General features: G+C 74.5%; 41 protein-coding genes (1 of these 41 running past the window's edge). 18 read left to right on the forward strand and 23 right to left on the reverse strand.

The window, feature by feature from the left end:
* Positions 1 to 56 precede the first annotated feature (56 nt).
* Both ABZ956_RS26725 and ABZ956_RS26730 read right to left on the reverse strand, forming a co-directional pair.
* Positions 57 to 476 carry a CBS domain-containing protein gene (locus ABZ956_RS26725; RefSeq protein ID WP_361898891.1) on the reverse strand — a complete coding sequence of 140 codons (420 nt, stop codon included), beginning with the start codon at positions 474 to 476 and terminating at the stop codon, positions 57 to 59.
* 49 nt (positions 477 to 525) lie between these two features.
* Entirely contained in the window at positions 526 to 1,107 is a 582-nt protein-coding gene (locus ABZ956_RS26730; RefSeq protein WP_361898709.1) for a hemerythrin domain-containing protein, read from the reverse strand.
* A gap of 238 nt (positions 1,108 to 1,345) precedes the next feature.
* Here ABZ956_RS26730 and ABZ956_RS26735 point away from each other — a divergent pair, with 238 nt between their 5' ends.
* Both ABZ956_RS26735 and ABZ956_RS26740 read left to right on the forward strand, forming a co-directional pair.
* Positions 1,346 to 2,305, forward strand: a complete 960-nt coding sequence (locus tag ABZ956_RS26735; RefSeq protein WP_361898712.1) for an SDR family NAD(P)-dependent oxidoreductase — start codon at positions 1,346 to 1,348, stop codon at positions 2,303 to 2,305.
* Positions 2,306 to 2,620: 315 nt separating this feature from the next.
* Entirely contained in the window at positions 2,621 to 3,982 is a 1,362-nt protein-coding gene (locus ABZ956_RS26740; RefSeq protein WP_361898715.1) for an MFS transporter, read from the forward strand.
* Positions 3,983 to 4,015: 33 nt separating this feature from the next.
* Here ABZ956_RS26740 and ABZ956_RS26745 read toward each other — a convergent pair whose 3' ends face one another.
* The 11 genes from ABZ956_RS26745 to ABZ956_RS26795 form a co-directional block, all read right to left on the reverse strand.
* Positions 4,016 to 4,243 carry a DUF6480 family protein gene (locus tag ABZ956_RS26745; protein ID WP_361898718.1) on the reverse strand — a complete coding sequence of 76 codons (228 nt, stop codon included), beginning with the start codon at positions 4,241 to 4,243 and terminating at the stop codon, positions 4,016 to 4,018.
* 105 nt (positions 4,244 to 4,348) lie between these two features.
* A complete protein-coding gene (locus ABZ956_RS26750; protein ID WP_361898721.1) occupies positions 4,349 to 5,305 on the reverse strand; it encodes a glycosyltransferase family 9 protein in 957 nt (318 codons plus the stop codon).
* Complete coding sequence (gene rfaE2 / locus ABZ956_RS26755) at positions 5,302 to 6,720, reverse strand: D-glycero-beta-D-manno-heptose 1-phosphate adenylyltransferase (protein ID WP_361898724.1); 1,419 nt, start codon at positions 6,718 to 6,720, stop codon at positions 5,302 to 5,304. Before rfaE2 ends, ABZ956_RS26750 begins: the two co-directional genes overlap by 4 nt.
* Complete coding sequence (locus ABZ956_RS26760) at positions 6,717 to 7,352, reverse strand: SIS domain-containing protein (RefSeq protein ID WP_361898727.1); 636 nt, start codon at positions 7,350 to 7,352, stop codon at positions 6,717 to 6,719. Before ABZ956_RS26760 ends, rfaE2 begins: the two co-directional genes overlap by 4 nt.
* Positions 7,349 to 8,569 (reverse strand): glycosyltransferase, encoded by a 1,221-nt coding sequence (locus ABZ956_RS26765; protein ID WP_361898730.1) that lies wholly within the window; start codon positions 8,567 to 8,569, stop codon positions 7,349 to 7,351. Before ABZ956_RS26765 ends, ABZ956_RS26760 begins: the two co-directional genes overlap by 4 nt.
* Positions 8,566 to 9,528, reverse strand: a complete 963-nt coding sequence (locus ABZ956_RS26770) for a glycosyltransferase (RefSeq protein ID WP_361898732.1) — start codon at positions 9,526 to 9,528, stop codon at positions 8,566 to 8,568. Before ABZ956_RS26770 ends, ABZ956_RS26765 begins: the two co-directional genes overlap by 4 nt.
* Complete coding sequence (locus tag ABZ956_RS26775) at positions 9,525 to 10,586, reverse strand: glycosyltransferase family 9 protein (RefSeq protein ID WP_361898735.1); 1,062 nt, start codon at positions 10,584 to 10,586, stop codon at positions 9,525 to 9,527. Before ABZ956_RS26775 ends, ABZ956_RS26770 begins: the two co-directional genes overlap by 4 nt.
* Positions 10,583 to 11,158, reverse strand: coding sequence for an HAD family hydrolase (locus ABZ956_RS26780; RefSeq protein WP_361898738.1), 576 nt, complete (start codon positions 11,156 to 11,158; stop codon positions 10,583 to 10,585). Before ABZ956_RS26780 ends, ABZ956_RS26775 begins: the two co-directional genes overlap by 4 nt.
* The gene (locus ABZ956_RS26785; protein WP_361898741.1) at positions 11,155 to 12,225 is read right to left on the reverse strand and encodes a glycosyltransferase; all 1,071 of its coding nucleotides are present in this window, start codon (positions 12,223 to 12,225) and stop codon (positions 11,155 to 11,157) included. Before ABZ956_RS26785 ends, ABZ956_RS26780 begins: the two co-directional genes overlap by 4 nt.
* Positions 12,222 to 13,877 carry a carbamoyltransferase C-terminal domain-containing protein gene (locus tag ABZ956_RS26790; protein ID WP_361898744.1) on the reverse strand — a complete coding sequence of 552 codons (1,656 nt, stop codon included), beginning with the start codon at positions 13,875 to 13,877 and terminating at the stop codon, positions 12,222 to 12,224. The genes ABZ956_RS26785 and ABZ956_RS26790 overlap by 4 nt, the downstream gene beginning before the upstream one ends.
* Positions 13,878 to 13,917: 40 nt before the next feature.
* On the reverse strand, positions 13,918 to 14,880 hold the full coding sequence (locus ABZ956_RS26795) for a UDP-glucuronic acid decarboxylase family protein (protein ID WP_361898747.1): 963 nt from the start codon (positions 14,878 to 14,880) through the stop codon (positions 13,918 to 13,920).
* 516 nt (positions 14,881 to 15,396) lie between these two features.
* On the opposite strand from ABZ956_RS26795, the gene ABZ956_RS26800 reads away from it, so the two are divergent.
* From ABZ956_RS26800 to ABZ956_RS26810, 3 genes are all read left to right on the forward strand, one after another.
* Complete coding sequence (locus tag ABZ956_RS26800) at positions 15,397 to 17,520, forward strand: catalase (protein ID WP_361898750.1); 2,124 nt, start codon at positions 15,397 to 15,399, stop codon at positions 17,518 to 17,520.
* Positions 17,521 to 17,625: 105 nt separating this feature from the next.
* Entirely contained in the window at positions 17,626 to 17,814 is a 189-nt protein-coding gene (locus ABZ956_RS26805; protein ID WP_361898753.1) for a CsbD family protein, read from the forward strand.
* A gap of 247 nt (positions 17,815 to 18,061) precedes the next feature.
* Entirely contained in the window at positions 18,062 to 20,530 is a 2,469-nt protein-coding gene (locus tag ABZ956_RS26810; protein WP_361898755.1) for a SpoIIE family protein phosphatase, read from the forward strand.
* Positions 20,531 to 20,665: 135 nt separating this feature from the next.
* Here ABZ956_RS26810 and ABZ956_RS26815 read toward each other — a convergent pair whose 3' ends face one another.
* Genes ABZ956_RS26815 through ABZ956_RS26825 form a run of 3 tightly spaced genes read right to left on the reverse strand, consistent with a single transcriptional unit; the run spans position 20,666 to position 23,311 of the window.
* Complete coding sequence (locus ABZ956_RS26815) at positions 20,666 to 21,688, reverse strand: NAD(P)/FAD-dependent oxidoreductase (protein ID WP_361898758.1); 1,023 nt, start codon at positions 21,686 to 21,688, stop codon at positions 20,666 to 20,668.
* Positions 21,685 to 22,209 (reverse strand): isoprenylcysteine carboxyl methyltransferase family protein, encoded by a 525-nt coding sequence (locus tag ABZ956_RS26820; RefSeq protein ID WP_361898894.1) that lies wholly within the window; start codon positions 22,207 to 22,209, stop codon positions 21,685 to 21,687. Before ABZ956_RS26820 ends, ABZ956_RS26815 begins: the two co-directional genes overlap by 4 nt.
* Before the next feature lie 40 nt (positions 22,210 to 22,249).
* On the reverse strand, positions 22,250 to 23,311 hold the full coding sequence (locus ABZ956_RS26825; protein WP_361898761.1) for a 3-oxoacyl-[acyl-carrier-protein] synthase III C-terminal domain-containing protein: 1,062 nt from the start codon (positions 23,309 to 23,311) through the stop codon (positions 22,250 to 22,252).
* A gap of 119 nt (positions 23,312 to 23,430) precedes the next feature.
* Here ABZ956_RS26825 and ABZ956_RS26830 point away from each other — a divergent pair, with 119 nt between their 5' ends.
* Positions 23,431 to 24,300: a UbiA family prenyltransferase gene (locus ABZ956_RS26830; protein ID WP_361898764.1), complete on the forward strand. Its 870-nt coding sequence runs from the start codon at positions 23,431 to 23,433 to the stop codon at positions 24,298 to 24,300.
* On the opposite strand, the gene ABZ956_RS26835 is transcribed toward ABZ956_RS26830, so the two are convergent.
* The 3 genes from ABZ956_RS26835 to ABZ956_RS26845 all read right to left on the reverse strand — a co-directional run bounded on the left by ABZ956_RS26835 (position 24,293) and on the right by ABZ956_RS26845 (position 28,539).
* Entirely contained in the window at positions 24,293 to 25,678 is a 1,386-nt protein-coding gene (locus ABZ956_RS26835; protein WP_361898766.1) for a cytochrome P450, read from the reverse strand. The two genes, ABZ956_RS26830 and ABZ956_RS26835, sit on opposite strands and share 8 nt — an antisense overlap.
* A 149-nt stretch (positions 25,679 to 25,827) precedes the next feature.
* The gene (locus tag ABZ956_RS26840) at positions 25,828 to 27,324 is read right to left on the reverse strand and encodes a glycoside hydrolase family 47 protein (protein WP_361898769.1); all 1,497 of its coding nucleotides are present in this window, start codon (positions 27,322 to 27,324) and stop codon (positions 25,828 to 25,830) included.
* A 219-nt stretch (positions 27,325 to 27,543) separates the two neighbouring features.
* Positions 27,544 to 28,539, reverse strand: coding sequence for a helix-turn-helix domain-containing protein (locus ABZ956_RS26845; protein WP_361898771.1), 996 nt, complete (start codon positions 28,537 to 28,539; stop codon positions 27,544 to 27,546).
* 313 nt (positions 28,540 to 28,852) lie between these two features.
* Here ABZ956_RS26845 and ABZ956_RS26850 point away from each other — a divergent pair, with 313 nt between their 5' ends.
* From ABZ956_RS26850 to ABZ956_RS26870, 5 genes are all read left to right on the forward strand, one after another.
* Complete coding sequence (locus tag ABZ956_RS26850) at positions 28,853 to 29,362, forward strand: peptidase inhibitor family I36 protein (protein WP_361898774.1); 510 nt, start codon at positions 28,853 to 28,855, stop codon at positions 29,360 to 29,362.
* 38 nt (positions 29,363 to 29,400) lie between these two features.
* On the forward strand, positions 29,401 to 30,327 hold the full coding sequence (locus ABZ956_RS26855) for a hypothetical protein (protein WP_361898777.1): 927 nt from the start codon (positions 29,401 to 29,403) through the stop codon (positions 30,325 to 30,327).
* A gap of 34 nt (positions 30,328 to 30,361) precedes the next feature.
* Positions 30,362 to 34,324, forward strand: a complete 3,963-nt coding sequence (locus ABZ956_RS26860) for an SGNH/GDSL hydrolase family protein (RefSeq protein ID WP_361898780.1) — start codon at positions 30,362 to 30,364, stop codon at positions 34,322 to 34,324.
* A 250-nt stretch (positions 34,325 to 34,574) separates the two neighbouring features.
* Entirely contained in the window at positions 34,575 to 36,464 is a 1,890-nt protein-coding gene (locus tag ABZ956_RS26865; RefSeq protein ID WP_361898783.1) for an ABC transporter ATP-binding protein, read from the forward strand.
* 223 nt (positions 36,465 to 36,687) lie between these two features.
* Positions 36,688 to 38,289 (forward strand): trypsin-like peptidase domain-containing protein, encoded by a 1,602-nt coding sequence (locus tag ABZ956_RS26870; RefSeq protein WP_361898786.1) that lies wholly within the window; start codon positions 36,688 to 36,690, stop codon positions 38,287 to 38,289.
* Between the two features lie 28 nt (positions 38,290 to 38,317).
* Here ABZ956_RS26870 and ABZ956_RS26875 read toward each other — a convergent pair whose 3' ends face one another.
* Positions 38,318 to 38,686, reverse strand: coding sequence for an arsenate reductase family protein (locus tag ABZ956_RS26875; protein WP_361898789.1), 369 nt, complete (start codon positions 38,684 to 38,686; stop codon positions 38,318 to 38,320).
* A 116-nt stretch (positions 38,687 to 38,802) separates the two neighbouring features.
* Between ABZ956_RS26875 and ABZ956_RS26880 the strand changes: the two genes are divergently transcribed.
* The 6 genes from ABZ956_RS26880 (at position 38,803) to ABZ956_RS26905 (ending at position 54,161) form a co-directional block, all read left to right on the forward strand.
* Positions 38,803 to 39,090 (forward strand): hypothetical protein, encoded by a 288-nt coding sequence (locus tag ABZ956_RS26880; protein ID WP_361898792.1) that lies wholly within the window; start codon positions 38,803 to 38,805, stop codon positions 39,088 to 39,090.
* A 365-nt stretch (positions 39,091 to 39,455) separates the two neighbouring features.
* Positions 39,456 to 40,253 (forward strand): VOC family protein, encoded by a 798-nt coding sequence (locus ABZ956_RS26885; RefSeq protein WP_361898795.1) that lies wholly within the window; start codon positions 39,456 to 39,458, stop codon positions 40,251 to 40,253.
* 100 nt (positions 40,254 to 40,353) lie between these two features.
* Positions 40,354 to 41,544 (forward strand): pyridoxal phosphate-dependent aminotransferase family protein, encoded by a 1,191-nt coding sequence (locus ABZ956_RS26890; RefSeq protein WP_361898798.1) that lies wholly within the window; start codon positions 40,354 to 40,356, stop codon positions 41,542 to 41,544.
* An 81-nt stretch (positions 41,545 to 41,625) separates the two neighbouring features.
* Entirely contained in the window at positions 41,626 to 49,734 is an 8,109-nt protein-coding gene (locus ABZ956_RS26895) for an SDR family NAD(P)-dependent oxidoreductase (protein ID WP_361898801.1), read from the forward strand.
* The gene (locus ABZ956_RS26900) at positions 49,731 to 51,299 is read left to right on the forward strand and encodes a PfaD family polyunsaturated fatty acid/polyketide biosynthesis protein (RefSeq protein ID WP_361898804.1); all 1,569 of its coding nucleotides are present in this window, start codon (positions 49,731 to 49,733) and stop codon (positions 51,297 to 51,299) included. Before ABZ956_RS26895 ends, ABZ956_RS26900 begins: the two co-directional genes overlap by 4 nt.
* A 129-nt stretch (positions 51,300 to 51,428) precedes the next feature.
* On the forward strand, positions 51,429 to 54,161 hold the full coding sequence (locus tag ABZ956_RS26905) for a LuxR C-terminal-related transcriptional regulator (protein ID WP_361898807.1): 2,733 nt from the start codon (positions 51,429 to 51,431) through the stop codon (positions 54,159 to 54,161).
* Between the two features lie 15 nt (positions 54,162 to 54,176).
* Here the strand turns inward: ABZ956_RS26905 and ABZ956_RS26910 are convergent, their stop codons facing one another.
* The 3 genes from ABZ956_RS26910 to ABZ956_RS26920 all read right to left on the reverse strand — a co-directional run bounded on the left by ABZ956_RS26910 (position 54,177) and on the right by ABZ956_RS26920 (position 55,895).
* Positions 54,177 to 54,923 (reverse strand): SDR family NAD(P)-dependent oxidoreductase, encoded by a 747-nt coding sequence (locus tag ABZ956_RS26910; RefSeq protein WP_361898809.1) that lies wholly within the window; start codon positions 54,921 to 54,923, stop codon positions 54,177 to 54,179.
* Between the two features lie 11 nt (positions 54,924 to 54,934).
* A complete protein-coding gene (locus ABZ956_RS26915; RefSeq protein ID WP_361898812.1) occupies positions 54,935 to 55,339 on the reverse strand; it encodes a hypothetical protein in 405 nt (134 codons plus the stop codon).
* A 97-nt stretch (positions 55,340 to 55,436) separates the two neighbouring features.
* Positions 55,437 to 55,895: a rodlin gene (locus tag ABZ956_RS26920; protein ID WP_361898815.1), complete on the reverse strand. Its 459-nt coding sequence runs from the start codon at positions 55,893 to 55,895 to the stop codon at positions 55,437 to 55,439.
* 235 nt (positions 55,896 to 56,130) lie between these two features.
* Between ABZ956_RS26920 and ABZ956_RS26925 the strand changes: the two genes are divergently transcribed.
* Positions 56,131 to 57,671: the 5' portion of an MMPL family transporter gene (locus ABZ956_RS26925; RefSeq protein ID WP_361898818.1), read on the forward strand. It continues 700 nt past the right edge of the window; only the first 1,541 of its 2,241 coding nucleotides appear in the window; the start codon lies at positions 56,131 to 56,133; the stop codon falls past the right edge of the window.

The following is a 57,671-nucleotide window of genomic DNA, read 5'->3' on the forward strand; positions in this document are numbered from 1 at the left end:
GCCCGCCCTTCGGGCGGGCGCACGACGCGGGGAGCCGCAGGAGGGGTGCTGTCAGGTCAGCGGTCGGGCTCCGCCCGGCCGATGTCGGCGAGAGCCGAGTGCGGGTCCCGCTCCCGGGCGAGGTCGCCCAGGCTCACCAGGCCCACCGCACGGTCGTCCTCCACCACCGGCAGCCGCCGCACGGCGTACTGCCGCATCAGGGCGACGGCCTGCCCGGCGCTCTGGTACGGGCCGATCACGACCGGGTTCGGGGTGCACACCGAACCGGCGCTCAGGGCGAGCGGGTCCGCGCCGTCGGCGACCGCGCGGACGGTGATGTCCCGGTCGGTGATCACGCCCACCACGTAGTCGTCGCGCGCGACCACCACGTCCCCGATGTCCTGGTCGCGCATCAGCTGGGCGACCTCGGCCAGCGACGCCTCGGGAAGCACCGTCACCACCCCGTCGCTCATCACGTCCTTGACCAGTTGTGCCATCGTCTCCTCCACAGGAACCTCCTCGTGCGGGTACGGCCCGGTCACCGGTTCAGCCCGCGCGGAACACGCGGCGCACGGCGTCGCGCGTGCGGTCCGCCACGGCGGTCGCGGGGCCGAGCAGGGCGTTCTTCGTCGCGGACTGCGCGCCGGGGTGCGGGTGGGTCGGGGCGACGGCCTCCGCGGCCCGGACCGCCTTGGCCAGCAGCTGCAGCCTGGCCGGGTCCCCCTCCCGGCTCAGCCGGGCGAACTCGTGCTTCTCCTCCGCGCCGGCGTGGGCGAGCACGGACTCCCGCAGCGCCGTGAACTCCTCCACGAACTCCGGGGCGTCGGGGTCCAGTTCCTCGAGGCGCTTGAGCGACCGCTTGGCCGCCTCCTCCTCCTTGAGCCGGTCGGCCACCACCGGTTCGCCGCCGTCGACGGCCTGCCGGGCGTAGGGGTGGACGATCTCCTCCTCGGCCGTCTCGTGGACCGCCAGCAGATGGACCAGGAGCCGGAAGGAGTGGGCGCGTTCCCGGCCGGTGCGCGCGAGAACCTCGTCCAGCAGGCCACGGATCTCTTCGTGCTGCTTCTTCAGCAGCGCCACCACGTCATTGCTCTCCGGCAGCTGACCGGTGGTGTCGGGGGGTGCCATGTCGTACCTCCTCGAAACGTTGGTCTGTCGGGTCGTGCCGGGTACCCGGGGCCGCCCCGGCGACACCCGCGTCCACCGGGTCCCCGCCCCCGGCTGCCGTGCGCCCGTTCACACAGGGCGACGGTCCGCGACGGTGCGTGCCGGCTCCCGGCCCCGGCAGGTCGCCGCGGGCCCCCGGCGTGACACTGGAGGAGAGCGGTACCGGTACGTCCCACCCGTCCGCAGGAGGTGGCTTCCCATGGCTCGCTCGTCCCTCGACCGCCTGGACGGCGGCGTCGCGCTCGTGACCGGGTCCTCGCGCGGCCTCGGCCTGCTGATCGCCCGGGAGCTCGGCCGGCAGGGCTGCCCGGTGATGCTCTGCGCCCGTGACGGGGACGAACTCGAACGGGCCGAGAGCATGCTGCGCGAGGAGGGGGCCGACGTCCGCTCGCTGGTGTGCGACGTCAACGACGCACGGGCGGCACAGCGGCTCGTCAAGGCCACCGAGGCCGCGTTCGGGCGGCTGGACATCGTGGTCAACAACGCGGGCGTCATCCAGGTGGGCCCCCTCGACGCCATGACGGAGGCCGACTTCCGCGACGCCATGGAGACGATGTACTTCGCCCCGCTGCGGCTCGTCCTGGCCGCCGTACCCGGCATGCGCGAGCGCGGCGGCGGCCGGATCGTCACCATCAGCTCCCTCGGCGGCCGCATCCCCGCCCCGCACCTGCTGCCTTACGTCGGGGCGAAGTTCGCCACGGCGGGGCTCTCCCAAGGGCTGCGCGCCGAGCTGGCGGCCGACAAGATCAGCGTCACCACCGTCATCCCCGGCCTCATGCGCACCGGCTCGCACGTGGCGGCGGAGTTCAGCGGCCAGGCGGAGCGGGAGTACGCCTGGTTCGCCTCCGCGGCGGGCTTCCCGGTGCTGTCCATGGACGGTGAGCGCGCCGCGCGCGCCATCGTGCGGGCCGCCGCCCGGCGCCGGCCCGAACTGGTCCTCACCCCGGTCGGCAAGGTGGCCGTACGGCTGCACGGGCTCGCCCCCGCCACCACCACCCGCGCCCTGACCGTGGCCGCCCGCTGGCTCCCGGTCAGTGGTGAGGAGCCGGAGCACAACATGCCCGGCCGGCAGGCCGCCCGCAGCCTGGGCTCCGCCGCCGTGAACCGGATCACCGCGCTCAACGACCGCGCCGCCCGCCGCTTCAACCAGCCGGTCTGATTCCGCCCGGTATGACCCAGGTCACCGCTGTCGTCGCCGGGCCTTACGGCAGGGTGAGGCACCCCACAGCCGCCACGCTTCCCCCCACGGGGAAGCGCTTGTGACGATGGCGGGGACGTCGGCGTGACGCACCTGTGAGGGAGCGGCGCGCAGCGGCGTCCACACCGGCCCCGTCCGAGGGTTTCCGCACCCTCGGACGTCGCATGTCCGCACCCGTTGTGCCGCCCGCGCAGGGCGGCCTTTCCGTGCGCGGGCCGGCCCGCCGATCCCCGACCCCCGGACGGACCCTTGCGCTCCTCGTCTGCGACTCCCGCCGTGCCCGCCGGCTCCCCGGCGCCCGACTCCCCGCGCCCGCCGCGGACGGTCCGCGGCCTCCTCGGCCGCCGCCCGGCGGCCGAGCGGGGCGGCGACCGGTCCCCGTGGCGCTGCCTGCGCAGCCGCAGCATGCGCTGGTGGTCCGCCGCCAACCTGGTGTCCAACCTCGGCACGTGGATGCAGCTCACCGTGCAGAACCTGCTCGTGCTGCAGCTCACCGGCTCCGCCGCGACCACCGGCCTGTCACTGTCCGTGCAGGCCGCGCCCGGCCTGCTCTTCGGGCTGCTCGGCGGGGCCGTGGTGGACCGCTGGCCGCGCAAGGTCACCGCCGCCGTGAGCCAGGCCCTGCTGGCGCTCGTGGCCTTCGCCACCGCCGCGCTGGTGGCCTTCGACATGCTCAGCGTGCCCGTGCTGATGGCGCTCGCCGCCGTCACCGGTCTGATCGCCACCGTCGACGGCCCGGCCACCGCCCTGCTCGGCAACGACCTCGTCCCGGAGAAGGACGTGCCCTCGGCGATCGCGCTCGGCTCCGTCGTGCACAGCGTCGGCCGGCTGGCCGGCACCGCCCTGGCCGCGGTGGGCATCGCCACCATCGGCACCGCCGGCGCCTACGCGATCAATGGTGTGTCGTTCCTGTTCGTGACGGCCGTCATCCCCTTCCTGCGCCTGCAGCCGCACGCCCGCCAGGAGGCCGCGGCCGCCGCCGCGCGCCCGCGCGGCGAGGAGGGCGGCGGGCGCGCCGGACTGGCGTTCTTCCTCAGCCGCCGCAGCCTGGTCGCGCTCGCCGTGATCGCCGCGGTGAGCGCCGTCCTGGGCCGCAACTATCAGCTCACCCTCGCCACCCTGGTCACCGGGCCGCTGCACGGCGGCGCCGGCGCGTACGGCGTCGTCTCCGCCCTGCTCGCGGTCGGCGGCATCGTGGGCGCCGTGCTCGCCGGCCGGCTGCGCAAGCCCACCGTCCAGCTGGTCGCCCTGCTGGCCGCCGCCGGAGCCCTGCTGCAGATGGTGGCCGGCCTCAGCCCGGTGCTGCTGATGCTGCTCGTCATGGTCGTCCCCATGGCCATCGTGGAGTCGGTGTGCGACACGGCGACCAACACCGTGCTCCAGACCGACCCGCCGGCGCACATGCGCGGCCGCGTCCTCGGCGTCTGGCGCAGCGTCAGCACCGGCTGGGGCCTGGCCGGCCCGCCCCTGCTGGGCCTGCTGGTCCAGGGCGCGGGCGAGCGGGGCGCCCTGGTCCTGGGCGGCGCCGTCATCGTGGGCGTCATCGGTGCCGGCGCCCTGGCCCACCGGCGCCGGCGCACCGCCCGCCGCGCCGTGCCCGTGCTCGTACCCGAGCCGGCGTACGGAACCGCGGCCTGACCACGGCCTGACGACGGGCGCGACCGGCGGCGGTCAGACGATCGCCGCCCAGATGATGAACAGCACGAACATCGCCAGGACGCAGAAGCCGATCACGATGACCGGCCCCTTGCCCCAGCCGCGCGTGGGGTTGTACGTCTCCCGGGGGCCGGCACCGGCGGTGCTGTCCTCGCCCGGCGGCGTCTCGCCCGGCGGAACGCCTCCGCCGCCCTTCTCGCCCGGGGTACGCGGTACGTCGGGATCGGGGGTCGCACTGGTCATGGCAGACACCTCTCTCTTCCGCTCTCTCTTCCGCGGTCTTCTCCGGCCCTTCTGCGGCCTTACTCCCAGCCTTACTCCGGCCGCTCGTGGACGGGTTCACGCGGTTCACGCGTGAAGGGCCTCCTGCCGGTCCAGGGCCGCCAGGACCTCCTCCGGCCGGATGCGCAGCAGCAGCGGATCGGGGTGCCGGCCGTGCGGGTCACCCGGCGGCCCCGGATGCCACAGCGCGATATGGCGCGCGGACCGCGGCGGGCCCCACAGCGCCGGCGCGACCGGACCGAAGAGAGTGACGCTCGCCGTGCCGTACGCCACCGCCAGATGCGCCAGGCCCGTGTCCCCGCTGACCACGGCCCGGGCCCCGGCCACCAGGGCGGCCAGCACCCCGAACGGCAGCCCCCCGGGGAAGGCCCGGCACCCCGGCACGGCCACGCGCGCCACCAGGCCCTCCTCGCCCGGCCCCCCGGTGACCACCACCCGGTGCCCCCGGTCCAGCAACGCGCGCGCCACCGCCGCGTAACGCTCCGGCGGCCAGCAGCGCGCCGGCGCCGCCGCACCGGGGTGCAGCAGCACCGCGTCCGTGACGGGCGGGGTCACGGCCGGCCGGGGGAGCGCCAGATCACCGGCGTCGGCCGGGATGCCGTAGGCGCGCAGCAGCCGGCACCACCGCTCGCGCTCGTGCTCGTCCGGCCGCCACGCGGGCCCCCGCACCTCCGGCGTGCCCGGATGGGCGAACGCCAGCAGCCTGCCGGGCCGCAGCGCCGTCAGCAGACGGTGACTGGGCGGCCCGTTGCCGTGCAGGTCGACCGCGATCTCCGGAGGCGGCCCCCGCCACGGCAGGGCCCGCGGCACGTCCCGGCCGGGCGCCTCCGCCGGCAGCAAGGTGTCGACGGCACCCGAGGCGGCGGCCGCCGCCGCGAGGCCCGGCGGCGCGGCCAGCACCAGCTCGTGCCGCGGATAGGCCCGGCGCAGCGCGCGCAGCGCCGGCACGCCCGTGAGCAGGTCGCCCAGGCCCAGGGCCCGCAGGACCAGCAGCCGGGGCCGCTCCGGCCCGGCCGGCGTCATCCCCGCCCCGCGGGGGAGGAGCCGGCGCCGCCCTGCCCGGCGCCGAGGCTGTCGGCGGCCCGGGTGGCCAGCAGGGTGCTGGAACGGCCGTCGAGATAGGGCAGCAGGATCGCCTGGCCGCCCCACGCGGCCAGCCGCGCCGCCTCCGGGAGCTGCTCCACCGCGTAGTCGCCGCCCTTGACCCAGATGTGCGGCCGCAGCCGGGACAGCAGCTCGACGGGCGTGTCCTCGTCGAACACGGCGACGGCGTCCACGCACTGCAGGGCCCGCAGCACCCGGACCCGGTCGGCCAGCGGGTTCAGCGGCCGGCCCCGGCCCTTGCGGCGGCGCACCGAGGCGTCGGAGTTCAGGCACACGATCAGGCAGTCGCCGATGCCCCGGGCCTGCTGGAGCAGGCTGACGTGCCCGGCGTGCAGCAGATCGAAGCAGCCGCCCGCCGCCACCACCGTGCCGCCCGCCTCCCGCACCCGCCGCGCCAGCGCCGCGGCGTCCGCCCCGTCGCCCCCGTCCGCACCGGCCGGGTGCGGGCCCGGCACCGCGGCCCGCGGGCCGCCCTCGGCGACGTACCGGGTCGCCGCGGCCACGGCCCCCTGCACCGCCTCCGCGGGCAGCGCGCCGTCGCCCAGCAGCCCGGCGGCCGTCGCGGCGAAGCAGTCCCCGGCCCCGCACGCGTCACCGCTGTGCCGGGCCGGGGCCGGTACGAGCATGGGGCCGTCCCCTTGCGAGAGCAGCGCGCCCCGCCCGCCCAGCGTCACCGCCACGCACACCGCCCGCCAGCGCCGCACGAGCTCCGCCGCCGTGCGGGCCACCGCGCTGAGGTCCTCGCCGGCCGCCGGCTGCTCCCCGGCGAACCGGCGGGCCTCCTCGCCCGTCGGGGTCACCAGCCGCGCGCCCGGCGCCGGCGGGCCGCCGCGCGGGTGCGGATCCCACACCAGCGCCGCCCGCCGGGCCCGGGCGGCCAGCTCCTCGCGCAGCACCTCGGCGGCGCCGCGCGCGTAGTCGGCCACCAGCACGGCGGGCGCCTCGGCCAGGACCCGGCGCGCCCATGACGTGGCGCCCGCCGCCCGGCCGTCGCCGCGGTCCAGCCGCACCACCGGCCGCCCGCCCGCCATGACCCGGGTCTTCTCCGCCAGCGGACCGTCCAGCGGCAGCGGCACCAGCGTCATCAGCGGCTCGAGCATGGCCCGCACCTGCCGGCTCGCCGCGTCCGTGCCCAGCGGCGCGATGAGCGTCACCGCCCGGCCCGACCGCGCCGCCAGATAGGCCGCCAGCGCCGCGCCGCCCGGGCGCAGCAGCTCCCGGCACCCGTCCAGCACGGGCACCGGCGCGTCCGGGGCGAGCCGCTCGGCCCTGCCGACCAGGTCCCGGTCGAGCAGCGCGTCACCGACCACCAGCAGGGGCGTCCCGGCACTCATGGCATCCCCTTCCACGTCCCGGCCCCCGGGAAGCGCCCGGTGCCGAGCGCCGTGTCGAAGGCGTCGCACATCATGTGCACCGCCACCAGATGCAGCTCCTGGACGGTCGCCGTGGTGGTGGCCTCCACGCACAGCGTCTCGTCGCCCGCCTCGGCCAGCGGGTTCGGTGCCGGGCCGGTCAGCGACCACACCGCCGCTGCCGCCTGCCGGCCCGCCGCGGCCGCCCGCAGCAGGTTGGGGCTGGCGCCGCTCGTCGACAGCAGGATCAGCACGTCGCCGGGCCGGGCGTGCGCCCGCACCTGACGGGCGAACAGCTCATCGGCGCCGTAGTCGTTGACGATGGCCGTGCAGCTGGAGGTGTCGGTGTGCAGGGCGAGGGCCGAGAACGGGGCCCGGTCCTCGCGGTAGCGGCCCACGAGTTCGGCGGTCAGGTGCTGGGCCTGCGCGGCGCTGCCGCCGTTGCCGGCCGCCAGCAGCCGGCTCCCGGAGGAGAGGGCGGCCGCGAGGCGGGCCCCCCACCGCTGCGCGGTGACGGCCTCCTCCTCGCGGAACCGCTCCAGGGCGGCCAGCAGCCGGCCGCAGTGGTCGCCGCCCGCGGCGGTCCCTGCCCGAGTGGTGCGCGTGACGGTCATCGCGGGGCTCCCGTCGGTATGCGGCGGTGGTCGGCGACCCGGTCGTAGACGCCCTCGACGCCGTCCGCCACCCGGTCCCAGGTGAAGTGGCCGAGGGCGCGCACGCGCCCGGCCCGGCCGTAGGACCGCAGCCGCTCGGGGGAGTCGAGCAGCGCGCGCACCGCCTCCGCGAGGGGGTCGGGCAGGCCCGGCGGGACCAGCAGCCCCGTCTCCCCGTGGGCGACGGTGTCCCGGTGCCCGCCGACGTCGGTCGCCACCACCGGCACGCCACAGGCCATGGCCTCCAGCGGCACGATGCCGAACGGCTCGTACACCGGCGTGCACAGCACCACGTCCGCGCTGCGCAGCAGCGCCGGCATGTCCTCGTGGGGCACGCACCCGAGCAGCACCAGCCGGTCGGCCACCCGCAGCCGGCGGGCGAGGGCGAGCAGCCGCATCGCCTCGGGGTCCTTGGCGAGCCCGTCGGCGGGCGGGCCGCCCGCCACCAGCAGTTCGGCGTCCGGGATGCGCCGCAGGGCCCGCAGCGCGAGGTCGACGCCCTTGCGGGGGACGAGGCGGCCCACCGCCAGCAGCCGGTGCCGGCACCGGCGCCCGGGGGTCAGGGCGATCCGGCCGCGGGCCGTGAAGTGCTCGGTGTCCACCCCGCAGGGCACCACGGTGCAGCGCCCGGGCGGGATGCCCATCGAGGCCAGCTCGCGCACCTCGTCCGAGCAGGTGGCGAGGACACGGGCGCAGGAGGTGCCGATCTCCCGCTCGATGCCCAGGCGTTCGGCCGGGCTGGTGTCGGCCGCCCCCTGGTGGCGCCGCTTGACGGTGCCCAGCGCGTGGTAGGTCTGCACGACCGGCAGGGACAGGCCGTGGGCGCCGCGCAGCGCGGCCATGCCCGACATCCAGAAGTGGGCGTGCACGACGTCGGGGCGCTCGTGCCGCCAGGCCCGCGCCAGCTGGTCGGCGAACTGCGGCATGTGGGCGAAGAGCGCGTCCTTGGGCAGCGTCCTGGCCGGGCCGGCCCGCACGTGCTCGACCACCGCCCCGGCCGGCAGCGGCACCCGGTCCGGCAGCGAGGCGTCGTCCCGGCGGGTGTGCACGGTCACGTCGTGGCCGCGGGCGGCGAGGAGTTCCGCCAGGCGTGCGACGTAGACGTTCTGGCCTCCCGCGTCGGGTCCGCCGAGCGCCGCCAGCGGACTCGCGTGCTCGGACACCATGGCGATCCTCATCGCGTGACCTCCTTGATCAGGTACTCCCAGTCGTCCAGGAACCGCTGGAGCCCGTACCGGGCGAGGGCCGCCGCCCTGGCCGCCCTGCCCGTCTCGCGGGCCCGGGCGGGATCGGCGATGAAGTCCCGGATCGCGTCGCGCAGCAGCTCCGGCCGGTTGGAGACGACCCCCGCGCGCGCCGGCACGGCCTCGGCCACCTCGGTGGTGGCCAGCGCCACGACCGGCATGCCCAGGTGCATGGCCTCCAGCAGGGAGAGCCCCAGGGACGTCCAGCGCACCGGGTGCAGATAGACCCGGCGCTCGGCCATCTCCCGGTGCAGCGCGCTCTGGACGAGCTCCTGGCCGTTGCAGCGCTCCGCCGGCACGCCCAGGCGGCCGGCCAGGCCGTCGGTACCCATGCCGAAGACGTCGAGCGGCGCGGCCTCGCTGAAGTAGGGGAGCAGGTCGGTACCGGTCGTACGACCGCGCCGCAGCGGCTCGTTGACGACCACGGCGGCCCGCTCCAGGCGGCCGGTCCACAGCGGGCCCGGGTCGACGATGCCGTGCTCGATGACGGTGGTCGGCGTGGTGCCGCAGTCCCACATGAGCCGGTTGAAGTGCGTGACGTGCACGACCGTCAGCTCAGGCCGGTCGGCGGCCGGATGCCGGGTGTCGGGCACAGGTCCGCCGGGCGCGTTGTGCTCGAGGTAGACCGCGGGCACGTCGGTGCCCGGGCGCAGGCCGAGCCAGCGCCGTACCAGGGCCGGCTCGTGCGGCCGCTGAACGACGACCAGGTCGATGCCGGCCTCGCCCAGCCGGTCCGGGGGCAGTTCCACGACGGAGGCGGGCCAGTCGAAGGTGGCGGCGCGGCCGAGCCCGTCCGGTCCCCGGCCGGGGGTCACCGGCACCACGTAGGTGTGCGGGCCCCGGACGAACGCCGTCGTCCACGAACCGTGTACGTGCCACAGCAGGATCCTCATGGCGTCCGCCCCCCGGGGGCGTCCGGGCCGGCGCCGGGCCCCTCGTCGAGGCCGGGGGACCGCCCGGTGAGCTTCTCCACGGCCGCCAGGACGTCCTCGGGCGACACCCCGTTCAGGCACGGGTGCCCGGGCACCGGGCAGACCCGGGCCCGGCTGCCCGCGCACGGGGCCCGCTCGTCCCCCAGCAGGACGTGCGGCACGCCGAAGGGGGCCCACCGCTCCGCCGGCACCACGGGCGCGAACAGGGACACCACGGGCGTGCCGACCGCGGCGGCCAGATGGGCCGGCCCGGTGTTGCCGACCACCACGGCCACGGCGCCCCGCAGCACCCCGGCCAGCTCGGCCGGCCCGGTGCGCCCGCCGAGGTCGAGGGCGGCCCCGCCCGCGACGGCCGCCGTCAGCTCCCGCTCGCCCGGGCCCCCGGTGACCACGACCCGGTATCCGGCCCGCGCCAGCCCCCGCACCGCCGCCGCGCACCGCTCGCGGCCCCACTGCCGGGCCGGCACCGCCGCGCCGGGGTGCACGACCACGTACCCGTCGCCGCCCACGAGCGGGCCCGGATCGGGAGGTTCCCGCACCGCGAGCCGCCCGTCGTCGCCCTCCGGCAGCGCGAACCCCGCCGCCCGGGCCAGATCCAGGGCGGCGAGCACCTCGTGCCGCCGGGGCGCGCGCCGGTGCCGTACGTCCAGCAGCGAGCCCGGATAGTCGGCGCAGTCCGCCGCCAGGCGCGGCACCCCCGCCATCCGCAGGAGCAGCGCCGTGGGCAGCGGGCTCTGATGGAAGGAGGTGAGCACCAACGCGACGTCCGGCGGTGCCTGCGCGATGCCCGCCACGAACCGTTCGATGCCCGCCTCTTCGACCCCCGGTGGCTCGAAGCCCACCCACGGCGCGTCCCACACGAGCACCTCGTCGACCCCGGGCAGCATCCGGGCCGCCGGGGCGCCGCGCGGCCCGCACAGCAGCGTCGTGCGGTCGGCGCGCGCCGCGACGGCACGGACCGCCGGCCCGGCGAGCAGGACGTCGCCGAAGCTGTCCAGGCGTGCCACGAGTGCCTTCACCGCGGGTCTCCTTCCAGCGCGGGACCGCGTGCCGGCGCGGCACCGGGGGCGCCGAGCAGGTCGCGCACCGCGCCCAGGAGGTGCGGCGCGCGGTGCGCGGCGCGCCGTACCTCCTCGGGCCGGGTCACCGGGGTCGGCACCAGGACGCCCAGGGCGCCGGCCGCGGCGGCCGCCTCCATGTCGGAGCCGATGTCCCCGACCACCACGCAGTCGCCCGGCGACAGGCCCAGGTCACGGGCGGCGGCCAGGACCAGGCCCGGCGCCGGCTTGCGGCAGCCGCAGCCGTCGTCCGGGCCGTGCGGGCACACCGCCCACACGTCGAACGGGCCCAGCAGCCGCTCCACCCGCTCGTTGACCAGGCGCAGCTGAGCCGTCGTGATCAGGCCGCGGGCCACGCCCGACTGGTTGGTGATCACACCGGTGCGCACCCCGTGCCGCCGCAGCAGCGCCAGGGCGGCCCGGGCGCCGGCCATCGGGACGACGCGGCGCGGGTCGCCGTTGTAGGGGACGTTCTCCACCAGCGTGCCGTCCCGGTCGAACAGCACGGCGGCGGGCGGCCCGCCCCGGTTCACGGGACCGGTCCTTCCCGCAGGGCCGACCGCACCGGCACCGGCACGACGCGGGGCGGCGCCGAGGTGTCGGGCAGGGGCCGGGCGGCACGATGACGCCAGGTGCCGCGCACCCGGTGCCAGACGGCCAGCGGCGGGATGGCCACGGACGTGGTGAGCATGGCCGCCACCTCCGCCGTCGTGCGCGGGCCCGGCGCGATGCGGGCGGCGGCGAAGCGCGCCGTGCCCAGCGCCCAGCCGAGGGCGGCACCCGCCCCCGCCGTCCGGTGCCCGGTCAGCGCCAGCACGGCCGCCGCGGCCCCCGCGGCGGTGACCGCCGCGTGCGCCCGCACGCGGCCGCGCGGCGCTCCGGCCCGCTCCCACCAGTCGCGGCCGTGCAGCCGCACCATCAGCGCGTCGTCCGCGTTGCCCGCCTGGGTGCGCAGCGACACCCAGCGGCCCGCCGCCCGCACCGGGTGCCGGGTCGTGCGGGTGCCCGTCTCCAGGTGCCGGCCCGCGCCGATGACCCGCAGCGCCAGGTCCGCGTCCTCACGGAAGGCGCGGGGGAAACGCTCGTCGAAGCCGCCGACGGCCGCGAGGACCGAGCGCCGGTAGGCCATGTCGGCGGTCGCCCAGCGGGCCTGGGCCAGACCGGCGGTGTTGCGCTCCCAGTCCGTGGGCCGCCGCCCGGCCGGCAGGGGCACCTCGATGACGCCCTGCACCCCGCCGACGTCCGGCGCCGCGCAGGTCAGGTCGCACACCAGCTCGTCGCGCCAGGCGGCACCGACCTGGACGTCGTCGTCGAGGAAGACCACCCACGGGGCGTCCACCGTCCGCCAGCCCGCGTTGCGCGCGGCCGCCGGCCCCCGCCCGCCGCTGGTCACCGTGCGGGCGTGCGTGCGCAGTTCACCGAGCGCCTCCAGCGACAGCGGCGGCCGCGGGTGACGGGCCCCGGGCCGGTCGTCGACGACGACGATCTCCCGCGGCGGTGGGCCGCTGGAGCGGGCCAGGGCCGTCAGACAGTCGGCGAGGCACGCGCGGCCGATGGTGGGGATGACGACCGCGTACACCGGAAAGTCCGTCGTGCTCATGCCGCCCCCTTCCCGCCGGCGTAGGCATGGGCCCGCCGCACGGCGTACGGCCCGATCGCCAGCAGGTCCACCGGAGCCGAACCGAAGCACTCCAGGGCGTCGCGGGGATCGTCGACCATCGGCCGGCCCGCGGTGTTGAGGCTGGTGTTGACGACGACCGGCAGCCCGGTGCGCTGCTCGAAGGCGGCCAGCATCCGGGCGACCAGCGGCTCCCGCCCCGGGTCCACGGTCTGGATCCGGGCGGTGCCGTCCACATGGACGACGGCCGGGATGCGCTCCCGCCAGGGCCTTGCCACCCCGTGCACGAAGAGCATGTACGGGCTCGGCAGCGGCCCTTCGAAGATCTCCGCGGCACGGTCGGCGAGGACCATCGGCGCGACCGGCCGGAACTCCTCCCGCCCCTTGACGTGGTTGAGCCGCTCGAGATTCTCCGCCCGGCCGGGATGGGCCAGCAGCGAACGGTGGCCCAGCGCCCTCGGCCCGTACTCGCTGCGGCCCTGGAACCAGGCGACGATGCCGTCGCGCGCCAGCTCCTCGGCCACCGCCGCGGCGATGTCCGGCGGCCGCTCGAAGGGCACGTGCGCCCGCTCCAGCCAGGCCCGCAGCTCCTCGTCCGACCAGCCCCGGCCCAGGTCCGCGCCCTCCATCGGCGCGGCCGGCTCGCCGTGGGCCGCCGCCAGGTGCAGCGCCGCGCCCAGGGCGGTGCCCGCGTCACCGGCGGCGGGCTGCACCCACACATGGCGGAACGGGCCCTCCACCGCGATCCGGGAGTTGGCCACGCAGTTGAGCGCCACCCCGCCGGCCATGGCCAGCGAACCGGCGCCGGTACGGCCGTGCAGCCACCGCACCAGGTCGAGCAGCAGCTCCTCCAGGCACGTCTGGGTGCTCGAGGCGAGGTCCGCGTGGTCCTGGGTCCACTCCTGGCCCGCCGCGCGCGGCTCGGTCAGCGCCCCCCACGGCACGGCGTGCGCGACGAAGCCGCCGTCGCCCGTGGCGTACAGATGCTCCCGCAGCTCCGTCAGGAACCGCGGCTTGCCGTACGCCGCCAGTGCCATCACCTTGTACTCGTCGCTGCTGCGCAGGAAGCCCAGATGCTCCGTCAGCTCCTCGTAGACCAGGCCCAGCGACTGGGGCAGCACCTGGGTGGCGAGCACCTCCAGCGCGCCGCCGGTGTACCGGCCGGCCAGGTGCGAGGCGCACTCGCCGCGCCCGTCGAGGACCAGCACGGCGCTGTCGGGGTGCGGCGTCGCCAGGCCCGCGGAGGCCGCGTGCGCGACGTGGTGGGGGACGAACCGCACCCGGGCGGGGTCCAGGCCCACCAGCGCCTCGGCGAGGAAGCCGGGCGCCTCGCGGGCGTAGGTCTGCCGCAGGTGGTCCCACGGGTCGTCCAGGCCCACCTCGGCGGCCGGGCGGGCCAGCGCCGGGTCGTAGGAGTACCCGACGGCGTCCAGGTCGCCCGGCGTGAGTCCCGCGTGGGCCAGGCACCAGGCGGCGGCCTGGTACGGCAGTTCCCAGGCGGCGAACGGTACGGGGCGCTTGCCGTGCTTCCGCCGGGAGAACCGCTCCTCCTCGGCGGCCGCGACGATCCGCCCGTCGACCACCAGCGCGGCGGCCGGGTCGTGGAAGAGGGCGTTGATACCGAGGATGCGCATGGCGTGCTCCGTGTCTGGTGGACGGTCGGGTCGGTCGGACTCACAGGAGGGCGGACCGGGCGAACCACTCCACGGTCCGCTTCAGGCCCTCCTCGCGGCCGACCCGGGGCTGCCAGCCCAGTTCGCGGCGGGCCTTGGAGGTGTCGGGGCGGCGCCTGGCCGGGTCGTCGGCGGGCCGGTCGACGAAGCGGATGACGGACGCCGAGCCCGTCAGGTCGACGATGTGCCGGGCGAGGTCGAGCATCGTCGTCTCCTCGCCGCCGCCGATGTTCACCGGGCCGGGGCGCCCGCTGGCCGCGAGCGCCACGATCCCGTCGACCGTGTCGTCGATGTAGGTCAGCGACCGGGTCTGGCTGCCGTCGCCCGCCACCGTCAGCGGCTCGCCGTCCAGGGCCTGCCGGATGAACGTGGGCACCGCGCGGCCGTCACCGGCGCGCATCCGGGGGCCGTAGGTGTTGAAGATGCGCACGATCGAGGTGTCCGAGCCGCGGGCCCGCCGATAGGCGGTGACCAGCGCCTCGGCGAAGCGTTTGGACTCGTCGTAGACGCTGCGCGGCCCGATCGGATTGACGTTGCCCCAGTACTCCTCGCGCTGGGGGTGTTCCAGGGGGTCCCCGTACACCTCCGAGGTCGAGGCCAGCAGGAAGCGCGCGTCGTCGCGGTGGGCCAGCTCCAGGGCGGCGCGGGTGCCGCTGCTGCCCACCTCCAGCGTCTCGATCGGCAGCCGCAGGTAGTCGGCGGGCGAGGCCGGGCACGCCAGGTGGAGCACCAGGTGGACCCGCCCGGGTATGCCGGCCAGCGTCTCCGGCCGCGAGACGTCGGCCTGAAGGAAGCTGAAGCCGGGATGGTCCCGCAGGTGCGCGATGTTGGCCGGGGAGCCGGTGGCCAGGTTGTCGACGCAGCACACCTCGCAGCCCTCGGCCAGCAGCCGTTCGCACACGTGGGACCCGACGAACCCGGCCCCACCGGTGACCACCGCACGGTTCCAGCGTCGTTCGTCCATGATCACACTCCTTCGCGTGCCGGGAGGGGCCGGGAGCGGCCGGCGCACGGGCGCGGCCTGCCGCACCTTTTCGGGTGCCGCGTGGGTCCTGTCGGCTGCGTGGAATTGAGGATCGCCTCGGGGCGATGCCGCCGCTGTCCGACGCGGCGGGGCGGCCGTGGCAGGGGCGGCCGGTGCGGCGGACTGTCCGCCGCCCGGGGTGGCCGTCGGTAGGGGGCCGGCCGCAGGGGTCCGGCTGCGTTTGGCTGTGTTCGCCTGCGTTTGTAAGAGTCCGGCCGGGCTGTTCGCCCGGGGGGACGCTCCATGACCACCCGTAGTCGAAACGACTCAAGCAGCAGCGTCGCACACAGCCGCCGCCACCACCACTCGAGCCGCCCCACGGCCGGCGTCCGCCCCGGCCCGCCGGGTTTCGGCTTGCCCGCCCCGGGAACGCGGGTGAGCCTGAGGGAGCGAGCGGCGCCTGCCGACGGACGCCGTCCCTCCCGAGTGCTCCCCATGTTGGAAGGAAGTGCACGCGTGTCCGCCCACCACCAGTCAGCAGGCCGGGGCGACCCGGCGGCGCAGGACGCCAAGGACCAGCAGCTGGAACGGTTCCGCGCCGCTCCCGAACACGACGCGCTCACCACCGACCAGGGCGTACGGGTCGACGACACCGACAACGCGGTACGCGCCGGGACGCGCGGGCCGACGCTGCTCGAGGACTTCCACAACCGCGAGAAGATCACGCACTTCGACCACGAGCGCATCCCCGAACGGGTCGTCCACGCCCGCGGCGCCGGCGCCTACGGCTACTTCGAGCCCTACGGGTCGCTGAGCGAGTACACCTGCGCCGACTTCCTCGCCGAAGCCGGCCGCCGCACACCCGTCTTCGTGCGCTTCTCCACCGTGCAGGGCCCGCGCGGCTCCGCCGACACGGTGCGCGACGTCCGCGGCTTCGCCACCAAGTTCTATACGCGGGAGGGCAATTACGACCTCGTCGGCAACAACATGCCGGTGTTCTTCATCCAGGACGCCATCAAGTTCCCCGACTTCGTCCACGCGGTGAAGATGGAGCCGGACAACGAGATGCCCACCGGCGCCTCCGCCCACGACAGCTTCTGGGACTTCGCCTCCCTCCAGCCGGAGACCACCCACATGCTCATGTGGCTGATGTCCGACCGGGCCATCCCCCGCAGCTTCCGCATGATGCAGGGCTTCGGCGTCCACACCTTCCGCTTCGTCACGGCCGACGGACGCGGCACCTTCGTGAAGTTCCACTGGAAGCCCAAGCTGGGCGTCCACTCCCTGATCTGGGACGAGGCGCAGATCGCGGCGGGCCGCGACCCCGACTTCAACCGCCGGGACCTGTGGGAGGCCATCGAGGCCGGCGAGTACCCCGAATGGGAGCTCGGCGTCCAGCTCGTGCCCGAGGAGGACGAGTTCTCCTTCGACTTCGACCTCCTCGACGCCACGAAGATCATCCCCGAGGAGCAGGTGCCGGTGCGCCCGGTCGGCCGGCTCGTGCTCGACCGCAACCCGCAGAACTTCTTCGCCGAGACCGAGCAGGTCGCCTTCCACACCGCGAACGTCGTGCCCGGCATCGACTTCACCAACGACCCGCTGCTGCAGGGCCGCAACTTCTCCTACCTCGACACCCAGCTCATCCGCCTGGGCGGCCCCAACTTCAGCCAGCTCCCCGTCAACCGGCCCCTCGCCGACGTCCACCACAACCACCGCGACGGCTTCGGCCAGCAGGTCATCCACCCCGGAACCAACTACTTCCCCAACTCCCTGGGCGGCGGCTGCCCCGCGCACGCCGGGTCCGGCGGCGGCCCCGGCGTGTTCCGGCACTACGCCGAACGCGTCGACGGGGAGAAGATCCGGGTACGCAGCGAGAGCTTCCAGGACCACTACAGCCAGGCCGCCCTCTTCTGGAACAGCATGGCGGACTGGGAACGGCGCCACATCGCCGAGGCGTTCAGCTTCGAGCTCGGCAAGGTCGGCTCCGTCGAGGTGCGCGAGCGCATGGTCGGCAACCTCGCCCACGTCAACGCCGACCTCGCCAACACCGTCGCCGACAGCGTCGGCGTGCCCGCCCCGCAGGCCGTCCCCGGCGTCAACGAGGCGGCCTCACCGGCCCTGAGCCAGGAGAACCTGCGCGGCTCGGGCATCCGTACCCGCAAGGTCGCCGTCCTGGCCGCCCACGGCACGGACGTCGGCCAGGTCGCGGCGGTCCGCGAGCGGCTCACCGCCAAGGGCGCCGTCGTCGAGGTGCTCGCGGCCAGGGACGGCAACGTCCGCGGGACGGGCAGCGACACCCTCGACGTCGACCGTGCGCTGCCCACCATGGCCTCCGTCCTCTACGACGCCGTCGTCGTCCCCGACGGCAAGGAGGCCGTGGCCGCGCTGGCGGCCGATCCGGCCGCCGTGCGGTTCGTCGAAGAGGCGTACCGGCACGGCAAACCCCTCGCCGCGCTGGGCGAGGGCACCCGCCTGATGACCGCGGCCAAGCTGCCCGAGGACGTCGTCCTGGGCGAATCGGCCGTGGACTTCGGCGTCCTGATCAGCAATGGCACCGCCTCCCCGGAGGACGTGGCCGACGGTCTGGCCGCAGCCCTGGAGCAGCACCGCTACCCCCGCCGGCCGGGCCTGCTCAACTGACGCGGGCAGGCCCGTTCGGCCGCCCGGACATGCGTCCCGCGCTGGGGAGGTTCACACTCGACGGCGGGGGCGACCCATCCCTCTCTCGAAACGGAGTGCCGTGGCATGAGTGCCAAAGACAAGGCCAAGGCGAAGGCCGAGCGGGCCAAGGGGCAGATCAAGGAGACCACCGGGAAAGCCGCCGGCGACCGGCGCATGGAAGCCGAGGGACGCGCCGCCAAGGCCAAGGGCGAGGTCCGCGAGGCGGTCGAGAAGGGCAAGGACGCCCTCAAGCGCAAGCGCGGCGGACACTGACCGCCGCCGCGCCGCCCGCGACGGAGCCGGCCACGGGCCGCACCTGACCGGGCCGCGCAGGGCGCCCGGGCCCGGGTCCGCGCCCCCCTGATCACCCCTTCGCCGGGCACGGTCACCGTGTCCCGGCGAAGGGGTGCACCGTCCACGGGCCGCGACGGCCCCCGCCGGCGGTAGCCCGCACGGCCCCGACTGTCGAAGGTGTGCCCCTGGCACGGGCGTGGCAGGCTGCCTCCAGGAAGGCGGTGTGATGAACGGACCGGTGACGCTCTTCCGGGAAAGCCCCGATGACCCCTTCTCGGTGGCCGGTGCCGCCTCGGCGGTACTGGACCACCGGGGGACGGTCGTCGGCTGGGGTGAGCGGGCCGAGACGTTGCTGGGCTACGGGGCCGGCGAGGTGATCGGGCGCGCCGCGGCCGAGGTCCTGGTGGCCCCCGGTGACCGCGACCAGGTCCTGGACGCGGCGGCGCAATGCCTGGACTCCCGCGGCTGGTTCGGGATCGTGCCCGTGGTGCGGGCGGACGGCGAGCGCGTGCTGCTGGGCGTGCGGGCCCGCTGCGTCACCCGGGACGGCCCCGACTGCGAATGGTTCCTCGTGGCCGCCCCCGCGGAGACCGTGATCCAGTGGGAGACCGACCGCTCCGTGCTGGACGGCCTGTTCCGGCGGTCGCCGATCGGCCTGGCCGAGCACGCACCGGACCTGACCGTCCTGCGGGTCAACCGCCCGATCGCCCACATCGGAGGCATTACCGTCGAACAGGCGCGCGGGCACCGCATCGGCGACTTCCTGGTGGACGAGGACGCGCGGACCATCGACGACCGGCTGCGGCAGGTGCTGGAGACGGGCCGTCCGATGATCTTCACCGAGCAGTCCTGCAGGCTGCGCGCCGACCCGGCCCGCGAGCGGTTCGTGTCCGTCTCCGCCTTCCGCATGGAGGACTCCGAGGGAGAGGTGCTGGGCGTCACCCAGTTGGTCGAGGACGTCACCGAACGGTACCGGGCCCGCCGCCGCCTGGCACTGCTCGACGACGCCGGCGCCCGCATCGGGACCACCCTGGACGTCGCGACGACCGCCCGGGAACTGGCCGAGGTCGTCGTCCCCGCGCTGGCCGACTGCGTGTCGGTCGACCTCCTGGAGCCCGTCAGCCGCGGCGAGGAACCCTCGCAGGACGCCTTCGGCCCGGTCCGCAGGGCCGCCACCAAGTCCGTCGTCGCGCAGTCGGAACAGGTGCAGTACCCGGTGGGCGAACTCATCGACTTCGCGCCGGACACCCCCCAGGGCACCTGCCTGGCCGAGGTCCGGCCCGTCCTGGTCTCCCACATCGAGGGCATCACCGGCCTGTCGGCCGTGGCCCACGAGCGGGCCCGCCAGGCCCAGGACATCGGCGTCCACTCCGTGATGATGGTCCCCCTCGCCGCCCGCGGCCTGGTCCTGGGGCTGGTCACCCTGTGGCGGGCCCGGCACCCGGAACCGTTCGAGGACGACGACCTCACCCTCGCCGGGGAGTTCGCCGCCCGCGCCGCCGTGTGCATCGACAACGCCCGCCGCTACACCCGCGAACACCACGCCGCGCTGAACCTCCAGTGCCGCCTGCTCCCCGCGGAACTGCCCGACCTGCCGGCCGTCGAGGTCGCCCACCAGTACATTCCCGCGGGCGCCGTGGCGGGCGTGGGCGGGGACTGGTTCGACGTCATCCCGCTCTCCGGCGCCCGCGTCGCCCTCGTCGTCGGCGACGTCATCGGCCACGGCGTCGACGCGGCCGCCACCATGGGCCGGCTGCGCACCGCCGTGCACACCCTGGCCGACCTCGACATGGAACCCGAGGAGGTCCTCTCCCACCTGGACGACCTGGTGCACCGGCTGGCCGCCGAACAGGAGGCCAACGCCCGCGACTTCCCCAACGACCAGGTCACCGGCGCCAGCTGCCTCTACGCCGTCTACGACCCGGTGTCCCGCTGCTGTTCGGTGGCGCGCGCCGGACACCCGCCCCTCGCCGTGGTCACCCCCGACGGGAAGGCCGGCTTCCCCGACCTCCCCGCCGGGCCGCCGCTCGGGCTGGGCGGCCTGCCGTTCGAAGCCATGGAGTTCGACCTGCCCGAAGGCAGCCTCCTGGCCCTGTACACCAACGGCCTCGTCCAGACCCCGGGCCTGGACGTCGACGCGGCCCTCGAGCGCCTGGCCGCGGAGCTGTCCGCGCCGGCCCGGGCCCTGGCCGAGACGGCCCGGAACGTGGTGGACGCGCTGCTGCCCGCCCGCCCCACCGACGACGTCGCCCTGCTCCTGGCCCGTACCCGCGTGCTCGCGTCCGAGCGGGTGGCCACCTGGACGCTGCCCGCGGAGGCGAGCGCCGCCGCGCAGGCCCGGTCGCTGATGAACGACCAGCTGACCGCCTGGGACCTGGAGGAGATGGCCTTCACGACCGAACTGATCGTCAGCGAGCTGGTCACCAACGCCTACCGCTACGCCGGGGGACCGGTGACGCTGCGGCTCATCCGCGGCCCCTGCCTCATCTGCGAGGTCTCCGACACCAGCAGCACCTCGCCCCACCTGCGGCGGGCCCGCAGCACCGACGAGGGCGGCCGCGGCCTGTTCCTGGTCGCCCAGCTCACCGAGCGGTGGGGCACCCGCTACGGGCGCGAGGGCAAGACCGTCTGGACCGAACAGGCACTGCCCAGCGCACCGCGGGCCGGCGCCGGCCCGCCGGGGACGGCCGGCTAGGCCTGCTGCCCGCACCGTCGCGTCGTACGCCCGAAGGGCGCGGCCCGCGGCGCCCGACGCCGGGCGGTGCCCCCAGTGCCGGGCGCACGGGCCCGACGGGCCCGTGCGGAACGCGCCCGGGCGCCCCGCCGGCCGTCACTGCAGCGCGTGGACCGCCGCCGCGAACAGCCGCGGGAGCCTGCTGGCGGCGGGCACGATCAGACCGGCCGCCCGGGGGTGCTCGCGGGCGAGCAGCAGCCCCTCCGTCAGCAGCCGGTGGCGCCGCGTCAGCCGGCGCCACCGCGCCTCGTACTCCTGCGGCCGGCCCGCGGCCAGGCACCGCACGGCCGCCCCGGCCGTGGCCAGGGCGAGCGCGATGCCCTCGCCGGTCAGGGCGTCGACATAGCCCGCCGCGTCGCCCACGAGCAGCACCCGGCCGGCCACCCTTCGCCCGGCCCGCCGGCGCAGCGGCCCGGCGCCGCGCACGCTGCTCGCCGAGGGCCCCCGCAACAAGGGCGTCAGAGCCGGGAACCAGGCCAGGCGCTCCTCGTAGCCGCCGGCGCCGCCGCCCGGACCCAGCACGGCGACGCCCACCAGATCGTCGCCGACCGGTGTCACATAGGCCTCGCCGTGCCGCGACCAGTGGACCTCCACGCAGTCCGTCCACGGCCGCACCCGGTAGTGCCGGCGCAGCCCGTAGCGGGCGGGCCGGGGACCGGGCGGCGACTCCAGGCCCAGGGCCCGGCGGACCGGGGAGTGCAGCCCGTCGGCGGCGATCAGCCAGCGGGCCGTGAGGCCGCGGGCCGTCACGCCGCCGGCATCCTGGCGGACCCCGGTGATCCGTCCCGGTACCACGCGCACGCCCACCTCGGCCGCGCGCCGGCGCAGCGCCGCGTGGAGCGCGGTGCGCCGCACGCCCAACCCGCTCGCGTGATGGAACGCGGCCTCGGCGCTGCGGTCGCCCTGCACATAGCGGATGCCGCGCAGGGGCGCTCCGGACACCTCGACGCCCAGGGCACGCAGCGCCCGTACGCCGCCGGGCATGATGCCCTCGCCGCACGCCTTGTCCACCGGGCCCTCGCGCGGCTCGACGACGACGGTCTCCATGCCCGCCAGCGTCGCGTGGATCGCGGCCGCCAGCCCCGCCGGACCGCCGCCCGCCACCAGAAGGTCGATCACGGCCGTACACCCGCCGCGGCCGTTCTCAGCGCCGTCTCCTCGCAGCGCACGCGCACGGTCAGCAGCACCGCGTTGAGGGCCGTGAAGACCACGGCGGTCACCCACGCGGTGTGCACGAGCGGCAGCGCGAGCCCTTCGGCGACGACGGCCACGTAGTTCGGGTGGCGCAACAGGCGGTACGGCCCGCCGGTCGCCAGGGGCAGGCCGGGAACGACGATGACGCGGGTGTTCCACCGCCGTCCCAGCGCGCGTACGCACCACCAGCGCAGCCCCTGGGCACACAGCAGCACCCCCAGCATGGGCCACCCGAGGGCGGGGACGAACGGCCTGTCGCCCAGGACCACCTCCAGCAGGCAGCCGGCCAGCAGGCCGGTGTGCAGCGCGACCATCGGCGGATAGTGGCCCCGGCCCGTCTCCACCCCGCCACGGGCCAGGCTCCAGCGGGCGTTGCGGAGCGCGACGACGAGCTCCACGCCCCGCTCGGCCGCCACGGCGCCCACGAGCAGCGCGTACCACAAGATGCTCCCCGCCACATCGTCTCCCGTCATCGATCCGCCGTCCTCACCAGCGCAGCAGGACGAGTTCGCAGCAGAAGCCCGGCCCCATGGCCAGCAGCAGGCCCGGCGAACCGGGCGGGGGCGGCCGGCCGGCCAGGGTGTCGCGCAGGACGTGCAGGACCGACGCCGAGGAGAGGTTGCCCACCTCGGCCAGCGACCGCCAGGTGACGTCGAGCGCCCCCGGGGGCAGGTCGAGGACCTCGGTGACGGTCTGAAGGATCCTGGGGCCACCGGGGTGGCAGACCCAGCGCGCCACGTCCTTGGGCTTGAGGCCGTGCTCGCCGAGGAAGCCGCGTACGTCGTCGGCGAGGTGACGGCGGACCACGTCGGGCACGGCCCGGTCGAGGACGACCCGGAAGCCGGTGCCGCCGATGTCCCAGCCCATGGCGCGCTCGGTGTCCGGGTAGAGGTGGCTGCGGGTGGCCAGCACCGCAGGCCCGTCCGCCCGCCCGGGCCGGTCCGCGCCGCAGGCGACCACGGCCGCGGCCCCGTCGCCGAACAGGCCGGTGGCGATCAGGTTGGCCGTGGAGGCGTCGTCGCGCTGGAAGGTGAGCGAGCACAGCTCCACCGACAGCAGGACGGCCACCTGGTCGGGCCAGCCGCGCAGATAGTCGTGCACCCGGGCGATGCCGGCGGCGCCCGCGACGCAGCCCAGGCCGAAGACGGGCAGCCGTTTGACGTCCGGGCGCAGGCCGAGCCGTCCGACGAGCCGGGCGTCGATGGAGGGGGTGGCCAGGCCGGTGACGGAGGTGAACATCAGCAGGTCGACGTCGCCCGGCCCGAGCCCGGCGGCCCGCAGCGCGCCCCGCACCGCCCGCGCGCCCAGGTCGGTGGCGGCCCTGACGAAGACGTCGTTGGCCGCGCCGAAGCCCGCCAGCCGCGGATAGCGGTCCAGGGGCAGCACCATGTGGCGCGAGCGGACGCGGACGCTGCGGTGCAGGCGGTCCAGGACGGCGCGGTCGGACCCGGGCGGCAGACATGTGCCCGCGACCATGTCGGTGATCTCGTGCTGGGCGTGGCGGTGCGGCGCCAGGATGCCGTGGACGGCTGCGATCCGGGTCGTCATGCCACTTACCGCCTCAGGAGTCTGTTTCCTTCCCATCTGCCCCGCGGGGCCGCGGTGGTACCGCCAATCGCCCGTCCGGCGGCCCGCACCGGACGGCCCGCCCGCCTACGATCACCTTCGTGGAGACCTGCGAGCGGCCCCGGCCGGACGGCGTGGTCCGGCCCCGGCCGGGCCCGGCCGCGGCACTGGCCGCCGCCTGCCACCCGGGGCCGGCGACCGCCGTCACCGTCCTGGCGGTCGCCCTGGCCGCCGTCGCCGGGCAGAGCGGACCCCGCTGCGCCCTGGCAGGGGCGGCCGTCCTGACGGGCCAGCTGTCCGTGGGGTGGTGCAACGACGCCTTCGACGCCCACCGGGACGCCGCCGTCGGCCGGCACGACAAACCCGTCGCCCGCGGGGCGGTCGCGCGAGCGGTGGTGTGGGGCGGCGCGTTCACCGCGCTCGCGCTGTGCGTGCCGCTGTCACTGGCCTACGGCTCGCTCGCCGGCGTAGTCCATCTGACGGGGGTGGCCGCCGCGTGGGCGTACAACCTGCGGCTGAAGGCCACGGCCTGGTCCTGGCTCCCCTACGCCGTGGGCTTCGCGAGCCTGCCCGCCTTCGTCGTCCTCGGCCTGCCCGGCACCCCGTGGCCGGCCTGGTGGCTCGTCACGGCCGGCGCGCTGCTGGGCGTCGGCGCCCATCTGGCCGACACCCTGCCGGACATCACCGCGGACCTGGGGACGGGGGTACGGGGCCTGCCGCACCGCCTGGGGAGACGGGGCACCCGGCTCGCCCTGCCGGTGCCGCTGGTCGCGGCCACCGCCGTGCTGGCCCTCGCGCCCGCGGGCGCACCCGCCGTGGTGGGGCCGGCCGTCGTGGCGGCGGCCGCGGTGACGGCGGTGGCCGGCGTCCGGCTCGGCCGCCGGTGGGAGCGGGCGCCCTTCGCGGCGGCGGTCCTCGTGGCCGGCGCGGACGTGGCGCTGCTGCTGGTGTGGGGCGCCGGCCTCAGCTGACCTGCGCCGGGGGCGGGCCGAGGACGCGCACCGTCGCCCGCAGCGGCACGGCCGGCTGCAGGAGCAGGCCCGCCTCGGGCTTGACGTCGCCCCCGTCGACGTCCACGTGGAAGCGCTGCGCCAGCGTGGCGAGCACCAGGGCCGCCTCCACGAGCGCGAACCGGGCGCCCAGGCAGGTGCGCTGGCCCCCGCCGAAGGGGAACCAGGCGTGGTCGGGAATGGGATCGGGGGCGTCGGGGTCCCAGCGCTGCGGGCGGAAGGCGACGGGGTCGCGGAACCAGCGCGGGTCCCGGTGGGTCGACCACTGGCTGCACCAGACGATGGTCCCCGCCTCGACGGGATGCCCGGCCAGCGTCGCCCCTTCCCTGGCCACCGCGGGGATCAGCCACGCGGGCGGATAGAGCCGCATGGCCTCCTTGACGACCTGCTGGGTCCACGTCAGGCGTTCGTAGTCCTCGTACGCCGGCGGCCGGCCGCCCAGCACCGCGTCCAGCTCCTCGGCGAGCCGCGCCCGGGCGGAGGGGGACGTCGAGAGCAGGAACCAGGTCCAGGTCAGGGCGGTGGAGGTGGTCTCGTGCCCCGCCGCCCACAGCGTCACCGCCTCGTCGCGCACCTCGCGGGTGGACAGGGAACGGCCCTGCTCGTCCCGGGCGGCCAGCAACCGGCTCAGCAGGTCGTCGCGCAGTTCCGCCCGCCCCTCGCCCGTCCCCCTGCGCCGGGCGTCGATGAGCCGGCCGACCTCGGCGTCGATGACACCGACGGCGGCCAGCAGCCGCAGCCGCGAGGGGGTGCGCACCCAGGACGGCAGGAACAGGTTGATGCTCCGCAGCTCGGCGCCGGTCTCGCGCTGGACCACGTCCATCGCGTTCGCCAGGAGGTTGCCGCGGCCCGCCAGGTCGTTGCCGAAGAGCGTCCGTACCACGATCCGCTGGGTGAGCCGGGCCATCTCCCGGCGCACGTCGATGCGCTGGCCGTCCCGCCACCGCCCGGCGTGCGCCAGGGAGCAGTCGACCATCGTCCGCGCGTAGGCGCGCACCTGGCGGGGGCGGACGGTCGGCTGGACCAGGGCCCGCTTGCGGCGCCAGTCGGCGCCCCGGCTGAGCAGGACGCTGTCGCCGACGACCTGCTTGAGTGCCCAGCCGATCTCGAGGGTCTCGTAGCTGCGCTCGACGGCCCCCAGCAGTTCGGCGATGTGGTCGGGGCGCGAGATGAACACGCTCGGGCGCCGGCCGAGCGACCAGGTCACGAAGTCCCCGAACTCGTCGCGCAGCCGTACGAAGAACGCCAGCGGGTCTCTGCCGAAGGTGAGGAGATTGCCGAGCAACGGCAGGCCGGGCGGGCCGGCCACGGGTTGCACGGAGACCTCGGACGCGGCCATGGCGGGCAGACCTCCCGGCATCGGGGACGACTGGCGTGAGAGGGCGGGTGGGACTCATTCTTACGTACCCCTGAAGCGCACGAAATAAGGCTTTCACGTGATATTGGGGTCCACGGGGGTCGGCGGACGCCGGGAGAGCCGGCCCGCCGTCACGCCCGGCCGCGCCGCAGGCCGCGCAGGACCTTGCCCTCCGTGCTGAGGTAGCCGCGGGCGTAGTCGAAGCGGGAGGTGCCGGAGAAGGTGAGGTAGAGCCACTTGAAGTTCTCGGCGAAGACATAGGCGGGGCAGTGGTCGCCCTTGGGCATCGGCCGCCTGGTGACGTCGGTGACGACGGTGTAGCCGCCCGGCACGCGGTGGTACTTCCTCAGGTTCTGGAAGTAGCGCCAGGCCGTGGTCCGGTAGTACGCGTCCCCGGTCTGCCAGTACAGCTGGAAGGCGCAGTTGGCGTACTCGGGGCGCAGGTCGTTCCTGGCGCTCACCACCGTCATGCGCCGGTAGTCGATGGCCTCGGGGATGACGGTGTATTTGTCGAGCACGGCGGTCCAGGACCGGTAGTAGTCCGCGGCCAGGGCGTTGTCCCCGCCGACCGGCAGGATGGCCACGGCCAGCGAGGACTGGCGCCGGCTGAGGAGGGCCCCGGTGCGGAAGTCGACGTGCTTGAACCACAGGCGGTCGCCCACCCGCTCGGCCTGGTACTTCCTCAGCGCCGCGGCGAACGAGCGGAACCAGTCCCGGCACTCCTCGTCGCGGAACATCTCCCAGGCGCCCCACAGGTATTCGTAGAACGAGTCGACCGGCGGGTCGACGGCGCTGCCCTGCCGGTCCGCCCACCGGCCGCTCTCCACGTTGAGGCGGGTGGCGAGCAGGCCGATCGAGGACCGCCGCTGCACGACCGCCCGCAGCGCGCGCTTGGCCGCCCGCCAGTACCGGTCGTCGCCCGTGAGGTCGGACAGCACGCCGAACTCGAGGATGTTGGTGCCGATCTCGGCCAGCGGCAGCGTGGCGCCCGAGACCCGGCCCGTCCGCAGGTTCACGTACCGGTAGGGCATGCCGGTGGGGGACTTGGTGAACGCGGGCAGCACCCGGTCCGCCAGGTCCACGCAGCGGCGCAGCAGCCCCCGGCGGCCGGTGGCGAGGTAGCCCGCGAGCAGGCCGCCCACCAGGCGGATGGTGGTCTCGAAGACCTGGAAGTCGGCGTCGATGTCGAAGTCCAGACGGTCCGTGATCCACTCGGCGCACAGGTCGACCTCGTCGTCGAGCCCCATGAGGTGGTGCGTGTCGAGCGCCTCGATGATCGACAGGCCCACCGGGTGGCCCTTGGCGAAGAACTCACGGTGGCGCCCCGAGACCGGCAGCACCTCGTCGTGCCCCCACGCGTGCCGCTTGTACCCCCGCCAGGCGTGCAGGAATTCCGCGCGGATCTCCCGCGCCTTCGACGCATCCGGCCGCACACCGGCCGGCCTCCCGTGCGCCGCGCGTCCCGGCGGCGCCGGCGGGGAGGAGGCCGCGGGCGCCGGCGGTCCGCCCGCCCCGGCCCGCCGGGCACCGTCGAGGACGACGCCGCCCGTGGTGAGGGTGCCCGCGGCCGCGAGCGCGTACAGCATGCCGCGCCGGGTCGGCCGTGCGGCGAGCGATGTGTTGATCATGACGGGCAGGTCCTCCTGACCACCGGCTCCGGACCCGGACAGTGCACAGTGATCGCAGTATGGAGCTGATCGGCCCCGCCACGCGGCAGGCGCGGCGTCGGACGACGCCGCATGGGGCCACGGCCCGCGCGTCGGGACCGCGGCCGCCGGGCCGCCGCGCCGCACGGCGGCCCCGTACGCCCGTTCGGCACGGACGGGGGCCGGCCGCCCGGCCGCCGCCTACGCCGAGACCACCGCGCCGGGCGCCACCGGGGGCGGTCCCTGGTGGCGGGCGGCGCGCTCGCCGCGGCGGCCCGCCGCGGGGCCGGGCCGTTCCTCCCGTTCCTCCCGCTCCTCGCCGAGCAGCCGGTCGGCCGTCGCGGTGCGCTGGTAGAACACCTCCCTGCCCGTGCGCACCCGGCTGACCAGCCCGCCGCGGTGGAGGTGGGAGAGGTGGTACGAGATCGTCGACTTGCCGAACCGGTGCAGGGCGGCCAGCTCCGTGGTCGTCCGGGGCGAGCCCAGCGTGACCAGCAGGTCGAAGCGCGAGCGCCCCATGACGTCGGCCAGCGGATGGCACGCCGGCCGCTCCCGCGTCCGCGGGGGCCGGCCGTCCGGCCGGTGCGTGGGATAGATGAGATAGATGCCGCGTTCGTGCCAGGGGTCGATGCTCACCATCCAGTTGACGGCCAGGGGTGAGGGGAAGAAGCAGATCCGGCGGGCGGACGTCGTCCCCAGGTCGTGCGGCGTCCTCATGTGCAAGGCGCCCTCCCGGTAGGAGATCGCCGGATGCAGCGCGTCGAGGGCGGCCCCCAGGCCGCTGCGGACGATGGTCTGCGCCCGGCATTCGAGGTCTGCCTCGGCCTCGGCGATCAGGGAACGCGCCGAAGGGGCGAGACCGGCGTTCCAGAAGGCGTCCAGCTCGTTCGCGACCCGCTCGGCGAAGGCCGACTCGCCCAGTTCCAGGAATTGCCGCACGGAAGCGAGTTCGGGCCGTCGGCCGCCCTGGCGCGGGGATGTGCCGTGCGCCACGGATGCCAGCCGTCGCATCTGCCGGGCGACGACATGTCCCGGAGTCGTCGCGACGTGATGCAACTCCGCCTCGAGGTCCGGACAATCCGCCTCCAGCGCCGGAGTCATGAAGTCCGGCGTATAGCCGCGGATGTCGCGGCGCAGCGCGGTCAGCAGCGGCAGTCGTGAATCGTCGAGCGCCGCGTCGATGTCGTCCAGCGCCACCGGATTGCGGGTGAGCGTCCGCGGGCGATGTGGATGCAGAGCCGCCGCCGCTTGCATCAAAGGCGATATCCCGAAGCGGGATTCCGCCAGTGCGTCCGCACTGAGAGAAATTTCAATCATCTTCGTCCGGCCCCCCGGTCCACCGTTCGAACGTCATCGAATCTCCTTCTTTTACCAGGAGTTGTGATGTTTGGCTCGGCCATTGAGACGGGGGGAGACGGTGGCCGGGCGCACGGGGTTCGCCCGGCCACCGTCCGATGCTCCCTGCCTCCGTGAATCCGTCCGATTCCAGGGAGAGGCAAAGGAATCAGTCATGCCGAGTGCCAGAAAACCGATGGGGCTCAGAACGGCCGCCGTCGGAGCGTCCGTCGCCGGCCTCCTGCTCGGGGCCACCACCACCGCGCACAGCAGCGGCACGGGCGCCGCGGCGACGTCGTACGAATCGAAGAACTGCGCGTCGCGCTACGAGTGCGTGGTCCTGTTCCACAACAGCATCACGCCGGGCATCCCGCTGGGTGCCTGTTTCGTCGCCGGCCGCAACACCCCCGACCACTGGGGGCGGACCGAGAACGGCGGGACGCACCCGGTCCGTTACGTCTTCCGCAAACACCAGGGCAGCTACTGCGACTCGAGCGGTGACGGCCAGGAACTGCGGAAGAACGCGGCGGCCGTCAGCAACCGGACCTCCAGTAACCACCGTATCTACACGGGCTATTCCTATACGGGCACCTCGCAGCGGATCAAGCCGAAACGTGATGAATTCCCCGTCAACTTGAACCGCGCCCTCAAGAACAAGAACCAGTCCTCGCGGAAGGCGAACTAGCGGCCATGTCCGAAACAGCAGCAAGAACGCGGCGGACAGTGGCCACCGCGCTGGCGTGCGCCGGCGTCCTGGCCGTCGCCGGATACGGATGGCAGGACCGGCACGGCGACGACGCCCGGAACGTGCGCAACGCGGCCGCGACCACGTCGGCGGAACCGAGGGACCTCTGGCCGAAGGAGACCCCGCAGAGCGGTCTCACCCAGGGCATGACCCTGCCGCTGGAGCGCTACCTCGTCGCCTATCCGGACGATGTGGCCTACGCCAAGGCCAAGTACACGCTGGACCGCGCCTGCATGTCCGGCTTCGGGCTGACGCTGAACGACCCGAAGCCGGGATTCACGCCGCCGCCCGCGTACACCTCGGCGAACATGCCCCGCCGCTACGGCGTCAGCGACCCCGCCCAGGCCCGCACCCACGGCTATCACCTTCCCGGCGACGACGCCAGGACGCCCGTCGCCGCGGAGGAGGAGCAGACCAGCGAGGACGGGCACCGCGTGCTGTTCGGCGGCCCCTCGCCGACGGGGCCGGGCGCCCTGGTGACCTACAACGGCAAGCCCGTTCCCGCCGGGGGGTGCGCGGGTCAGTCCGTACGGGCTCTCGGCGGCGACCTCGACGAGGACCTCGCCGCCGAGCTGACGGGCGTCTCCTTCGAGGACTCCCAGCAGGATCCGCGGGTCAAGGACGCGCTCACGGCGTGGGCGGCGTGCATGAACGGCAAGGGGCACTCCGTCACCCACCCCGTCGAGGCGGCCCGCACGGACTCCGAGCGGGCGACGGAGCAGGAGATCGCCCGGGCCACCGACGACGTGACGTGCAAGCAGTCCACCGACCTGGTGCGGACCTGGTTCACGGTCGAGAGCGAGATCCAGAAGAAGCAGGTCCTCGAACACCACGCGGCCCTGGAGAGCGCCCGGTTGAAGAACGCGGCGGTGCTGCGGGCGGCCGGCGAAGCGGCGAAGCGGTGACGCGGTGAAGCGCACCGGAACGGCAAGGAGCAGCATGAGACAGCGAAGAAGGGCACGGGCGCCGCTCGCCGCGGTGGCGGCCGCCGCCGTGTTCATGGGCCTGGCGACCCAGAACGCCGCCTGGGCCGAGGACGGGCCCGGCAAGCGGCCCACCCCCTCGCCGACGGCCACGGGCAAGCCCGCGCCGACGGCGGTGCCCCCCGACCGGCGCACCGACGTCCTGGGCAAGGACTGGCAGCGGTCGCAGGACCGGGCCTGGACCACCACCGGCGACGCCGACGGCTTCCACATCCTGGTCGCCGACCAGAAGGACGCCTTCACCTGGCGCACGGCCGCCTCGCTCTCCGAGCCGGGCTTCGAGACCGACACCTGGATCGGCAACGCCTGCGTGACCGGCTCCGGCCGCAAGGCCGTGGTCGCCTACGCGCCCCGCGCCTTCACCAACAAGCCCGAGCTGATGCACCGCGGCGCCTTCACCGCCGTCGTCGACCTCGCCTCCGGTGAGGTCACCAAGCTCAAGTCCCAGGCGTCGCTGGCCTACTTCAGCCCCGGGTGCGGCACCGGTGAGAGCGCGGTGCTCTCGCAGTACGCGGGCGAGCACAAGAACGCGACCCGTCTCGTCGAGGTCGACACGGCGACCGGCAAGACGGCCGACCCGCTCGAGCTCGACGGACAGATCACCTCGGCCGTCCCCGGCGGCAAGGGACGCATCCTCGCGGCCGACTCGGCCCGCGTCGTCAGCATCGACACCAAGACCCGTCAGCGCACCCCGCTCGTGACGACCGAGCGCATCCCCTTCCAGCTGAAGCCCGACGCCGACGGCGGCCTCGTCTACCTGGACCGCCCCGTCGCTCGCGGCGTGAGGAACGACCAGGCGGGCCAGGGCGCGGTGAAACGGCTGACCGCCGCGGACATCGCCAGGCCCGACGCCCGCAGGAACCGCGCCGCCACGCTGGCCACCGGCCGGCTCACGGCCATGGACCTGTCGGCGAGCGCGAACGGCACCGTCTTCATCACCGGCGAGGCCACCGTGCCCGGCTCCCTGCCGCCCACGGTCAAGCGCCCTGCCGTCCCCAAGGACGCCACCGCCACCACCCGGGGCGGGGCCCTGGTCACCTCCACCGTATGGGCGGACGGCAAGGACACCCGGATCCGCCCGGACGAGGCCCTCGGCACGCGCAGCGCCAAGATCGGGCTGAAGGTCCTCGGCACCGGCAAGAACACCGACTTCGAGGTCAAGCCGTCGGTCGCCGGCGCGCAGGCGAGCCAGGGCCGTACGCTCTCGCCCGCGCTCGCCACGGCTCAGGGGGCCCCGTCCCTCAAGGCCCCGGTGGACGGCGCGGCCGGCTCGCGGAACTCGACCGTCGAGGCCGAGCGCTACTGCTCCGTGCCCCGCAACGACCCGCGCAAGCAGGCCATGCAGCCCAAGCCGCGCCAGGTCGAGTGGGCCGTGGACCAGGCCATCACCAACAACCTGAACAAGCACATATCCCGCCCCGCGAACTGGAAGAACCTCGGGATGGGGGCCTACAAGCCCCAGGACCTCTTCCCCCTCCAGAAGCTGTCGGGCGGCGGCCGGGTGCCGGCTCAGGTGATGCTGGGCATCACCGCCCAGGAGTCGAACATGTGGCAGGCGTCGCGGTACGTGGTACCCGGCGTCACCGGTAATCCGCTGATCGGCAACTACTACGGCATCCTGTACACGGCCGGCGGCGACCAGATGGACCCGTGGAAGGTCGACTGGAAGGAAGCCGACTGCGGGTACGGCATCACCCAGGTGACCGACGGCATGCGCATGGCCGGCCGCGAGAAGAAGGGCGAGAAGGCCCTCCCGCCCCTGAAGCAGGAGGCCATCGCCCTCGACTACACGGCCAACATCGCCGCGGGCGTCAACATCCTGATCGACAAGTGGAACCAGACCCGGGACGGCGGGCTCACCGTCAACGGCGGCGACCCGAAGTACATGGAGAGCTGGTTCTTCGCCCTGTGGGCCTACAACGCCGGCTTCTACCCGAAGGCGGACGCGGCGAAGAACAAGGGCAAGTGGGGCGTCGGCTTCACCAACAACCCCGCCAACCCGCTCTGGAAGGCCAACCGCACCCCCTTCCTGGAGAACTCCAGCGGCAAGGACGACTACTCCCACGCCAAGCACCCCCAGGACTGGCCCTACCAGGAGAAGGTCCTGGGCTGGGCGGCACGCCCCCTGGAGGGCCTGGAGTCCCCCGGCAAGGTGGTCAGCGGCTTCCGCCCCGCCTGGTGGGTCAGCAACGAGGCCCGCACCAAGGTGAAGCCGCCGGAGGACCTGTTCTGCTCGGACGTCAACGAGTGCGACCCGTCCAAGATCGACGACCACGACGCCAACATCCCCGGCGAGGGCGCGTGCAAGCGCGAGGACCTGCACTGCTTCTGGAACCAGCCGGTGAAGTGGAAGGAGTGCTCGTCCGGCCTGCCGGCCATCGCGTGCGGCAACGAGATCCTGCGCTTCGACGACACCTACAAGGAAGAGGCCGACGGTGACGCCTACTTCCCCACGTGCCGCGACGACTCCGCCTCCAACGTCCTCGTCGTCGACAACGTGCCCCACAACACCCCCAACCCGCGCTGCGGCCGCACCTACTCCCCGAACGGCACCTTCTCCTTCGACTTCGGAGCCGGTGAGGTCAACCCGGCGTCCGGGGAGCGGTACTGGCCCTCGAAGGTCGACACGCACCAGCTCGGAGGGGGCTACGACGGCCACTTCTACTTCGCCCACACGCGGGCGCAGGACCCGGACAAGGAACGGCTGAAGGTCACCGGCACCTGGACCCTGGGGCAGAAGCTCACCGGCTGGGCCCGGGTCAAGGTCTTCATCCCCGATCACGGAGCCCACACCCGCGAGGCGAAGTACTTCATCGAAGACGGCAAGATGAAGACGCACCGCATCACCCAGCAGCGCATCGGGGGCAATTTCTGGGTCAGCCTCGGAGTGTTCAAGTTCGACGGCACGCCGAAGGTGTCGCTGTCCACCGTGGCCCAGAAAGCGAACGGAACCGAGGACATCGCCTGGGACGCGGTCGCCTTCGAGAAGCTGCCCGGCAAGCCGAAGGACGTCATCGTGGCGATGGGCGACTCCTTCGCCGCCGGTGAAGGCGCCTCCAGCTCGGGCGGCGGCGACTATTTCCCGGAGACCGACAACAACGGCGACGACAGTTTCCTGCGCTCGGCCTGCCACCGCTCCAGGCACGCCTGGTCCCGCGAGGCGAGGCTGCCGGGGAAGCCGTACAACATCGGCGACACGGGCGACACGGTGGATCAGGACTTCCACTTCATCGCCTGCTCCGGCGCCCGGACGAACCACATCCTCACGGACATGAACCACGGGGAGCAGGCCCAGATCGAGCAAGGGTACCTGGACGAGAACACGACGCTGGTGATGCTGTCCGTCGGCGGCAACGACGCCAATTTCAGCGACATCATCAAAAAGTGCTTCCAGTCCGGGGACTGCACCGACCAGGACGCCGAGGAGCGCGCCCTCATCAAGGGCAAGGTGCGCTCGGACCTCATCAAGACCCTCGACGCGATCCATAAGAAGGCGGAGAACGCCAAGATCGTGCTCATGGGCTATCCGCCGCTGCTGGAGGACAAGGCCGAGTGCCTGAGCGTCACCGTCCCGCCCGGCTTGCAATTCGGCATCAGCGCCCGTGAATCCCGGTGGCTGAACGAGATGGGCGACCTTCTCGCCGAGCAGATGGAGTCGGCCGCGACGACCTCCAAGCCGGGCGTCGCCAAGAAGGTGTGGTTCACCAACCCCAAGGAGCAGTTCAAGGGCAAGGGGATCTGCGGCGACCCGGAGAGCATCCACGGCATCGTCACCGATCTGACCCCCGGCGACGAGCCGGCCAAGAGCTGGGGCCCGCTGAACTTCGGCATCTCGGCCCAGTCGTTCCACCCCAAGCTCGCCGGCGCCAGGCTCTACGCCGACGCGCTGGAGGCCACGTTCCGCCGCATGGGAATGTGATGACAGGGCACGACAGCCCGACTCCCTAGGAACCGAAGCAGCCGCCTTCCCCGCACGGGGGAGGCGGCTGCGCCCTACGGACCCGGAGCGGCCGCGCCGACAGCGCGCCGGTCCGGGCGAACCGCGTCACAGCGCGACCATCGCACTTTCGGGTGGAATCCGGCCGTTCGCCGCCCGCCGCGGTGCCTCGTACGGCATGGTGCAAGCGCTCACCCCGCACCGGAGCCGCGCACCGACCACGGGAGGCGAGTTGACCGAGGCCACGGAGAAGTCCCGCGAGGAATTACGTTTTCGCTCTCCCACGCTGGCGGCGCTCGAGAAGAGCCCCCTGACCGCCCGGTCGATGAGCAGGCGGCTGCCCCAGCTCGTGCGCAAGGCGCTCTCCCTCGGCTGGCGGGTGGACCGCAGCGCCGTGGTCCTGCTGCTGACCTGTCAGGTGCTCTCCGCCGCGTTCGAGGCGTTCGGGCTGCTGGCCACCACACGCACCATCACGGCACTGATCACCTCCGGCCACATCCAGGACCGCCTCTGGGAGGCGCTGCCCTCCCTCGTCCTGCTGGCCGGTGCCGCCGGGGCCCGCGCCCTGCTCGGCATCCTCGTCACCAACATCTCCAGCCGCCTGGCCCCGCGCATCTCCCGCGAAGCGGAGACGCAGATGCTCGACGCCGCGCTCCACGCCGAACTCGCGGCGTACGACAGCCCCGGCTTCAACGACATGCGGGAGGCCGCCGACCGGGGCGCGGAGGTGGCCCAGGACCTGCTCATCGAGGCCCAGGACCTCATGGCCTGCGTCGCCTCCCTGGTCGCGGCGGCCGGGGTGGTGACGCTGCTGCACCCGGCACTGCTGCCCCTGCTGTTGCTGGCGACGCTCCCCCAGGGCATCGCCAGCGTGAAGGGCGCCCGCGTCCACTACCTGACCTCCCGCGCCCTGAGCGGCGAGCGCCGGGTCCTGAACCACCTGCGGTGGCACATGACCGACAAGGACCCCGCCGACCAGCTGCGCTCGTGCACCATGGCCGACTTCCTCCTCGCCCGCTACCGGGCGATCGGGGACCGGGTCGACGCCGCGACCGACAAGGCCGTGCACCAGGGCGCGCGCTACGCGCTGCTCGGCGCGGTGGCCGGCGGGCTGACCTCCGCGCTGGTGTGGGCGGCCCTGGTGGGGCTGCTGGCCACCGGCCACATGTCCGTCGCCTCGGCGGGCACGGCGGTCTTCGCGCTGCGCACGGTCGGCTCGTCCCTGCGCGGCGTCGTGGCCTACGGCTCGCGGATGTTCCGGACGGGGCTCTACCTCGACGACTGGGCCGAGTTCATCGAGAAGGCCGGCGGCCACCGCACAGTGCGCGGAGACAAGATCCCGCAGGCCCCGCTGTCGGTGAAGGCGGAGGCGCTCACCTACCGCTATCCCGGCTCGGACCGCCCGGCACTGGAGAAGGTCAGCCTCGAGGTGCGCCGCGGCGAGGTCCTGGCCCTGGTGGGGGAGAACGGCTCGGGCAAGACCACGCTCAGCAAGCTGCTGGCCGGCCTGTACCTGCCCACCGACGGCGACGTCACCTGGGACGACGTGGCCACCGCCGAACTCGACCCGCACGGCCTGTGGACGCAGACCGCCGTCGTCCCCCAGCACTACGCCCACTGGCCCATGACGGTCCGGGAGAACATCACCCTCGGCCAGCCGCACGGAGGCGACGCCGCCGTCCTGCGGGCCGCGGCGCACGCCGGCGCCGACGAGGTGATCGAGGACCTGCGCAGCGGGCTGGACACCCTGCTGGCCCGGGAGTGGTTCGGCGGCGTGGAACTGTCCGGCGGGCAGTGGCAGCGCGTCGCCATCGCCCGCGCCTTCCACCGGCCGGCCGGACTGCTGGTCATGGACGAGCCCACCAGCGCCCTCGACGCACGGGCGGAGCACCGCATCTTCACCGGCCTGCGCGAGGTCGCCAGGGACCGGGCCGTCGTCCTCGTCACGCACCGCCTCGCGAACGTCGCCGTCGCCGACCGCATCGTCGTCCTCGACCACGGCCGCGTCGTCCAGCAGGGAGGCTTCACCGAGCTCGTCAAGGCCCCCGGCCTCTTCCGGGAGCTGTGGGAACTGCAGAACGACCGAGGCGCCTCGGCGCGGGGCGCGGCGATCCTGCCGTAAATGAGTCAACCGCGAGCGCACCGCCGCCCGCGAAGTGACGGTCAGTCATCAACGGCGCACCGCGACGGCCCGTGCGGACGAGCGCTTTCCGGAAGACGGTGCTCCATGGCGCTCCCGCGTCACCGCGCGTGATCGTCCTGAACACCATCCGCCTGCTCGCGGCGGCCGGAAGGCCTCTGCCAGGGTCGGGGCGTCCATCCGTCCCCCAGCAAGGAGGATCGCTGTGAAGAGTGCCGTCCGGACCCGGAAGCGGGCCGCACTGTCGGCCGGCGCGGCCGGGTTCATCGCCGCAGGGCTGATATGGGGAGCCTCCCCGGTGCGGGCGGCGGCCCCACCGGCCGGCGCCGGCGCCCCACGGCCGGCCGCGGCGGCCGGGGACGACGCACCGCTGGTCGACGCCGGCTCCGCCGACGGCAGGCGACTGCGCGCCACCGGACGGCTCGTCGGCGGTGGCGGCACGACCTGCACCGCCACCCTCGTCCACGCCCCGGGCACCGTGAACCCCGGCGCCAAGGCACTCGTCCTGAGCAACGGGCACTGCGCCGACGACACCATGGGCACGAACGAGGTCGTCGTCGACAAGCCCGCGCCCGAGGGCTGGAGCTACACCCCCGCCTACTTCCACGACAACGTCCCCGAGCACAAGAAGTTCACCGTCGAGCGCATCGAGTACGCCACGATGAAGGACATCGACGTCTCGGTGCTGCGGCTGACGGCCACCTACGGGGACCTCGCGAAGCTCGGCGTGACACCGCAAACCCTCTCGGGCCGGCGACCCGCGCCCGGCACGCCCCTGCGGGCCGCCCACGCCCCGACCGACGGCGTCGAACCGGGCCGGCAGTACCTGCGCCTGTCCACCTGCGCCGCCACGGCCTCACGCGTCGCGCTGCACGAACACACCTGGCTGTGGCGGGACGCCACCCGCACCGACTGCCTCGGCATCAGCGGCGGTTCCTCCGGCGGCCCCGTCACGACCGCGGGCGACACCGGACGGCTCGTCGGGATGCTCAACACCATCGCCACCCCCGGCTACCTCGGGTGCGGGCTGGGCCGGCCCTGCGAGGGCAGCGCGAAGGGGCTCGTGGTGCCCGCGGACAACGCCGCCTACGTCACGCCCGTCGACGCGGTCGGCTCCTGCCTGGACGCCACCGGCCTGCGGCTGTACCGCAAGGGCTGCCGCCTGGACCGGGGCGAGCAGGTGAACGTCGCCTTCCAGGGACAGCAGACCCGCACCGACACCCCCGACGGACCGGCCCGCTGGGACGCCCGCGTCACACCGGACCCGACGGCCCGGCACTCCTACGCCGCCTTCAAGAGCGGCCCGTTCGGGGTCGTCGACTGCACCCGTCCCGAGGGGTACGGCAAGCCCCGGCGCCTGACCGCCGCGGGCCTGGACCACAAGGACCTCCTGCCCGCGCACGACAACCTGTACGTGCTGTGCGTGGCCGGCGGGCCGGACGCCACCTTGAAGGGACACGACTGGGCGGCGTCCCTCGCGCACCCGTCGTACGCCTACGCCCGCGTCGACAACACCGCGCCGACCGTCGCCCCGAAGGCCGACATCCAGCTGTTCGACGGCGAGGACGCCTCCTACTGGGTCCGGCCCGTCTACGCACCCTGGGAGATCACCGGGTACAAGGTCAAGCACGGGCCGAAGGCGGCCACCGACTGCGCGGACACCACGGGGTACCGCGACTACCTGGGCATTCCCGCGACCCTCAAGGCAGCCGAAGGCCCCTGGACGTACTGTGCGATCGGCTACGACAACGCCGGCAACGCCACGCCGCCGGCCACCTTCGCCGTGGAGCCGCCCCCGGCCCGCTGACCGCCGCCGGCGGCCGGCGCGGCAGCGGTCAGCGCGCCGACCGGGACAGGGCCTCGCGGACCGCCTCGTCCGTGCGGGCCACCACCGCGGACCCGTCGTCCGCCGTGATGATCGGCCGCTGGATCAGCTTCGGGTGCTCCGAGAGCGCCGTGATCCAGCGGTCGCGCGCCGCCGCCTCGCGCGGCCAGTCCTTCAGGCCGAGCTCCTTGGCCGCCGCCTCCTGCGTGCGCGTGATGTCCCACGGCTCGAGCCCGAGCCGGCCGAGCACCGCGCGGATCTCGTCGGCGTCCGGCACGTCCTCGAGGTAGCGGCGGACGGTGTAGTCGGCGCCCTCCGCGTCGAGCAGGCCGAGGGCGCCGCGGCACTTCGAGCAGGCCGGGTTGATCCAGATCTCCATGGCCACCACCGTACCGTGAGCCCCATCCGACAGCGGCTGACCTGGGCCGTTGTCAGTGCCCGGCAGTAAAATGGGGGGAGTTGAAACAAGCGCAGGACCGCGTCAGGAGGATGCCGATGGCCGTAGCCGTAACACCCTGTCCCCTTCCCGACCTGCCGAGCCTCCCCACCTTGCCGAAGAGGCGCCTGCCCGCCGGGCGGGAGCGCGGCTGGTACGAGTCGCACAACCGCCGGCTGAAGGCGATGCGCCTGGTCATCGCCCTGCTCCACTCCGGGGTCTACCGCCCGCGCACGGCGACGAACCGCAGGATACGCGCCGTCGCCACCCAGATCGGCGTGCACCGGCCCTCCGACACCACCTGCCGGATGGTGCGCACCCTCATGCTCCACGACAGCGGTCGCTGACCGCCGTCTCCCGCTCGCAGCACCGGTCCCCTTCCCGCCGAGGAGGCGGCGAGGGGACCGGCCGGCAGCGATTCCTGGCCGGCCCGTCGAGCAGACCGAGCACTGCGGCGGCTTTGAGGGTCATCACGGCGGGACGACGCATGAAGTACCTCTTATCCGTTCATCGGCTTTGACGTATCACGCCTGCCCCCGCACCGGCCCCCACAAGCGCCCTGTCGCCCGTACGAGGGAGGCAGAAACGGTGTCTCGGTCGTGGGTTCGGCAGGCGGCGCCAGGGGCCGCCCGGCGCTCGCCTCGCGGTCCCGCACGCCCCTGGCTAGCGTGGAAAGGCCGGGACCACTCACCGAGCGGAAGGGGCCGCGGCCATGGCCGTACAACCGGAAGGCACGCCGTGCTGGGCCGACGCCATGTTCACCGACATCGAGGGGGCCAAGAGCTTCTACGGTCACGTACTGGGCTGGACCTTCGGCGAGGCCACGACGGAATTCGGCAATTACACCGAGGCCTACTCCGACGGCAAGGCCGTCGCCGCCATCGTCCCCCCGATGCCCGGCCAGGAAGGCGGGACGCAGTCGGCCTGGTGCCTGTACCTCGCCTCCCCGGACGTCACCGCCACGGCGGGAAGGATCCGCGAGAACGGCGGCGCCCTCCTCATGGAACCGATGCGGATCGGGGACCTCGGCTCGATGCTGCTCGCCCGGGACCCGGGCGGAGTGACCTTCGGCGTCTGGCAGGCGGGCCGCCACGAGGGCTTCGACAAGACCGGTGAGCCCGGCTCCTACTGCTGGGCCGAGGTCTTCACCCGCGAACCGCAGATGGCCGACGCGTTCTTCCCCGCCGTCTTCCCCTACACGACGAAGCGGATGGAGGACGACCAGATCGACTTCAAGCTCTTCGACCTGGGCGAGGACACCGTTATGGGCCGGATGGCGATGAAGGACGCCGACTTCCCCCCGCAGATCCCGCCCTACATCAACATCTACTTCGGCGTCGACGACTGCGACGCCGCCGTCCGGAGGGCGACCGAGCGCGGCGGAACGCTGCGGTTCGGGCCGATGGACAGCCCCTTCGGCCGCTTCGCGGCGCTGACCGACCAGCAGCAAGCGGCGTTCACCGTCATCGACATGAGCACCACCAAGGGCGAGGTGCCCAAGATGAGCTAGCGCGACCCCGCCGCCCCGGGCCCCGCGCACCCCTGGGGTCCGCGCATCCCAGGGTTCCTCCCGTAGTCCCGGCCGGGCGCCGACCGGCAGCCTTGAGGACATGATTTCGCAGGCGTACGGGAAGACCATGGCGTCCGTGCTGGATCTGGTGCGCGACGTGCGGGAACGCGAGCTGTACCCGTTCGAGCCGGCCTTCGCCGCGGGCCAGGACGTACGGACCAGGCTGCACGGCAGCGACGTGCTCGTGATGAGCACCAGCAACTACCTCGGGCTCGCCGGGCACCCGGAGATCACCGAGGCGATGAAGAGCGCCCTGGACCGCTTCGGCTCCGGCAACTGCGGCGCCCGGCTCGTCAACGGGACCACGACGCTCCACCTGGAGCTGGAGTCCCGGCTGGCCGACTGGCTGGGCACCGAGGCGGCCCTGACCTACAGCTCCGGCTACATGGCCAACCTGGGCGCCATCTCGGCGATGTGCGACGCGGAGACGGTCATCGTCACCGACCAGTTCAACCACATGAGCATCATGGACGGCTGCCGGCTGGCCGAGAGCCGCATCAAGATCTTCTCCCACAACAGCATGGCCAAGCTCGCCTACATCCTGGAGCGCAACGCCGACGCCCCGAAGCGGTTCATCGTCGTCGACGGCGTCTACTCGATGGACGGCGACCTGGCCCCGCTGGCGGAGATCGCCGAACTCGCGCGCCGCCACGACGCGATGACCATGGTCGACGAGGCCCACGGGCTCGGCGTCATGGGGCCCGGCGGCCGCGGCGCCTGCGAGCACTTCGGCGTCACCGCCGACCTGCTCATGGGCACCTTCAGCAAATCGCTGGCCGGAGTGGGCGGCTTCGTCGCCGGCCGCCGCGACGTCATCGAATACCTCCGGCACACCTCCCACACCTACGCCTTCAACGCCAGCCTGCCCGCGGTCACCGTCGCCGGGGTGCTCACCGCCCTGGACCTCCTGCGGCGCGAACCCTGGCGGATGCGGCGGCTGTGGGAGAACACCGAACGGTTCCGCCGCGGACTGCTCGCCCTCGGCTTCGACGTCGCGGGCACCCGCACACCCATCGTCCCCGTCCACATCGGCGACGAGATGACCGCACTGCGCATGGCCAAGGACCTCCTCGACCGGGGCGTGTACGTCTTCACCGCCATGTACCCGGCCGTACCCGTGCGCGGCGCCCGCTTCCGGCTCACCGTGACCGCCACGATGCGGCCCGAGGACATCGACCACGCGCTGGACGCCCTGAGGGAGGTCGGCCAGGCCCACGGCCTGCTCGACTGACCGCCCACCGGGCGCCGCACCACGCTCCACCCATCGGCACGTTGCATCCATCGGCACGACATGCACGGCAAGGGGGAACGGATGCCCGTCACCACGGCATCGGACGACAGCACCGCGATAGCGATCACCGGACTGGGGGGCCTGTATCCGGGGGCCGCGACCGTCGAACGGTTCTGGGACAACATCGTCCACGGCGTCGACAGCCTGCGCGAGGTCCCCGACACGCACTGGCCCGTCGCCGACCACTACGACCCGGACCCGGCCGCACCGGACAAGACCTACTGCAAGCGCGGCGGCTTCCTGCCCGAAGTCCCCTTCGACCCCATGGAGTTCGGGCTGCCGCCCAGGACACTGGAGTACACCGACGTCCTGCAACTGCTCAGCCTGCTCGTGGCCCGCGACACCCTCGCCGACGCCGGCTGCACCGACGCCCCCTGGCACGACCGGTCCCGTACCGGCGTCGTACTGGGCGTCACCGGCTCCAACTCGATCATCCAGCCGCTGTCCACCAGGCTGCAGACGCCGGTGCTCAAGAAGGCGGTACGCAGCTGCGGGCTCACCGAGCGGGACGCCGAGGAGATCGCGGACAAGTTCGCCAAGGCGTTCGTGCCGTGGGAGGAGAACGCCTTCCCCGGCCTGCTGGGCAACGTCGTCGCCGGCCGCATCGCCAACCGCTTCGACCTCGGCGGCATCAACTGCACGGTCGACGCCGCCTGCGCCAGCTCCCTGGCCGCCGTGCGCATGGCCGTCGACGAGCTGCTGTCCGGCCGCGCCGACCTCATGCTGACCGGCGGCTGCGACGCCGACAACAGCATCCTGATGTACCTGTGCTTCTCCAAGACGCCCGCCCTCTCCCGCAGCGGCGGCATCCGGCCCTTCGACGAGGACGGCGACGGCACGCTCATCGGCGAGGGCATCGGCATGCTCGCCCTGCGCCGGCTGGCCGACGCCGAACGGGACGGCAACCGGATCTACGCGGTGCTCCGCGGGCTCGGCGCCTCCAGCGACGGCCGGCACAAGAGCATCTACGCCCCGCGCCGGGAAGGCCAGATGACCGCCCTGGAACGGGCCTACGCCGCCGCCGGCTTCGGGCCCGAGCAGGTCGGCCTGCTGGAGGCGCACGGCACCGGCACCCCGGTCGGCGACCTGACCGAACTGACCGCGCTGCGCGGCGTCTACGAGCGGGCCGCGGCCGGCCGGCACAGCGTCGCGATCGGCAGCGTGAAGTCCCAGATCGGCCACACCAAGGGCGCGGCGGGCGCCGCCGGGCTCATCAAACTGGCGCTGAGCCTGCACCACAAGGTGCTGCCGCCGACGATCAACGTCAGCCGGCCCCGGGCCGCCCTGGGGTTCGACGACGGACCCTTCTACGTCAACACCGAGTGCCGGCCCTGGATCGCCGAGCCGCGCCGCCCGCTGCGCCGTGCGGCGGTGTCCTCCTTCGGGTTCGGCGGCACCAACTTCCACTGCGTCCTGGAGGAGCACACCCGCACCGCCGGGGAACCGGCCGCCGGGCACGACACGGCCCAGGTGTACCTCTGGCAGGCGAGCGGCCCGGAGGAGCTCCTGGCCGCCGTGGCGGGGCAGCCGTGCGGGACCCCCGACGACCACGTCGCCCCGGACCGGGCCAGGCTGGCGATCGTCGCCCGCGGGGAGGAGGAGCTGGCCCGGCTGCGGGCCGACGCGCTCGACCGGCTCCGCTCCGACACCTCGGCACCCTCCTTCGAACTGGCCGGCCGGGTCTTCTACCGCCGCTCCGGTGGGCCCGCGGGCAAGGTCGCCGCGCTCTTCGCCGGGCAGGGCAGCCAGTACGCGGGCATGGGCGCCCGTACGGCCCTGGCCGTACCCCAGGTGCGGGCCGCCTTCGACGAGGCGGCGGCCGTCGTGGCCGGGGACGAACCGCTGGGCGCGGTCGTCTTCCCGCCGCCCGCCTTCGACGCGGCGGCCCGCGCCGCACAGGAGGACGCGCTGCGCAGGACGGAGTACGCCCAGCCGGCGATCGGTGCCCTGGCGGCGGGCCAGTACCGCTATCTGGCCGGGCTCGGCTTCGGCGCCGACGCCGCACTGGGCCACAGCTTCGGGGAGCTGACGGCGCTGTGGGCGGCGGGAAGCCTCGGCGACCGCGACTTCCGGCGGCTGGCCGCCGCCCGCGGCAGGGCCATGGCCCGCCGCCCCGCCGACCTGCCCGACCCCGGCACGATGGCCGTGGTGCACGCCGGCGCCGAGCGCGTGGCCGAGCTCCTCGCCGGCCGGCCCGACGTCGTGGTGTGCGGCCGCAACGCGCCCGCCCAGACGGCCGTCGGCGGCGCCACCGAGGCCGTGACGGAGTTCCTCGCGCACTGCGCCGCCGAGGGGGTGCGGGCCGGACGGCTACCGGTCGCCGCCGCGTTCCACACCCGCCATGTTGCGCACGCCGCCGGGGAGTTCGCCGAGGCGCTGGAGCGGACGGACTTCCATCCACCGGCCTTCCCCGTCCTCGCCACCACCGAAGGGGCACGGTACGGCACGGACGCGGCGGCCAACCGCCGGGTCCTGGCCGAGCAGCTGACCCGGCCGGTGCACTTCGCCCCGCGCCTGGAGGAGCTGTACGCCGACGGGTTCCGCGTCTTCGTGGAGTTCGGGCCGAAGGCGGTGCTCGCCGGCCTGACGCGGCAGACCCTCGCCGGCCGGGACTCCGTCACCGTCCTGCACGCCGATCCCGGCCCCGGCGGGGACGGGGACGCGGCGCTCAAGGAACTCGTGGCCCGTCTCGCCGTCCTCGGACTGCCCCTCAAGGGGTTCACCCCGCCCACCACCAGCACGGACGCCGACGCGGCGAGGAAAGGAACGATCCCCTTGAGCGGCACCAATCACGTCCCGGCCGAGCGCCGGCGCGCGTACCAGGACGCATTGGACAACGGCTACACCATCCGCGCCGAGCCCGGCCCGGCGGCGGCGAACGGACCGGAGGACACCGGTCACCTCGCGCTGCACCGGACCTTCCTCGACGGGCAGTTCCGCATCGCCGAGCGCATCGGCGACGTCCTCCAGGAGGAGATGCGGGGCGAGGTCCGGGAATCCGTGCTGGGCGCCCTCGCCACCCTCGCCGAGCACAGCGTCGCCGTCTGCCGCAGCCACGAGGAGGCGCTGCGCGGCCTGCCCCACCGCGAGCCCGGTCCGCCCGTGGCCGAGGCCGCTCCGCGGAGCGTGGCCGAACCCGTTCCGGTCGTACGGTCGCGCCCGCACCTCGCCGCCGTCACCGGACCGCCGCCGGCCCTGCCGGCACCGCCCGCACCGGTGGCCCCGCCACCCCCGCCCGCCGCCGAACCGGAAGCCGGCGGTCCGGGCACCGACGAGGTGCGCGGACAGCTGCTGGACATCGTGTCGGCCAAGACCGGCTACCCCGCGGAGATGCTCGAGGGCGGCATGGAGATCGAGGCCGACCTGGGCATCGACTCCATCAAGCGCGTCGAGATCATGGGCACCCTGCGCGAGCGGTTCCCCGCCACCGCGGTCGTCGGCGCCGAGACGCTGGCCGAACTGCGCTCCCTCGACGACATCGTGGACTTCGTCACCGGCGCCCAGGAGGCGGGCCCCCACCCAAAAGCTGAGCGCGGGCTCGGCATCGCGCTGCACCACGCGCGGCCGATCCCGCTGCCGGCCCCGGACCGCCTCGAAGGCGCGTACGGCGACCACCCCGTCGCGCTGCTGGCGGGCGACGCCCCGCAGACGACCGGCCCGCTCGGCGAGCGGCTGGCCGCCGCCGGCTGGACCGTGCACCACGGCCACGACGTGCCCGGGGGCGTGGACCGGCTGGACCTCGTCCTGTACGCGCCGGGCCACCCCGACGGCTTCGGCACGGCGGCCACGCGGCTGCGCGAGGCCCTGCTGCTCGCGGGCCGCACCCAGCCGCTGCTGGAGACGGCCGCCCGGCACGGCAGGGCCGCCTTCCTCACCGTCGTCCGCACCTCGCACGAGCCGGCGGCCGCCGCCCTGGGCGGGCTGGCCGGCCTGGTGCGGACCCTGGCGATCGAGGCGCCCACCCTGTTCTGCCGCGCGGTCGAACTGGACGCGGCCCTCGACGAGGCCACCGCCGCCGCACTGCTCCTGGCCGAACTCCACGATCCGCGCGCAGCCCTGGACCGCGTCCGCTACGACGCCGGCGCCACCCGCCACCGGACCGTCCTCACCGACCGCGCACCGTATGCGCAAGAGGAGGTGCCCGAGCCCGGCCCCGGGGACCTGCTGGTGGTGACCGGCGGCGGCAGGGGGGTGACCGCCGCGTGCGCCGTCGCCCTGGCCCGCCGCCACCGCGCGGGACTGCTCCTGCTGGGCCGTACCCCGCTCACCGCCGGCCACGAGTGGGCCGCGGACGTACCGGCCGGGCACCTGCGCGCGCAGATCGCCCACCGGGCCCGCGCGGCCGGCGCCACCGCCGCGCCCCGCGAGGTCGAACGCCTCTACCGCGACATCACCGCCCAGCGCGAGATCGCCGCCACCGTGGCGGCGGTCCGGCAGGCGGGCGCCGAGGCGCGCTATCTGCCGGTCGACGTCACCGACGCCGAAGCGGTCGGCGCGGCGCTGCGGCCGCACCGCGAGCGGATCACCGGCGTGGTGCACGGCGCGGGCGTCCTCGCCGACCAGCTGATCACGGCCAAGCGCGGCGAGGACGCCGACCGGGTCCTGGGCCCCAAACTCCTGGGCCTGCGGGCGGTCCTGGCCGCCGTCGAGGCGGACCGGCTCCGGCACGTCGTGCTCTTCTCCTCCGTGGCCGGCTTCTTCGGCAACCGTGGCCAGGCCGACTACGCCATGGCCAACGAGGCGCTCAACCACCTCGCCGTCGCCCTGAAGGACGCCCACCCCGCCGCGCGGGTCACCGCCCTGAACTGGGGCGCGTGGGAAGGCGGCATGGTCACCCCCGAACTGGCCCGCATGTTCGCCGAGCGCGGCGTCCCGCTCATCCCCCTGGCGGACGGGGCCGAGCTGTTCGCCGCACAGTTCGACCGGCGGCGCCCGGGGGACACCGTCTGCGTGATCGGCCCGGCCGCGCCCTGGTCACCGCCGCCGGCACGGCGCGAGCTGCCCGACGGCGGGCTGAGGGTCCGGCGTGAGACGGCCCCGCTGCTCACCGACCCCGTCCTCGCCGACCACCGCGTCGACTCCGTCCCCGTCGTGCCCATGACCGCCGCGCTCGGCGCCGTACTGGACGTGGCCGGACAGGTGCTGCCGGGCACCGCCGTGACCGGCGTGCGGGACGTCACCGTGTTCAAGGGCGTCGTGCGCGACGCGGACGCGCCCACGGCACTGACCTTCGAGCTCACCCCGCACGCCGGGGGCGGCCTGCGGGCCGTCGTCCACGACGACCGGGGGCGGCCCCGCTACGGAGCCGTCCTGGACACCGGCGAGCCCGCCCCGCCCCCACCACGCCGGACGGCGCCGCCCGCGTTCGACGGCGCGGAGCCGGCCGACCCCTACGCCGACGGCGCCCTCTTCCACGGACCCGCCCTGCGCGGCATCCGCGCTCTGCTCGCCGACGACGGCCCGGACATGACCTTCCTGTGCGCCCTGCGGGACACCCCCCTGGCCGACGGCGCCTGCGCCACGCCCCGCTACAGCCCCGTACTCGCCGACCAGTTGCTCCAGGCGCCCCTGGTGTGGCTGTACCGGCGCGAGGGGATCAGGGCGCTACCGAGCCGGATCGGCCAGTTCCGTATCCACCGTCCCCTGCCGTCCGGGGCGCCCTTCGCCGTGTCCGTGGAGGACGTACGGACCACCCCGGGCGGCGCCCGCTGCTCGGTGACCGCCACCGACGCCGCCGGCGAGGTCCTGGCCGAGCTGCGCGACGTCGAGCTCGTCGCACGCCCCGCACCCGTGGTGTGGGGCCGAGGGGAACTGGAGGAACTGGCCACCGGCAGCGTCGCCGCGGTCTTCGGACCCGCCTTCGCGGAAGCCGACACCCTGCCGCACCGGCTGCGGCCGCCGGCGCCGCCCTACCTGGTGCTGTCCCGCGTCACCGCGATCCGGGCCACCCCCGGCGTCCTGGAACCATCGAGCATCACCGTCGAGTACGACGTCCCCGACGACATGTTCACCGTGGACGGGCGGGCGCCCTTCTGCACCACCCTGGAGGCCGCCCAGGCCAGCGTGGTGCTGATCGGCTACATGGGCGTCGACCTGCACGACAAGGGGCGGCGCAAGTACCGGCTGCTGGGCGGCAGCACCGTCTTCCACGGGGACCTGCCCCGGGCGGGGGAGACCGTCCGCTACGAGCTGGAGATCCGCCGGCTCGTCCGCGACGACGACAAGCTGCTGTTCTTCTTCGACTGCCGGGGCTACCGGGGGAGCGAGCTGTTCCTCCACATGCGGGACAACTGCGCCGGCTTCTTCACCGACGCCGAACTCGCCGACCCGCTCGGCATCGTGCCCACCCGGCTCGACGCACGGCGCCGCGAGGAGATGACCCGCGCCTCGTTCACCCCGCTGGCGCGCACCGCTCGCACCGAGCTGACACGCGCCGACCTCGAACGGCTCGCCGCGGGCGAGGCGGCGGCGGTCTTCGGCCCCGCCTGGGACCGGACGGCCGACGCCCTCAACCCGTCCGTGCGGCTGCCCGCCGGACAGGCCCTGATGCTGGACGCGGTGACCGGTATCGAGCGCACCGGCGGCCCACGGGCCCTCGGCAGGCTGACCGCCACCCGGGCCGTCGCCCCGGACGACTGGTTCTTCGCCTGCCACTTCCCCGGCGACCCCGTCATGCCCGGCACCCTGATGCTGGAGGGCGCGGCCCAACTGCTCCAGGTCTACGCCCTCCACCTGGGCCTGCACCTGGTCTTCCCCGACGCCGAGTTCCAGCCCGCACCCGGGCGGCGCACCCACTGCACGCTGCGCGGCCAGGTCGGCCCCGGGACGCGGGAGCTGCGCTACGTCGCGGAGATCACCGAGGTGACGATGCTGCCCCGGCCCACGATCGTCGCCGACGTGATGGTCCACGACGGCGACAAGCCGATCCTGAGCCTGCGCGACCTCGCCCTGCGGGTACGGGAGAAGCCCGGCACACCCTGCCGGATCGAGAAGGGCGGACGCCCGGCCCGCTTCCTGGGCCGCCGCAACGCCGCGGGCGAGCCGGCGCTGGCGAACGAACTGCACATGGCCCACCTGGCCCAGGGCGACCTGAGCCTGGCCATGGGCCCGGAATTCGCCGTCTACCGCGACCGGCTCGCCCCGCGCATCCCGGGCGGGGACTTCCGGTTCGTGGACCGCGTCATGGAGTTCACGGGCGAACGGGGACAGCTCAGCGGCGCCCGCATGGTCACCGAGTACGACGTACCGCCGGACGCCTGGTACTACGCGGACCCCGCCCATCCGGGCATGCCGTACTGCGTGCTCCAGGAGAGCTCCCTGCAGTCGGCGGTCCTGACCGGCTACTACCTGGGCGCGAGCCTGCTGACGCCCCAGGAGGACCTCGTCATCCGCAACCTCGACGGGACGGCGGTGCTGCTGCGCGAGACGGACCTGCGCGGGCGCACCATCCGCCAGGAATCCGAACTGCTCGCCACCCGGCAGACCCTCGGCGCGACCCTGCAGACCTTCCGCTACCGGCTCAGCGCCGACGGCCGGGAGTTCTACCGCGGCGAGTCGCTGTTCGGCTACTTCAACGCCAGGGCGCTGGCCAAACAGGCCGGCCTCGACGGCGGGAGGACCGTCCCGCCCTGGCAGCCCGCGGACCCGGTCACGGCCGTCGAACGGCTGTCCGTCGCCGGGGAGGAGGGCGACCGCCTGCGGCTGGTCGACCACGTGGACATCGTGCGCGACGGCGGCCGCCACGGCCTCGGCCACGTACGGGCACGCCGGCCGATCGACGCCGGCGACTGGTACTTCCCCTGCCACTTCCACGGCGACCCGGTGATGCCCGGCTCGCTCGGCGTGGAGGCCGCGCTGCGCTGCCTGCGGGAGTTCGCCCGGCACACCCGGGGCGCGGACGGGCCGGGCCCGCTGACGTTCGCGGTGCCCGTGGGCACGCCGCTGACCTGGCGCTACCGCGGACAGATCCTGCCCCACGACCGCGAACTGGTGCTGGAGCTGCACATCAAGGAGGCCCGGGACCCCTCCCTCGAGTCCCTCGTCATCGCGGATGGCAGCGTGTGGAACGGCGCGCTGCGCATCTACGAGTTCACCGACCTCGCCGTCGCCACGCACCTGGGGGAACGATGAAGACCCGCGAACGCACACCGATACGCCCCGAACCGCCGGCGACCGGCCCCGGGTCCCTGAGGACCCTGATCGGCCGCCTGGAGCACAGCCTGTACGTCGTCGCCGCGGACTCCGGCCCCACCGTCGCCCCCGCCCCGGTGCCGGGGCGGCGGGTCATCGCCTCCCTCGGCCCGCTGCCGCCCAGGAGCCTGGGCTCGCCGGACTTCCGGGCCGCGCACGGGGTACGCACCGCCTACATGGCCGGCGCGATGGCCGGCGGCATCTCCTCGGTCGAGCTCGTCGCCGCCGCGGCCCGGGCCGGCTTCCTCGCGGCCTTCGGCGCGGGTGGGCTGCCTCCGCACGCGGTGCGCGAGGCCCTCGTCCGGCTCGGGGCGCGCGTCCCCACGCTGCCCTACGCGGTCAATCTGCTGCACACGCCCGCCGAACCGGCACTGGAACGCGCGGTCGTGGAGCTGTGCCTGCACCACAAGGTGCGCTGCGTCGAGGCCTCGGCGTACCTCGACCTGACCCCGCACCTGGTGCGCTACCGGGTCGCCGGGCTGCGCCGGGACGCCGACGGCCGCCCGTACGCCGCGAACCGGGTGATCGCCAAGGCGTCCCGGCCGGAGGTGTGCGGGCGCTTCCTCCTGCCGCCGCCCGGAGAGACGGTCGCCGGCCTGCTCGCCCAGGGGCTCGTCACCGCCGAACAGGCCGACCTGGCCCGGGTGGTGCCCATGGCCGACGATCTCACCGTGGAGGCGGACTCGGCCGGCCACACCGACCGGCGGCCGCTTGCCGCGCTGCTGCCCGTGCTCGCCCGGCAGCGCGACGCACTGCACCGCCGCCACCCGGACCTGCCGCCCGTGCGGCTGGGCGCCGCCGGAGGCATCGGCACGCCCCACGCCGTGGCCGCCGCCTTCGCGCTGGGCGCCGACTACGTCGTGACCGGCTCGGTCAACCAGTCCTGTGTGGAGGCCGGTACCGCCGAGCGCACCAGGCGCCTGCTGGCGACCGCCGGCATCAGCGACTTCGACATGGCCCCGTCCGGCTACATGTTCGAGCTCGGGGCGCAGGTGCAGGTGCTGAGCAGGGGCACGATGTTCCCCCAGCGCGCCCGTCGGCTGCGGCGGCTGTACGAGAGCTGTGGGGGAGTGGAGGAGCTGTCGCGCCAGGACCGGGCCTGGCTGGAGGGCCAGGTGTTCCGCCGGCCGCTCGACGACGTCTGGACGGAGGTCGTCCGCTTCTTCGCGGACCGGGACCCCGGGGTCGTCGAACGGGCCGCCGCCGACCCCAGGCGGCGCATGGCGCTCACCTTCCGCTGGTACCTCGGCCTGTCCTCGAAGTGGGCGGTGGGCGGGGACCCGGAGCGCGCCGCCGACTACCAGATCTGGGCCGGCCCGGCCCTGGGCGGCTTCAACGACTGGGCCCGCGACACCTACCTCGCGGACCCGGCCGGCCGGCACGTCGCGGACGTGGCCCACCACCTGCTGGCCGGCGCGGCCTTCCACACCCGCCTCGCCGCACTCCGCCAGGCCGGCGTCCGCCTCCCCGCCGGGCTGGACTACGTGCCCGCGCCGCGTCCCTGAGGAGGGAGCGGCCCGCCGGAGGCGACGCGCCTCCGGCGGGCCGCCCGGGCGTGATTCCCCCTAATGTCATTTGGTACCAGTTGTCACATTCCTTCCTTCGGGGTCTCCCGCTCGGTTAGCCTCGGTGGAGTGCTATGGGGGAGGAAGGCCGAGTGCGAACGCCTGGGCCGACTGCTCGACGACGCCCGCCGGCTGCGCAGCGGCGTGCTGGTGCTGTGCGGCGAGCCGGGGGTCGGCAAGACCGCACTGGTGGACCACGCCGTCGCCGCCGCGACCGGCCTGCAGGTACGTCAGATCAGGGCGCCGGAGACCGAGCGGGAGCTGCCCTTCGCGGGCCTGTCCGCGCTGCTGCGCCCGTGGGAGAGCGGCATCGACCGGCTGCCGCCCGTGCAGGCGGCGGCGCTCCGAGGCGCCCTGGCGCTGGGCCCCGCGGTGGGCGGCGACCGCTTCGCCGTCGCCGCCGCCACCCTCGGCCTGCTGACCGCCGCGGCCGAGCGGCAGCCGATGCTGCTGGCCCTCGACGACTTCCACCGGATGGACGACGCGTCGGCGGAGGCGGTGCTGTTCGCCGCCCGCAGGCTCGACCGCGAGGGCATCGCCGTCATCATCGGCACCCGCGTCGCCCCACCGCAGTGGGAAACCCTCGAGCTGAGGGGACTGGACGCGGCCGCCGCCACGGACCTGGTGGCCGCCCACCAGGGCCCGGTCGCCGCCGAGGTCGCCGAACGGCTCGTCCGCGACACCGGCGGCAATCCGCTGGCGCTGATCGAACTCGCCCGCCTGCTCGACGCCGAGCACCTCGCCGGCACAGCCGCCCTGCCCCTGCCGCTGCCGGTCGGCAGGGCCACGACAGCACTGTTCGCCCCCCGCCTGTCCGCCGTCGGTGCCGAGCGGCGCACGGCGCTGCTGCTGGCGGCCCTGACCGACACCGACGTGGACACCGTCACCGACGCGGCCCGCGAACTGGGCCTGCCCGCCGAGGCGGTGACCGACCTCGACGACGACGGCCTGGTGACGATCGAGGCCCGGCGCATCGTCTTCGCCCACCCGCTGGTCCGCTCCGCCGTCGTGGAGGTCGCCACACCCGCGCAGCAGCGCGCCGCCCACCGCGCCCTCGCCCGCGCCCTGACCGGGCCCGAACACACCGACCGCCGGGCCTGGCACCTGTCCGCCTCGGTGGTCGGCCGCGACGAGGAGGTCGCCGCCGAGCTGGAACGGATGGCCGACCGCATGCGGGACAAGCGCGCCTACCAGGTCGCCTCGCAGAGCTACGAGCGCGCCGCCGAACTCGCCGCCGACCGCGGCCGGTACGCCCGCTGCCGCTTCCAGGCGGCGGCCGCCGCCTGGTTCGCCGGACAGTTCCACCGCGCCCACGACCTCGTGGCCGAGGCCACCGTCGACGGGCTGGACGGGGACTGGGCGGCCGAGGCGCAGTACGTGCTCGGCGGCATCGAGCTCTTCCTCGGGCACCCGCGGCGCGCCCTGCGCCGCCTCGCCGACTCCGCCGCCCGCTACCGCACCACCGCCGTCGAGGTGGCGGTCCAGCGCCAGCTCGACGCCGTGCTCGCCGCCTACGTCGGCAACGACTTCGACGCCGCCGCCGAGCTCGCCGTGGCCGCCGCGGGCTGGGGCTCCGCCAACCGGGCCATGACCGGACTCGCCCGGCTGCTGGCCGGCGTCAGCGTCCTGGCCCGCGGCGACCCCCTCCGGGGCGCGCGGCTGATCGGCGAGGCGGTGGGCACCGAGGAACTGCTGCGGGGGCAGGGCCTGGGCGGCCAGCACGCCGTGCACGCCGCCCACGAACTCGTCCGCGCCGGCTACCCGATGGCCGCCAAGCGGATCCTCGACCCGCTGGTGGAAGGGCTGCGCGCGGACGCCGAGCTCGGCATGCTGCCCTACGCCCTGCACATCGCCGCGGTCGCGGAGGTCCGCTCGGGACAGCTGAGCGCCGCCTATGCCGCGGCCTCCGAATCGACCCGCCTCGGCCGCGAGACCGGCAACCCCCTGTGGCACTACCGCGGCATGGCGGTCCTGGCCTACGTACAGGCCAACCGGGGCGAGGAGGCCGACTGCCGGCACAGCGCCGCCGAGGCCCGGCGGCTGGGCGAACAGCTGGGCACCACCTCCGCCCGCTACATCGACGAGGCCCTCGCCGCCCTGGAGTTCGCCCTCGGCCACACGGCCACCGCGCTGCGCCACGTCGCGGACGTCGGCTACTTCGGCATGTGCTCCTCCGCGCTCCTGCTGACCTGGCCCGGGGCGATGGACGTGGCCGAAGCGCACGCCCGCGGCGGCCACCGGCTGCCGCACGCACTGGCCGCCGCGCTGGAGCGCACCCTCGCCGAGGACATCGCCTCCGGCCTGCCGGGCCAGGCCGCGGGGCTGGCCCGGCTGCGCGCCCTGACCACGCCCGACGGCGACGAGGCCGAGGAGCTCTTCGAGCGCGCCGTGACCGGCTACACGCAGGTCGGCCTGCGCCTGGAGGCAGCCCGCACCCAGCTGTCGTGGGGGCAGCGGCTGCGCCGCCAGGGCAGGCTCTCCGCGGCCCGCGCCCGGCTGCGCGCCGCCCACACCGGCCTCGACGCCATGGGCGCCCGGCTGTGGGCCGGCCGCGCGCTGGCCGAGCTGCGCGCCACCGGGGCCAAGCACCTGCCCCCGGCGGCCCAGCAGGCCCAGGCCCTGACCCCGCAGGAGATGCAGGTGGCGCTGGCCGTCTCGAGCGGCGCCACCAACCGGGAGGCCGCCGCCGCCCTGTTCCTGAGCACCAAGACGGTGGAGATGCACCTGACCCACGTCTACCGCAAGCTCGGCCTGCGCTCACGCACCGAACTGGCACGCCGCTTCGCCGACGAGCACGACTGAGCGAGGCCCCGGCCCTCAGCGCATCAGGGCACCGCCGTTGATGTCGTACGTCGCGCCCGTGATGAACGAGTCGGCCGAGCACAGGAAGAGACACAGCCGGGCGACCTCGTCCGGGGTGGCGATCCGGCCGAGGGGCACCTGGGCGGTGAGCTGGGCGAGGGCGTCGGCGTCGATGGAGCGCACCATCGGCGTGTCGACCATCGCCGGGGAGACCGCGTTGACGGTGATGCCGTGCGGGGCCAGCTCGGTGGCGAAGACCCGGGTCAGGGCGATCAGGGCGGCCTTGGAGCTGCCGTAGGCCGCGCCCGTGGGCCGGGCGGTCTGACCGGCGATGGAGGCCATGTTGACGACGCGTCCGAAGCCCCGCTCGCGCATGCCGGTGGCGACGGCGCGGGTGAGGAAGAACGCGGCACGCAGGTTGACCGCGAAGACGTCGTCCCACTCTTCGGGCGTGGTCTCCCACAGGGACTTCGCCAGCGGCCGGGCCGCGTTGTTGACCAGCACGTCGACGGGTGACCACGCCTCCGCGGCACGGCAGACCCCGGCCACCGCGTCGAGGTCGCGCAGGTCGGCGCGCAGGGGCAGGACGCGCTCCCCCTGGGGGTCGAGTTCCCGGGCCAGGGCCCGGTTGCCGGCCTCGTCGACGTCCACGGCGACGATCCTGGCACCCTCGGCGTGAAAGGCGCGCACGAGAGCGGCGCCCAGCCCCTGGGCGCTGCCGGTGATCAGTACGGTACGACCGGTCAGTCGGGTGTCGAGCATCTGCCGCTCCCTCAGGCCGTGCCGAAGAACAGCGGCCGCCCGACCCTGGCCTCGATCCGCAGGTAGCGCCACAGCCGCCCGGTGCCGACCGGGGTGTCACGGACGATGCCGCAGACGCGGGAGACGGTGGGCAGATCGGGCACGTCGGCGAGGATGTACGACATCCACGGCCACGAAGGGGTCGCCCCGACCATGAGCTGATCGTCGTCGAGGGTGCCGAGCACCTGGAGGCCGAAGCGCTCGGCGAGGCGGTCGAACGCGGGCGGAATGGCGGCCGCCACCGCAGCGCGTTCCGCGTCGTCGGCACTGAAGAATTCCTGGGTGACGCCTATGCAGAACAGCGTCCGTAACGGTGAATCGGAGGCCGGTAATGCCGCGGGCGCGGCCTCGCCGGCCGGGGGAATGATCTCGGACATACCCGCACGCTAACAGCCCCCGCACGCACCGCGCCGGCCGGCCCGGGAAAGGCCGGCCGGCGCGATGCCGTCCCTGTCTTGACTACCCGTACACCACTCAGTGACCGCCGTGCTCTTCGTGGTGCTCTTCGTGGTGCTCCTCGTGGTGCTCGCCCCGGCCGTTCTCGTTTCCGGAGCCGTTCCCCGACACGATCGGGATCTCGTTGATGAGGTGGCTCAGCGGGTCGTCGCCATCATTGATCGTCGAGTTGTCGGTGCACTGTTGCTGCTGCTGGGACGTGAGGATCGGCACGTCCTGGACCCCGACGTTGATCAGCGCGATGAGCGACTGGACGCCCAGCTTGCCGATCCCGATGCACAGCTTGTTGAGCGAGCCCTGAACGGCGGTCATCTGCGGGCTTTCCTTGCCGCCCGTCTCGGTCCTGCCGTACGAGGTCTTGGCGTCGTTGCCGTTGGCGACATTCTGCTCGTCGTTGACGCTCGCGAACGCGGGGCCGGCGATGAACCCCACTGCCGAAGCCGTGAGGGCAACCGTCGTGAGAACCTTCTTGAGCACGTGCCAGCCTTTCGATCGGTGAATATCTCCCCGCGTATCCGCGGACAAGTCACCTGGGTAACTGAGGGCCGTCGGGGAAGTTCCGAACGCTCACTCGTTTGCCCCAACAGGGCCGCCCGGCCACGATTTCGCGGCCGCCGCGCCGACAACGGTGCGACATGCTGGAAATCCGATCCGTATTCCTATTCTATGAATGCGCGCGGCCCGGTCCCACCCTGCGAAGGACGCCCATGTGATGCTCCTCCATCAGCCACGCCGAAGGTTCTGGGCGAGTACGGCCTACGGAACGTCCCGCCGTGCCCTCGTCTCACTCCTCCTGCTGGTCCTGGTGGCCCTGGCGGCCGCCGTGGGCGGATACGGGGTCGGCGAGCGGCTGGCACCCGGCGGCTGGACCCCGGCCGACGCGCAGTCCACCCGGGCGGACGCCTTCCTCGCGGCCCGCTTCGGCGCCGGACAGCCGCACCTGCTGCTGCTCGCCACGGCCGAGCAGGACGTCGACGCCCCCGCCGCGGTCCGCGCCGGACAGGCGCTGACGAGCCGGCTCGCCGCCGACCCCCACGCCGCCTGGGTCCACGGCTACTGGCCACGGCACACCCCGGAGCTCCGCAGCCGCGACCGGCACAGTGCCCTGATCGCCGTGCGCTTCAGCGGCGACGAACGGGCCGTGCTGGCCGCCGGCAAGGCCGTCGCCGCACGCGAGACCGGCCGCGACGGACCGCTGAAGGTCTCCGTCGCCGGCGAGGCCGCGCTGTTCTCCGAGATGGAACGCCTGAGCACCGACGGCGCCATGGTCGCCGAGATCATTGTCGCGCCCCTGGTCCTGCTGATCCTGCTGTGGGTCTTCGGCAGCCTCGTCGCCGCGCTCCTGCCCGTGGCGGTGGGCGCCTTCGCCGTCGTCACCACCACCGCCCTGCTGCGGCTGCTGAGCGAGACGATGACGGTCTCGGTGTTCGTGCTGAACATCGCCACCGCCCTCGGCTTCGGCCTCGCCGTCGACTACTGCCTGCTGCTGGTCAGCCGCTACCGCGAGGAACTCGCCGACGGCGCCTCGCCCGTCAAGGCCGTCGAACGCGCGGTGCGCACCGCCGGGCGGGCCGTGGCGTTCTCCGCGACCACCATCGCGGCGGTCCTGGGCACGCTGATGGTCTTCCCGCTGACCCTCACCCGCTCCCTCGCCCTCGGCGGCGCCGCCGTCGCCCTGTGCTCGGCCGCCGGAGCGCTGCTCGTACTGCCCGCACTCCTGGTGCTGCTGGGCACACGCGTCAACTCCTGCGACATCTTCGCCCGCTGGCGGGGCGGCACGGGCCGGCCGGTGGCCGAGGGCCGCTGGTACCGCCTGGCGGTGTGGGTGACACGCCGGCCCGTGCTCGTCACCCTCGGCACCCTGCTGCTGCTCGGCCTGCTGGCCGCGCCCGGGGCCGGCGCTCGGTTCGGCATGTACGACGACCGCATCCTGCCCGACTCCTCGCCGGTGGCCCAGGCATCCCAGCGCCTGCGCACCGATTTCGCGTCGGACAGCGGCAGCGCGGCCACTGTCGTCCTCCCCGACGTTCACGTCGCACCCCCGGGGCCCGCCCTGCCGCCCGCCGCGCTCCCCGGCCCGAACCCGCTGCCCGCCTCCGCGTCCGGCGTGGACACCTACGCCACGCGGCTGTCCCGGCTGCCGGGCGTACGCCAGGTGCGGACCGCCACGGGCGTCTACCGCGACGGCCGGCGCACGGCGGCCGCCGGGCCCTGGGCGGCCGGCTTCACCGGACCGGCCGGGACCTGGCTGAG

It is taken from the genome of Streptomyces sp. NPDC046261 (genome assembly GCF_040646235.1).
GTDB lineage: Bacteria > Actinomycetota > Actinomycetes > Streptomycetales > Streptomycetaceae > Streptomyces.

Coding starts and splice junctions, on each gene's coding strand:
- ABZ956_RS26910 (WP_361898809.1), bottom strand. CDS start 54,923: ATGCTCGACACCCGACTGACCGGTCGTACCGTACTGATCACCGGCAGC.
- ABZ956_RS26765 (WP_361898730.1), bottom strand. CDS start 8,569: ATGAGGATCGCCATGGTGTCCGAGCACGCGAGTCCGCTGGCGGCGCTC.
- ABZ956_RS26725 (WP_361898891.1), bottom strand. CDS start 476: ATGGCACAACTGGTCAAGGACGTGATGAGCGACGGGGTGGTGACGGTG.
- ABZ956_RS26875 (WP_361898789.1), bottom strand. CDS start 38,686: ATGGAGATCTGGATCAACCCGGCCTGCTCGAAGTGCCGCGGCGCCCTC.
- ABZ956_RS26730 (WP_361898709.1), bottom strand. CDS start 1,107: ATGGCACCCCCCGACACCACCGGTCAGCTGCCGGAGAGCAATGACGTG.
- ABZ956_RS26895 (WP_361898801.1), top strand. CDS start 41,626: ATGCCCGTCACCACGGCATCGGACGACAGCACCGCGATAGCGATCACC.
- ABZ956_RS26840 (WP_361898769.1), bottom strand. CDS start 27,324: ATGATCAACACATCGCTCGCCGCACGGCCGACCCGGCGCGGCATGCTG.
- ABZ956_RS26785 (WP_361898741.1), bottom strand. CDS start 12,225: ATGAGCACGACGGACTTTCCGGTGTACGCGGTCGTCATCCCCACCATC.
- ABZ956_RS26850 (WP_361898774.1), top strand. CDS start 28,853: ATGCCGAGTGCCAGAAAACCGATGGGGCTCAGAACGGCCGCCGTCGGA.
- ABZ956_RS26810 (WP_361898755.1), top strand. CDS start 18,062: ATGAACGGACCGGTGACGCTCTTCCGGGAAAGCCCCGATGACCCCTTC.
- ABZ956_RS26760 (WP_361898727.1), bottom strand. CDS start 7,352: ATGACCGTCACGCGCACCACTCGGGCAGGGACCGCCGCGGGCGGCGAC.
- ABZ956_RS26885 (WP_361898795.1), top strand. CDS start 39,456: ATGGCCGTACAACCGGAAGGCACGCCGTGCTGGGCCGACGCCATGTTC.
- ABZ956_RS26745 (WP_361898718.1), bottom strand. CDS start 4,243: ATGACCAGTGCGACCCCCGATCCCGACGTACCGCGTACCCCGGGCGAG.
- ABZ956_RS26825 (WP_361898761.1), bottom strand. CDS start 23,311: ATGACGACCCGGATCGCAGCCGTCCACGGCATCCTGGCGCCGCACCGC.
- ABZ956_RS26890 (WP_361898798.1), top strand. CDS start 40,354: ATGATTTCGCAGGCGTACGGGAAGACCATGGCGTCCGTGCTGGATCTG.
- ABZ956_RS26835 (WP_361898766.1), bottom strand. CDS start 25,678: ATGGCCGCGTCCGAGGTCTCCGTGCAACCCGTGGCCGGCCCGCCCGGC.
- ABZ956_RS26900 (WP_361898804.1), top strand. CDS start 49,731: ATGAAGACCCGCGAACGCACACCGATACGCCCCGAACCGCCGGCGACC.
- ABZ956_RS26735 (WP_361898712.1), top strand. CDS start 1,346: ATGGCTCGCTCGTCCCTCGACCGCCTGGACGGCGGCGTCGCGCTCGTG.
- ABZ956_RS26915 (WP_361898812.1), bottom strand. CDS start 55,339: ATGTCCGAGATCATTCCCCCGGCCGGCGAGGCCGCGCCCGCGGCATTA.
- ABZ956_RS26790 (WP_361898744.1), bottom strand. CDS start 13,877: ATGCGCATCCTCGGTATCAACGCCCTCTTCCACGACCCGGCCGCCGCG.
- ABZ956_RS26860 (WP_361898780.1), top strand. CDS start 30,362: ATGAGACAGCGAAGAAGGGCACGGGCGCCGCTCGCCGCGGTGGCGGCC.
- ABZ956_RS26750 (WP_361898721.1), bottom strand. CDS start 5,305: ATGACGCCGGCCGGGCCGGAGCGGCCCCGGCTGCTGGTCCTGCGGGCC.
- ABZ956_RS26805 (WP_361898753.1), top strand. CDS start 17,626: ATGAGTGCCAAAGACAAGGCCAAGGCGAAGGCCGAGCGGGCCAAGGGG.
- ABZ956_RS26770 (WP_361898732.1), bottom strand. CDS start 9,528: ATGAGGATCCTGCTGTGGCACGTACACGGTTCGTGGACGACGGCGTTC.
- ABZ956_RS26795 (WP_361898747.1), bottom strand. CDS start 14,880: ATGGACGAACGACGCTGGAACCGTGCGGTGGTCACCGGTGGGGCCGGG.
- rfaE2 (WP_361898724.1), bottom strand. CDS start 6,720: ATGAGTGCCGGGACGCCCCTGCTGGTGGTCGGTGACGCGCTGCTCGAC.
- ABZ956_RS26880 (WP_361898792.1), top strand. CDS start 38,803: ATGGCCGTAGCCGTAACACCCTGTCCCCTTCCCGACCTGCCGAGCCTC.